A 57671-nucleotide genomic window follows, 5' to 3' on the forward strand; every position below is an offset into this window, starting at 1 on the left:
TTTTCAAATCTATCGATTCTATTACTCTTTATTCTTTTGCTTTAACATCTCTGTTAAAACGGCTGTCAATTCAATATGTCTAGGAACGTGTTCTTATCTTTTTTCAACCTCGCTAATCACTTTTCGTGTTTCTCGAAGCGGGTGCAAAAGTACAACTTCTTTTGTTTCTCGCAAGAAAAATTTAAAGTTTTTTTGAAGATGTAAATCTCCGTTTTCTTTATCTTCTCTCACCAGTCTTTCAAGGAACTTTGCATGTTTTGCGGGGTGCAAAAGTAATAAGTAAAATCAAATCTCACAAGCTTTTTTTGATTTATTTTTAGAAATGATTTCTAATCCTAAACCTCTTAATCACTTGCCAATCTTTTAATGAACTTATTCGCTGTTGCGGGTGCAAAAGTAGACCCTTTATACCGGTATTCAATACTTTTAATTGACTATTTTTTGATGCTTTCTTAACCTTGGGTTTAACTCGCTGGAAATACGCGTACTGAAGGAGAAAGTTTTTTCCTCTCCGCGGCCCTCTCCGAAGGAGAGGGAGACTTTGCGGACGTGGTTTGCGGGGTTTGTTGGTAAATAAAGTGTTTTTACTATGGATTCACCATGCGATAACTGAATTGCCAACCTTCCTTTTGTACTCATATAAAGCCTCAGCTTTGAGTATTTGTATTCAATAACCACTAATCTTTCTTTTTTAAGTTGTGTTTTTCAATTCTAACTTAAAACCACGTACCGCTAACCTTCTTTTGCTTGCGTTAGGGATAGTAGCGAAAAGCCCACAGTCTCGTCTTTTGGGACGAGACGAGGACTTGTAGCGGATAGCCCGACCCATTATAAAAAAAGAGGCTACTCCTTTATATATAGGTATACCCTCTTTTTTTATAATGGGGAACGCCCAAATGATATTTATGGTTTTGGTTGCTGTGCTTTAGCTTCCCAGAAATCATTCAGATTATCTATGTCTACTGGATGTGCCGGTGGTTGATTCTGCAATCTCCCAGATTCAAATGCTCTTGTGAGTATAGTTTCTATCAAAAAGTCTTCATTAGAAACGTAAGGAGCATATTCTGTTTTTAAATTAATATCAAACATGCTGGCTGCGGTGTTAGACCAAAAGGCTTTCCACCCGCTTTTCAGTGTTTTTACCAGGTCAAAGGTTGTTGTTCCAGTTTGGCGATGGATTAACTTTACTAATATCCGTCCTTGACTGCGAGACAGTTTTTTCAGCTTTGCCTCAAATTCATCATTAAGGTAACTTTCCACTATTTTGAAATACTTCTTTTTTTCTTTATTGGTAGAAAGCCTTTCCATTCCTTTATTCAAAAGCGTTAATCTTTCGGAAGCTAACTTAGCATAAGGATAGGTTCTATAGACTCTACTTTGCAAAATAAGAAATTGCTTCTTAGCATCAGGATCCAACTTTTCTTTTGAAACAATAATTTCTTCTAGTTGAATAGTGTCATTAAGCGCTTCGTCTGTATCCCTTAAAACATAACCCATTTTTGTAGTGTCTCTAGAAATCACTTGTCCATGAACCACTGCCGTTAAAAAAAGAAAGAAAATCGAAAATTTAATAAAATGCATAAAAAAAAATTTACCGTAAAATTATACATTATATACGCAAGTGTAATGCCAATTCTATAATTTAGCAAAAAATATATTTTATGAGCACTAAATCGATATTAAAAGAATCCTCTATTACATTTTTAGAGCAATATTTAAACAACGCATCCCCAACTGGCTTTGAAGCCGAAGGCCAGAAATTGTGGATGGAGTATTTAAAACCATATGTTGATACATTTATAACAGACACTTACGGAACAGCAGTAGGAATTATTAATCCAGATGCTCCTTATAAGGTAGTAATTGAAGGACATGCTGACGAAATTGCATGGTATGTAAACTACATTACTGATGAAGGAATGGTTTATGTAATTAGAAACGGTGGATCTGATCACCAAATTGCACCTTCTAAACGTGTAAATATTCACACAAAAAAAGGAATTGTAAAAGGAGTATTTGGCTGGCCAGCTATTCATACTCGTAATAGAGACAAAGAAGAAAATGCTAAAATAAGTAACATTTTCATTGACCTAGGTTGTGAGACTAAAGAAGAAGTTGAAAAACTAGGCGTTCATGTGGGTTGTGTAATCACTTACCCTGATGAATTTATGGTTTTGAATGAAAACAAATTTGTTTGTCGCGCCATAGACAACCGCATGGGTGGTTTTATGATTGCCGAAGTAGCGCGTTTATTGCATGAAAACAAAGTAAAATTACCTTTTGGATTGTACATCACCAATTCTGTTCAAGAAGAAGTGGGTCTTCGTGGTGCTGAAATGATTACTCAAACCATCAAACCAAACGTAGCTATTGTTACTGATGTATGTCACGATTCTACTACTCCTATGATTGACAAGAAAATTGAAGGAGATACTAAAATAGGAAAAGGGCCAGTGGTGACTTATGCACCTGCAGTTCAAAATAACCTGAGAGAACTAATTCTAAATACTGCCGAAGAAAAGAAAATTCCTTTCCAACGTTTAGCTTCTTCAAGAGTTACTGGAACAGACACAGATGCATTTGCGTACAGCAATGGTGGTGTGGCTTCAGCATTGATTTCGCTTCCTTTGCGTTATATGCATACGACTGTTGAAATGGTGCACCGTGATGACGTAGAAAATGTTATTAAACTAATTTACGAAACACTTTTAAAAATAGAGAACAACGAAACATTTTCTTATTTTAAATAATAGTTTCAGGAGCTAATCCCGCTATCCGCTGTATTCCCGATAAACAAAAACTACGGCTAAAAAAAGCCTTGTTTTTCTAAATCGGGAGATGCCGCTACTATCGGGGCTAAAATAAAAAAAGCCGTAATTCTACAATTGAATTACGGCTTTTTTATTAAATTTACTTACCAAAGAACCTATAAATGCAGTCAAAAGCTCAAAATATCGAAGAGTATTTAAACGAACTTCCCAAAGACCGAAAAACAGCAATGAATAACCTTCGAGAAACCATTCTTGCCAATATCCCTAAAGGCTTTAACGAGGAAATGAGTTATGGAATGATTGGTTACGTTCTACCACATTCAATTTATCCAAACGGCTATCATTGCAATACTAAACTTCCGCTACCTTTTATCAATATTGCTTCACAGAAAAACTTTATCGCTTTATATCATATGGGCATTTATGCTAGTCCTGATTTATTGAAATGGTTTACCGATGAATTCCCTAAACACAGCAATCAAAAGTTAGATATGGGAAAAAGTTGTATTCGATTCAAAAAAGCAGACCAAATTCCTTTTAATTTGATTGCTGATCTAGTTCAAAAAATGTCCGTTGAAGAATGGATCGCAATTTATGAATCACAGATCAAAAAATAAAAACAACCTTAAAATTTACAACTATGAAAATTATCAAAGGAATTCTCTTTACCATCTTAGGAATCATCGCTCTGGCTTTAATTATCGCATTATTTATGCCAAAAGAATATGCAGTTGAGCGAGAAGTGGTTATCAACCAACCAAAAGACACCGTTTTTAATTATGTAAAACACTTGAAAAATCAAGATAATTTCAGCGTCTGGTCAAAGACGGACCCAAACATGAAGAAAACTTTCACCGGAGTAGACGGCACTATCGGTGCGATTGCAGCCTGGGAAAGTGATAATGAAGAGGTAGGTGTTGGCGAACAAGAGATAAAAAATATCGTGGAAGGAAAACAAATTTATTTTGAATTACGTTTTAAAGTCCCATTTAAATCAACCGCTAAAGCCTACATGATTACAGAAGCAATTTCACCTAATGAAACTAAAATTAAATGGGGATTTAATGGCGTTATGGATTACCCCATGAATTTAATGTTGCCTATTATGCAAATGGAAAAGCTTATTGGTAATGACCTACAGACTGGACTTGATAATTTAAAAGTCATTTTAGAAAAATAAAAGTTAGCTATAATAAAAGAGAAAGCCGCATTTCCATACAGAATTGCGGCTTTCTCTTTTAATATGTTTATCTTACTATCTATTCTCTAAATAAGCCAAGACGTTTTGTTCAATTCTTTCATTGATATTTGAAATGTCAGCCTTAACGAATTTTTCACCAAGGATCTTTTCATATAATTCAATATATCTTTCAGAAACTGTTTCGATGTATTCATCAGACATATCAGGAATCTGTTGTCCTTCTAAACCTTGAAAACCATTTTGAATCAACCAACGGCGTACAAACTCTTTAGATAATTGTTTTTGCTCTTCTCCTTTGTCTTGTCTATCTTGATATCCTTCAGAGTAAAAATAACGAGAAGAATCTGGAGTGTGGATTTCGTCAATTAAAACAATTACACCTTCTTTAGTTTTTCCAAACTCATATTTGGTATCTACCAATATTAAACCGCGACTTGCAGCTATTTCAGTTCCTCTTTGAAATAAAGCTCTGGTGTATTTTTCTAAAACTAAATAATCTTCTTCTGTTACAATTCCTTTTGCTAAAATGTCCTCACGAGAAATATCTGCATCGTGTTCTCCGTTATCTGCTTTTGTTGTCGGCGTAATTATAGGAGTTGGAAATTTATCATTTTCTTTTAATCCTTCCGGCATTGGAACACCGCAAATTTCTCTTTTACCAAGAGCGTATTCACGAGCCGCATGACCAGATAGGTATCCACGAATTACCATTTCTACTTTAAAAGGCACACATAAATGACCTACAGCGACACTAGGATCCGGAGTTGCAATTAACCAATTCGGAACAATATCCTGCGTTAATTCCATGAACTTAGTAGCAATTTGATTCAGAATCTGACCTTTGTAAGGGATTCCTTTTGGCAAAACCACATCAAAAGCTGAAAGTCTGTCTGTCGCTACCATGACCAATAGATCGTCATTGATATTGTACACTTCCCTTACTTTACCTCGGTAAACCGATTTTTGATTTGGGAAGTTAAAATCCGTAGTTGTAATTGTATTACTCATTATGATTAGTGTTGCGTTGTTGTTTTGCAAAAATAGGTTGTTTCGCAGAGAAACACAAAATTGTTGAAACATTATTAAGGTAATAGAACGCACTATTTTTCAAGAAGCGTATCATTAAATAAATTCAATATTCTACTATACTCATCAACCCATGAATAAGTTTCTTTAAAGCCGTGAGCTTCAACTGGGAAAGAGGACAGACTCCAGTTTTTCTTTCCAAGCTCAATGAAACGTTGTGACAAACGAACAATATCTTTATACTCCACATTATCATCCACCATTCCGTGAAGCATTAATAAGTTTCCTTGAAGATTATCCGCGAAATAAATTGGAGAACTTTTTTTGTAAGCATCAGGATCAGTTTCCGGGAAATTCAAAATATTACCTGTATATCCATGATTGTAATGTGCCCAATCTGTAACTGAACGTAAAGCTGCACCCGATTTAAACTCGGTAGGCTCTGTTAACATTGCCATTAGCGTTATAAAACCGCCGTATGATCCACCGTACATACCTACTCTATTTGCATCAATGCCTAAATTTTGAACTAAATAATTTTTACCATCTATCTGATCTGATAAATCTTTCCCTCCCATAAATCGGTAAATTCCCGTCCTGAAATCTCGTCCATAACCATCACTGCCTCTGTAATCGATATCTAGAACGGTGTAACCCAAATCAGTCAATAAATTATGAAACATATATTCTCTATGGTAACTACTCCAGTAATTGTGGGCGTTTTGCAAATAACCCGCACCATGAACAAAGACAATGGCTGCTTTATTTGTTTTGGTTGCTTCAGGTTTGTATAGTCTTGCATTTACATTAGTCCCATCTTGTGATTTGAATGTGATTACTTCAGGAGTTCGCCAAGAATAAGATTCAAACTCTTTGGAGGTAGAATGCGTTATTCCGCTTAATGCTGTTTCTTTTTTATTGGCAGCTATATAAAATTCCCAAGGTTTATTTTTATATGAATAACGAACAAGCATTGTACTTTCATCAGGAGATAGACTTACTTCATGCGCTCCATCTTTAGTCAGAATGGGTTGTAGTTCACCGCCAGAAACTCCCAACTTATAAAACTCCCGATTTCCTGGATGTGTTGTATTTGTAGTTAAATAAAAAGATTTCTTATCCCTAGAAAGTGTTACTTCTCTTACTTCCCAATTTCCCTTTGTGAGTTGGATTTTCTTGTTTGACTTTAAGTTATAACTATACAAATGTGAATATCCTGATACTTCCGACTGGAAATAAATAGTTTCATTATCTCCCAAAAATTCTAAAGTTCCTGAACTATTAGCATATGGAGGAATACCAGGTCCACCAATCCAAGCTTCATCGTGCTGGTGCTCTAACTCCTTGAAAGTTCCTTTTTCTAAATTTAATTCAACGATCCATCGGTCTTTATTGTCCAGACTTCTAATCTCTGTAATGGCATGCACGCCATCTTCACTATAGGTAGGTTCTTGAACAAAAACCAACTTATCTTCCTTTTCTTTATTTTTTAAATTCTCATATTCGTTGTAGTAGGCAGGATTATCTTGAATATGACTTAAAGTAGAAAAATTGACAAAATAAACGGAATCTTTAGCCACCGAATAAATTCCGAATTTTGATTTATTTAAATTTGCTACCGATACTTTTCTCTTTGTATCTACGGATTGATTGTAACCGTCTTTTGTAATGAAATTTTCCATTATTTCGCTTTTACTCTCAGCAGCATCAACTAATCTAAAAGTGGCGTAATTCCCTTTTGGAGCCATCTTCAGACTTTCAAAAGAACTTTTTCCGTAATAATATGTTTTAGGGAAGTCTGATTTATTTTCATCAGCTTTTGCTTTATTCCATTTTTTCTTTGCTTCTTGATCACGAATAAATTGAAACAATTCTTTTTGCTGAGAATTTAAAAAACTGTCTTTCTCCTCTTCCTTTTCCTTTTCTTTTCCTTGTTTAAAATTCGTGAGTTGGACAAGTGTCCCTAGATTCGTATCTAATTTAAGGATGTTTTCATTTTGCACAAAAAACAACATTCCTACATCTGTTCCTAATTGTAGATTAGAAACTGGATTAGATTGTTGCAGTAGTTTTTTGTTCCTTTTATTTTGGATAGAATACGAATACAAAGCTCCTTTATCAATATAATATACGATATCTGCATTCGGTTTTCCTTTAAAATCTAATTTAGAGAACGAAGCTTCTGGCGCAGCAACTAAAAGAGGTTTTGTCATTCCTTTTTCCCAGAAATAAGTACTGGCTCCCAACTCATTATTGGGGTTCCATTCAAAATATACTTTTTTACTATCTAAAGACCATCTACCATAAAAAGGCTGCTCTCCAATGAAAGTGTCTCCTTTCATGATGTCTTCAAGCTGAAGAACTTGACTTTGGGACGTAAAGGAGAAAAATATAAATGCTACGATAAAAAGAGTTCTGATCATTTTTGTACGGTTTGTTTCACACAAAAATACACTTTGAATCGTATTTAAAAAAATATCGTGACTTTTAGAATACTTAAATACTTAAAATAGTATGCTTCAGTAGTTTTTCAGATAGATATGTAGCTACGCCATTGTCGTAATTAGTTGCTATTACTTCAAGGTGAGAAAGCTTGTTCTTTAAACTATCAGGAGCATTTCCCATTAGTAATCCTTTGGCTGTAGCATTTAACATATTTTCATCGTTGTATCCATCACCAAAGGAAATGGTCTGATGAAAACTTAGACTTTCTATTTCTAAAATCTTGGCAATAGCCACACTTTTATCGACCGTCTTGTCCATAAACTCCAAACAAAGCGGTAAACTAAATGCGTGACTAAAAACACCTGAATACTTTTCTACTATTTTATCTCTCAGCTCCATTAATCTAGAATGGCGCTCATGAGTAAAAAACATTTTTATGGCACTCAAGTCTTTTACGGTATCAAAATTTACAAGCTCAGGCAAATAATTCAATTCCGTCTGAAAACTGTTTAAAGCCTCATTATGTTTATTAGTCAACCAAACATCCTCCTTAAATACTACTGTGGTAAACTCTTCATCTATTCCCAGTGATAAAACTGATTTTATCGCCTCGCTACTAATATTATGAGAAAAAAGAAGTTCATTTTCTGGCGAGTGAATTCTAGCTCCATTTGATGTTACTAAATAGACCGGACATCCTAAGCCTTTAACAATAGGCATAGCATCGAGATGATGACGACCTGTAGCAACAATTAGCAGATAATTCTGCTTGTGCAACTCTTGAAAAACTGTTTTGGTATATTCTGATATTCGGTGTTCTTTGTTTAATAATGTTCCATCTAAATCAGTAATTACTACTTTTATTTTCTCTTCTAACATTTTAATTTTCATATTCATTTGTAATCTTTTCAAAAATATTGAATTTTAAATAGATTTCCAATAGCAAACCAATAGTTAACAAGTTCTTTACATTTAAAAACGCTGCTGTATTTATACCTTATACGAGGGTAACCAATTGTCTTTTACTTCACTTATTACCTACCATTTCTCACCACCTATCAAATCAAAATGATGTACAAATATTAATTGTTGCATTTTAAATACAACAATTAAACTTTTAGCCTACCTTTGTAAAAATATTAAATACAAAAATCATGAATACTGCACAAAAAGAATTAGTCAAAGCTACCGTTCCTGTCTTAAAATCCAGTGGTAACGCCTTGGTGACTTATTTTTATCAAAGAATGTTGACAAACAACCCTGAACTAAAAAACATTTTTAATATGGCTAACCAAGCCAATGGTAAACAACAAAATGCCTTAACTGGAGCTGTATTGGCTTACGCCGAAAATATTGACGACCCAACAGTTTTAATAAATGTTTTGAAATCCATAGGGAATAAACATGTTAGCTTACACATACTTCCTGAGCAATATGATATCGTGGGACATAATTTAATCGAATCTATCAAAGAAGTATTGGGCGACGCTGCAACTGTTGAGCTAGTGGAAGCATGGACCTGTGCATATACCGAACTAGCTCAAATAATGATTTCTATTGAAGCCGAAATGTATCAAAAAACAGCAGATCTTAAAGGCGGTTGGGTTGGCTGGAGAACGTTTGTAATCGATAAAATAGTAACCGAAAGTGATGAAATTAAATCTTTTTATCTAAAACCTAAAGATGGTAATGCTATTGCTACTTTTTTCCCAGGACAATACATTTCTGTTAAAACATTTATACCTGAATTAGGACATGAACAACCCAGACAATATAGCTTATCTAGCAGTTTTCATGAAGAGTATTACCGTATATCAGTAAAAAGTGAAAAAGGACGCACTACACCTGATGGCTTTGTTTCGAATGTACTACATACTAAAAAAATCGGAGAAACTATTGATGTTACCGCCCCTGCGGGAGTTTTCTACGCTGATCCCGAATCCGTAAATCCATTAGTATTAATTAGTGGAGGCGTTGGAGTAACTCCTTTAATGAGTATGGTTGAAGCCAATAGCCATTCACTTCAAAAAAACAAAACAATTTGGATCCATAGCTGTCGTAATGAAAATGTACACGCCTTTAAAGACGCAATCGAGGATTTGAATAGCAAGGAGAACTGGTTAACTTCATTCGTTTTTTATGAAACACTACCCGATTATGAAACTAATGCTATCGAAGGAAGAGCAGAACTGCATCAATACAAAGAAGAAATAATTATTAACGATGCAAAATATTATATTTGCGGACCTGAATTGTTTATCAAGAAACAATATCAATCTTTAATAGAACTTGGTGTTACAAAAGAGGCTATCTTTTATGAAGAGTTCGGACCTCAATTATTAGCTTTAAATTAAAAAAAAATTATGAAATTAAACCACTTTACCGATTTTAGTATGCGTGTTTTGATGTATTTAAATCAAAAAAAAGACAGCCCTCAAAGTTCTTTGGATGATTTAGCTAATGCTTTCAAGATCTCACGAAACCATCTCGTTAAAGTGGTTCAATTTTTAGCTACAAATCAATTGGTACTAACTAAAAGAGGGAAAAACGGTGGGATATCAATTTCCGAAAAAGCGAAACAAACTCCTTTGGGAGATTTAATCCATTTATTAGAACAAGATGACTCCCCTATTGTTAATTGTGATGCTAAACCCTGTGTTTTCAAATCCCATAATTGCAAATTAAAATCATTATTCAATAAAGCTTACCTGCTATTTATTGAGAGTTTAAACGAATCTAATCTGTCGGATCTTGAATTCAATGATTGGAATTCCATTTTTGAAAATAATACAAATGCGCAAAACAATTCTTAATAGCGTCATCGTAACTTGTTTTATCACATTCACACTGACATCAATTAATACAAATACCAAAAATAGTATTGATTTCATTTTACTATGGACTCAATCGTGGATAATAGCTGCTTCGATTTCCAGCATCTTCAACATCTATATTATTCCTTATTTATATAAGAAAAAAGTAAAGCGGGTTCTCAAAAATATTTTTTTGAAGGATCAAGCTCTTTAATTTGGCAAAAACAGCTGCTATTTATTTAAAAACAGATTGTCTGATTATCCTACCGAATAAACGATAACCAATTCCAGACCTAAGATAACTCAAACTATTGGCATCAAAACCAATCGTATACCTCTTGAAATTTTTAGGTGGATTTTCAGCGATCTTTAAAACTTCCTTAATAATTTGCGGTTTTAAGTCGGTATTTTTCTTGGTTTTATTTTCCAATATCAGACTTATTTTTTCCATTAAATTATTGTACGAAGGCAAAGACGATCTACACGATTTAACTACATTTTTTTGAAAATTAGAAGGTGTATTTCCAAATTGAACCGTAGAAACGCTGATATTAAAATCAATTAATTCGTAAGCCATGCATTCAGAAAAACTCTCAACGGCATGTTTCGTCGAATGGTAAAAGCTACCTAAGGGTAAGTTAACTAAACCCGCAATGGAGGTTATATTTATAAAATGTCCCTTCTGCTGCGCCCTAAATTCAGGAATAAATGCCCTGCATACTTTTACCACTCCAAGCCAGTTTACATCAACAATAGTATTGATTTCAGTATCCTCAGCTAATTCCACAAAACTCCGGTAGCCCACTCCGGCATTATTTATTACAACATCGACAGTTTTAAAATCTTCAATTATTTTTTTCTTAGCAAGGGCTATACTTTCGGTTGAAGTCACATCCAGCAAATAACAGCTGATGTTTTCTACTCCTTGCAGTTCTTTACCGTGATCTAGATGAATCATAGTAGCTATAACATTCCATCCATTTTCAGCAAAATGAAATGCAATTTCCTTCCCAATACCTCCGGAAGCTCCGGTTATAAGTACATTCTTCAACATTTATATTTTTATTCTATTATTATTATAATACAAACAAACTGCTACTTTTTGAACTTGTTTCAACGAAAAAATCAATATTCATTTAAAAAGTACGACCCCATATGGGGTCGTAAATAGTACTGATTTCACTACCTGTCAAAAATACAGTTTTTATTTTTAGTCTGGATTCTCGGTATATTTATAAGCATCTAATACTTTTTTCACTAATCGGTGTCTTACAATGTCTTTATCATCCAGATACACGATTCCAATTCCTTCAATATCCTTTAAAACCAACAATGCTTCTTTAAGACCTGAAATGGTTCTTCTTGGTAAATCAACTTGTCCTGGATCTCCAGTTACCATGAATTTCGCACTTTTTCCCATACGAGTTAAGAACATTTTCATTTGGGAATGTGTTGTATTTTGCGCCTCATCCAAAATTACAAAAGCATGATCCAAAGTTCGTCCCCGCATAAATGCAAGCGGAGCAATTTGTATAATCCCTTTTAGAATATAATCTTCTAGTTTCTCATTTGGTATCATATCGCGCAAAGCATCGTATAACGGCTGCATATAAGGATCCAGTTTTTCTTTCATGTCTCCAGGAAGAAACCCCAGATTTTCCCCTGCTTCTACTGCCGGTCGAGTAAGAATAATACGTTTTACCTGCTTTTCTTTCAATGCTTTTACTGCCATTGCCACCCCGGTATACGTTTTCCCTGTTCCTGCTGGACCTACGGCAAAAACCATATCATTTTTATTTATCGCATCAACTAGTAATTGTTGATTGGGTGTCATGGCTTTGATAATTTTACCACCAACACCGTGCACCAGAATTTTATCGTTTACTAATGTTCTTCGATCGTCCTCCCTCTCGCCTAAAATAACACGTTCAATAACATTATTATCAATGTTGTTGTATCTTGTAAAATGCAACATTAACCGTTGAAAACGTTTTTCGAACTCCTCTAATATTTCCTTTTCTCCAAATGCCTTTAAAGTAGTTCCTCGAGCAACAATTTTAAGCTTTGGGTAATATTTCTTAATTGTTTCAAGATGAGTGTCTTGAGCGCCCCAAAATTCTTTTGGAGCGATGTCTATGAGCTCGATTGTTTTTTCGTTCAAAAGTTGTAGTTTTAAATTAAATTAAATTGATTAATAAATCTAATCCGTTTTGGTTTTAAACCTCAGTATTATTTGTCTTATTATTTGGAATTTGTTTTTCGTTTTTTGCTTTTTTGAATTTACTATTATTAGATTTGCATTTCTCAAATTTAATGAAAATTAGTTTTAGAATCCACCAATATTTATAAAAAATATATGTCAATAATTACCCTTACTACCGATTACGGCTTGAAAGACCACTTTGTAGGTGCGTTGAAAGGGAAAATATTATCTGAGTATCCTGAAGCTTCCATTATCGACATTTCACACGACATTGACCCATTCAACACAGTTGAAGCAAGTTACATTATTAGTGCGGCCTATTCGAGCTTCCCTAAAGGTACCGTTCACTTGATAGGAGTGGATATGGAATTGAATAAAGAGAACCAACATATTGTAATGCAATGGAACGATTCTTATTTTATTGCTGCCGATAATGGTATTCTAAGTATGCTTTCGCAAAAAATTGTTCCACAAAAAATGGTTGCTATCAACATTCACGATCGACTGCCTAGTGAAGCGACCGGCATGGATGTTTTTGTTATGGTCGCCTGTCATATCGCCAAAGGAGGATTATTGAATGTTATTGGAAAAGAAATTAACAGCATCAAGCAAATAACAGAACAAAAAGCCGTTATCTCTGATGACAATAACATATTGAAAGGGCATGTTATCTATATAGATCATTTTGGCAATGTGGTGACCAATATTAGTAAAAGACAGTTTGTAGAAGTTGCCAAAGGCAGGCCTTACGAGATTGTAATGAAAACTAAAAACATAAAAACTATTTTGCCAAATTATTCCGCAATTGCCAGTTCTGATAAATATCCTATAAAGAATTATGAAGGGGAAAAATTGGCTATTTTTAATGAAGCTGGTTTTCTCGAAATTGCCATTTTTAGGAGTAACCCTTCCAAAGTAGGCTCAGCTAATAGCCTGTTAGGATTGAATTATCGAGATGTGGTTTCCATCCAATTTAAGAATTAGAAGAGTATCATAAATAGAAAAATCTAAAATCATCAATCGTTAAATATAAATCACATGTTTGTACGAATAGTAAAATTGAGTTTTCACGAAGAAAACATACCTGCATTTCTAGAAAATTTCGAATCCATTAAGGAACGTATCCGTAGTGCTCCTGGGAATCGTTTATTGGAGTTATATCAGGACAAAGACAACAAAAGTATCTTTTTCACGTATAGCTATTGGGACACCGAAGAAGACTTAGAAAATTACAGAAATTCTGAGTTTTTTAATGAAGTATGGAGTTTTACCAAAAAATTATTCAATGCTAAAGCTGAGGCTTGGAGTGTGGATAAATTAGCTTCTTTAGTTTAACGTTTTTGAGTCTCAATTTAGACCACTTTAAACCTTAAACTTTTTAAATAAAAAATTAATGAAAGCCATATTATTACGAGAAATCAAATCCTTTTTTGGTTCGCCCATCGGTTATTTAGTCATTGCGCTATTTCTAATTCTCAACGGATTATTTCTTTGGGTTTTCGAAGGAGACTACAACATTCTAAATACCGGATTTGCCGATATGACCCCGTTTTTTACTTTAGCACCCTGGATTTTGATTTTCTTGATTCCTGCGGTAACCATGCGCAGTTTTTCGGATGAGAAAAAGCAGGGAACACTTGAATTACTTTTAACAAAACCTTTGAGTCTGTGGCAAATCGTAAACGGAAAATTTCTTGGCGCAGTACTACTGATTGTAATGGCTATTATTCCAACATTTATTTATGTCGAAGTAATATCTAGTCTGGGTATGCCAGAAGGAAATCTTGATATGGGAAGTACCATTGGTTCTTATGTGGGACTGTTATTTCTGATCGGTGCCTATTCTTCCATTGGCGTTTTCACTTCTACCTTATCCGATAATCAAATCGTAGCTTTTATATTGTCCGTATTCGTATGTTTCTTTTTCTATTTTGGTTTCGAAGGCCTCGCATCATTAACACCTTCTTTTTCGACATTTATCTCCGCTTTTGGAATGCAAGACCACTTTAAAAGTATGAGCCGTGGCGTGATAGACACTAGAGACGTGCTCTATTTTGTGAGTGTAACCGTATTGTTTCTTTCGTTTACTGTTTATAAACTTAAATCTTTTAAATTGTAATGGTACCAATTAAAAAAAGCAACCTGAAATCGGTTTTGATTACAATCGCAGTATTACTGGTTATAAATGGTATTGGGAACCGGTTTTTTCATCGTTTTGATTTAACAAAGGATAAAAGATACACACTTTCTACCACTTCTTTGAATATAATCGAAGAAGTAAAAGAACCGTTGTACATCAAAATATACCTGCAAGGGGATTTGCCAGCTGAGTTCAAAAGACTGCAGCAAGAAACACAGCAGTTGTTAGAAGAATTTCAAGCGTATAACAAAAATATCGTATTTGAATTCATCAATCCATTGGAAAACGAAGATACCAGTATGGATAACATCAAAGAGTTGTATCGAAAAGGTTTAACTCCAGTAAATATAACAGTTGATGACAAAGGAAAACAATCTCAAGCGATGGTTTTTCCGTGGGCTATCGCAGTTTACCAAAACAAAGAAGTTAATATTCCATTGTTAAAAAATAGAATGGGCGCTTCAACCACCGAAATGGTCATTGGTTCGGTGCAACATCTTGAATACTCCATTTCGGATGCCTTACATAAAATCACAACTGCCAAGCAAAAAACGGTTGCCGTAATCAAAGGCAACGGGGAACTTCAGGATGTATTAATGGCTAAATTCTTGTTACAAATAAGAGAAAGTTATCACATAGGCCCTTTTACGTTAGATTCGGTTGCAAAAGATCCTACTGGCAATCTAAACGCCTTAGAAAAATACGATTTAGCTATTATCGCCAAACCTACCGAAATGTTCTCTGATGCCGAAAAACAGGTCTTAGACCAGTTCATCATTAACGGAGGAAAGACTCTTTGGTTAGTGGATCAAGTAAATGTGGAAATGGACAGCCTTTACAATGAATCTGGATCGACATTAGCTTTCCCAAGGGATTTGAATTTGAACGATATGTTCTTTAAATATGGTTTCCGTATTAACCCAGACATCGTCAAAGACGAGCAAGGAAGTCCAATAAAACTGGCGACTGGCGAACAAGGAAGTGCTACTCAGTATCAGGAATTCAACTGGAAGTTTGCTCCATTGGTTTATCCAGAAAGTACGCATCCTATCGTAAAAAATTTAGGGGGAATCAAATTTGATTTTGCGAATCCTATCGATACCTTGAAAAATGGAATTAAGAAAACCGTACTACTTCAGTCATCTCAATATTCTAAAAAAATAGGTGCTCCAGTAGAAGTGAATTTGGATATTGTTGCTGAAGAAACCAGTCCGAATCATTATATCAAAACCGGAAATATTCCGCTTGCTGTATTACTCGAAGGATCCTTTCATTCTATGTTTGAAAATAGGGTTTTACCTTTTGAACAAACTAAGTTTGAAGCTGTAGGAAAGAAGAATAAAATGATTGTGATTTCTGATGGAGATTTGATAAAAAACCAATTGGATAAAAACTATCAACCTGTAGAACTGGGTTATGATCAACGTTCTGGAAATTTGTACGACAACAAAGATTTCCTGCTGAATTGTGTCAATTACCTATTAGACGATACTGGACTTATTAACATTCGAAGCAAGGATTTAGATTTACCGTTATTAGATAAAGAAAAAGTTTTTGAGAACTATACAAAGACGCAAGTCATAACTATCGGGCTGCCACTCCTTATCTTAGTGTTATTTGGCGCTTTATTTACCTACCTTAGAAAAAGGAAATACGGTCAATAGATGTTAATAAAAAAGTTTCAATACTAGCATAGTTTACGATATATTTGTAAAATGTATTGTGTTTTAAAAATTAAATTAAAATAGATACCCAAAAAATAAAATTAAACAGATGAAATTTATAGTATCGAGTTCGTACTTATTAAAACAATTACAAGTTTTAGGTAATGTTATCAACAGTAGCAATACTTTGCCCATTTTGGACAACTTCCTATTTGAATTAGACAATAACGAATTAACGGTTTCGGCGAGTGATTTAGAGACTACTATGTCTGCTAACTTAGCTATTGATTCCACGAGTAAAGGAAGTGTTGCTGTACCAGCAAAATTACTATTGGAGATCCTTAAAACTTTTCCAGAACAACCTCTAACTTTTACTGTTGAAGAAAATAGCACGATAGAGATTAGTTCAAACTCTGGTAAATATGCGTTAGCGTATGCTCCAGGTGATGAATTTCCAAAATCTGTTAACCTAGAAGAGCCTTCTGTAACTTTAGTTCCTGCTGATGTATTGGCAACAGCTATTAGCAAAACAATCTTTGCTGCTGGAAATGATGATCTACGTCCAGTAATGTCTGGTGTATTTTTTCAGTTTTCGCCAGAAGGATTAACATTTGTGGCCACTGATGCACACAAATTAGTAAAATATGCACGTACAGATGTAAAAGCATCTCAAGTAGCTGATTTTATCATGCCAAAGAAACCTTTGACTATTCTAAAAAATATTCTTTCTACTTCAGATGCTGAAGTGAAAATTGAATACAATGATTCGAATGCTACTTTTTCTTTTGATAATTATATTTTAATGTGTCGTTTAATAGATGGAAAATATCCAAACTACGAAGCGGTTATCCCAAAAGAGAATCCAAATAAATTAATGATTGACCGTTCTCAATTTTTGAGCTCCGTACGTCGTGTTGCTATTTTCTCTAATAAAACAACACACCAAATTCGTTTGAAAATTGCAGGTGCTGAATTGAATGTTTCTGCAGAAGATATTGATTACTCTAACAAAGCAGAGGAAAGATTGACTTGTGATTATCAAGGAGACGATATGCAAATAGGATATAACTCCCGTTTTCTTACTGAAATGTTGACAAACCTGCAATCAGATATGATAATGCTTGAAATGTCATTACCTAACAGAGCTGGGATCCTTACTCCTGTTGACGGACTGGAAGAAGGTGAAACTGTAACAATGCTGGTAATGCCAGTAATGCTGAACAGTTAACAATAAATTGTGATTTTGTTGTATTAAATTTTTAAGATTCAAATATAATACCTATCATTGTGAAACGATTACGCTATTAACCAAACCATTTTTTATATTTAAAAAAACCGCTATTTCCTAACCAGGATATGCGGTTTTTTTTTGGGTCCTCCCCCCGGCCCCCTCCGAAGGAGGGGGAGACGAAATGGAATTTTTTGTGTTTTTTACTTTGTGTGTTTTACTTTGAGTGTTTTACTTTGTGTTTTTTACTTTGGGTTTTTTACTTCCTGAATTTTATTTCTAATTTCTATTTTCTTTTCTCTAACTTCTCTTCTCTATTTTATATACTCTTTCTTCTTCTATCAATACCAATGCTATTTATAAAGCAGCCCAATTGTCAGTTCGACCGGAGTCGAGAACCACTATTGCATCTCGACTCCGCTCGATGTGACAAAAATTAGTTATGACTATACTGTACTTGTGTTTGGTATTAAATCACTCCCATTTTCTTCATTAGAAAAGTAGCGCTTTTATTTTTACATATTCCGTCACGGAGTTTATAATCAAAATGCAAGTCGTCATTAACTATTTCGACTTCAAAGCATTTGTTGGTTAGAATATCCGGATATTCATTTGTAGTCAGGCAAACTTCGATATCATGTGTTGCAATCGCACCAATGGCTTTATGGGCAATTACTTTCTTAACGACTTCTATAGTTCCGTTTCTTTTATCATCAGAATTAGTTCCTCTCAGAATTTCATCCAATAATACAAAAGCAGCATTTCCTTCTAATTCATCCATAATCTGTTTTAAGCGCTTTATTTCGGCGAAAAAATAAGATTCACTGTCTGACAACGAATCTGACAAGCGCATCGAAACTAACACCGGCAAAGGGTGTACATTGGCTTCATTCGCACAAACCACCGATCCCATACCTGATAAAACCATGTTTATTCCCAAACTACGTAGAAACGTACTTTTTCCTGACATATTCGACCCTGTCAATATCATAAAAGATTGCGGATGAAAAGCTACCTCATTCCCTACTCTAGTTTTAGGATTCAATAAAGGATGACTCAAATCTGAGAAATTGATTTTAAATTCGGTATTTAACGTTGGATAAACAAAATCAGTGTTATTATAAGCAAAATTAGCCAAGCTATTCAACATTTCGAATTCACCAATAACGTCAAGCCAGTCTTCCATTGCCTCAGCATGCTCTTTTTTCCAGTTGAGTAATTTATTTAATACATGAAGATTAAAAAGGAAGGTACCATTGAACAAAGAAGCCGTCAATAGATTTCCAATCGTATCCATATTAGAAAACAACTCTGATAATTTTTGGAGGTGATGACTTGCGTTTTCTGCTTTAAATTTTAGTCTCTGTTGCAAATCCATCAACTTTTGAGAATGAAAGGATTCCTCTTCTATTTTTTTAAGCAATAAACCATATTGACTGATCACCTTATCGATATCTTCCGCATTGGCAATTTCGATTTGGATTCGTTTAAAAAAGGCACCCATAATTACCAAATTCAATATAAACACATAGGATAGATAGGATAGTAAAATTGCCTCATTAGTACTTATATACGAAACAAGAATGCCTAGAAATAGCAAAGGCGTAATATAAGAAAGCACGATTGCCCCTTTAGATACTGGTGCACTCTGAAATTTACTCCATTTCATTAATCCTTCATAACTCGCTTTTGAATCATTGCTTATTATGGCTAAAGCCAAGAAATTCTGACGCCAGTCTAACTTTTCGGAAAGCTCCTTGACAGCTGTCTGGTTTCTAATGATTTCTTCATTTGGGGATAATGTAAGTAGTTGATTGGCTAACTTCTTCTTTCCTATAAAAGTGGCCGTTCTATTTAAGTTTTGGAACAGGGAATGCTCACCAAAAACATCCAAATCATATGCATAGGGATGATGAAAATCATTAAACTCTTGTCCGTTTTCAAATGGAATGTTTTTTTTCGCCAAATAGGATATTTCATTTTCATTGATTCCCACCAGAGCCGAATTTATCTTTTTTTCGAAAAGCAACTTGGAATGAATTCGCATTAAGATGATAAAGGCAGCAAAAAAGAAAACAGCGGAAATTATAAAAATAACTTCGCTGTTTTGTATGTAATAATAAAGAGATCCTAAAAAAAGAACAACAGACGACAGTCTAAGTAAACTGATTTTATTGTATTTTTTATTGATTTTGCTTAATTCCTGCGAATAGCTTTTACTCTTAGTACTGTATGAATCCATATTTCGATTTAATTGAAATACAAATATAGGTGTACCGCAATAAATAAGCTATTAGAATAAGGAACAATATAACAACACTGTAAAGTTAATCTTCCATAGGAATTGCCAAAATGGGAACGTCAAAATTATTGGCAAATTTCTTAGTTAGGCTGGGATGGAATAGGCCTTCAAAAAACGTTCTTTTGTATGTCACCATCGTCAAAACATTAATTTCTTGGTATAAGATAAAATCTAAAATAGTTTCCTTTACTTCGTCGCTATCAATCACAAAAAATTCAATTGGCTCGTTCTCAAAATCCTCTTCCCAATTCTTAATTGTTGATCGATCAACATCCGATTTGCTAGTTTTTACATAAAGACATTTTACAACTGCATTAGCCATTTTTGCTAATTTTATAGTGTTTTTAAGCGCTTTTTTATCCTTAGCTCTAAATCGTGTTGTAAAACCTATGGTTTCTGTTTTTTTGAATTTAGCATCAATAGGAACACATAGCATCGGAACATCAATATCGGCCAAAACATTACCCGTATTCGTACCAGAAAAAAACTCTGACCATCCTGAAGCTCCTTCAGTACCCATAACCACATAATCTATTTTATCATCCTTGATTGATTTGTTGATATTATACAGCAAATTACCATCCATCAGGCGATGCGTCATTCTAATTTTATCCAGATTTCGCTCTTCTGCTATCGCACGAAGTTTCGGAATTTCTTCTTTAAACATTTCAAATTGTGACAATTCTACTGATTCATAGATAATCATATAATTTTCCGGAAAAAACTGATTGTCGAATACTGGCAACTCAAAGGCGTGCAATAAAACTAGTTCGCCTTGTACTATTTTCGCAAATTCTAAAGCATGTACAAATGCATTAGTAGCGGCTTCAGAAAAATCGGTTGGAAATAATATACGTTTCATACTATTATGTTTTTAAGTGGAAGAATATTCAAATTTACACCTAAAGTTACAATTATAATATGATAAATATCAGTCAGTTTGATTTATTTTAACAAATAAACTTCTGCATATTTAAGATTGTTATTTTTTGAAATTTTAAACATATTCAGCTAGGACCTTAGATAATTAGGAGCTATTTTTATACCTACATTATTACCTAGTAGCTACGCTTTTTCTTTAATCGATATGGATGGCTAAAATTGGGATGTGAAATTCTGGATGTGACTTTTTAGTATAGCTAGGTTGAAACAACCCTTTAAAGAAACCTCTTTTATAGATTAACATGGTCAACACATCCACGTTTTTATTGGTAATAAAATCTAAAACTGCTTCATTGATTTCATCACTTTCGACGACAACGAATTCAATAGGTTGTTTTTCAAACTCCACTTTCCATTCTGCAATAGTTTCTTTTGAAACATCAGAATCACTAGTTTTTACATAGAGGCACTTCACATTGGCATTTATAATCTTTGCCAAATTTAAAACTGCATTAATTGCTATCTTATCTTTAGCTCGATAACGGGTCGTAAATCCAATCGTTTTAATGGTTTTATGTTTGGCTTCTAAAGGTATGCATAAAACAGGAACCGCTATCCCAATAATGACATCTCCTGAATTAGAACCAACAAAAACGGCATCCCAATCTGTTACACCGGAGGTTCCCATAACAACGTAGTCAACTTTATCCGTATCAACAACCTTTTTAATATTATCTATTAAATCGCCTTCCATTAACCGATGCGACATCTTTATGTTATCCAAATTACAAGCTTCTGCAATAGCACGAAGTTTTGGAATTTCCTCTTTAAACATATCGAACTCCGTTAACTCAACTGTGTCGTAAACCATCTTAAAATTCTCTGGAAAAAATTGGTCATCAATCGGCAGCAGCGGGTAAGAATGCAATACAATAAGTTCTCCTTGTATTATTTTTGCAAATGCTAAGGCGTGAACGAAAGCATTGGTGGCCACTTTAGAAAAATCGGTTGGAAATAGAATACGTTTCATGTTTTATCAGTTTAAAGTAAATTGTAGCAACGAATACAATTCTAAAGTTACGAAATAAAATTCAGCCACCTACCGCAACAAGCTTAAATCAAGTCATTCAATTTTAATTTTTCCAAAAAAAAATTGCCACGAATGTCACAAATAGTCACGAATTTTAAAACTTAAAAAAGACTAATTCCACGAATTTTGTTCGGGCTGATAATTTATTCGTGCGAATTCGTTCAATTCACGGCTAAAAAAAAATTATTTTTAAAAAATCATATTCAATAAGTTTTTAAAAGCAAATGCCCTGCGCTTAACTTATAATAACAAAAAGGCGCTTCCTTAAATAAATAGATACTTACATAGATTTAGTACCTTTGTCGCTTAGACAATAAAAATATGTTATATAACGATTCGATCGTAGCCTTAGCGACACCTTCTGGAGCTGGAGCTATTGCAGTCATCCGAATTTCAGGCGCTGAAGCAATTACTATTGGTAATAGTGTTTTTAAATCCATTAAAAACAAAGATTTAACCAAGCAAAAAACACATACCCTGCATTTAGGGCATATTATCGACGACCAAAAAACGCTCGACGAAGTATTAGTGTCACTTTTTAAAGGACCCTACTCTTATACAGGCGAAAACACGATTGAAATATCCTGTCATGGTTCTACATATATTCAACAACAGATTATACAACTACTACTGCGTAAAGGCTGTCGCATGGCTGACCCGGGAGAATTCACACTACGTGCTTTCCTAAACGGAAAATTAGATTTATCGCAAGCCGAAGCCGTTGCTGATTTAATATCTTCTGATAATGAAGCATCACACCAAATCGCTATGCAGCAAATGCGTGGTGGTTTCTCTAATGAAATAGCTAAATTACGAGAAGAACTGTTAAATTTTGCTTCGCTCATCGAACTCGAACTCGACTTTGCCGAGGAAGATGTGGAATTTGCAGATCGTACCCAATTCCACGAATTACTGAACAGAATCGAATTTGTTCTAAAACGCCTTATCGATTCCTTTGCAGTGGGGAACGTCATCAAAAACGGAATTCCTGTTGCCATTGTGGGAGAGCCTAATGTAGGGAAATCGACATTGCTGAATGCTTTATTGAACGAAGAACGCGCCATTGTTTCGGAGATTGCCGGAACAACCCGTGACACTATTGAAGACGAACTAGTCATTGGCGGAATAGGATTTCGATTTATCGACACGGCAGGAATTCGCGAGACACAAGATGTTGTGGAAAGCATCGGAATACGCAAAACATTCGAAAAAATAGAACAGTCACAGGTGGTATTGTATCTGTTTGATAGTTTGAAGTTTAAAGTTCAAAGTTCTGAATATATCGTAGAAATCGAGAAAGTAAAGAATCAATTTCCGCTAAAACCATTAGTGGTGGTCATCAATAAAACCGAACTACTGTCGGATGCCGAAGTTGCCGAAATCAAAAATCAACTCCAGCCGTTGAACGTGATTCTCGAAATGATTTCTGCTAAACAAAACATCGGGGTTGATGAATTAAAAAACCAACTGCTGTCTTTTGTCAATACCGGAGCACTAAGAAATAACGAAACGATAGTTACGAATACCAGACATTATGACTCCCTGCTGAAAGCATTGGAGGAAATAACCAAAGTAAAATACGGACTAGAAACGAACCTACCTAGCGACTTAATGGCTATCGATATCAAGGAAGCCTTGTATCATTTTGGTACGATTACGGGTCAGGTAACGAATGATGAATTATTGGGGAATATATTTGCTAATTTTTGTATCGGTAAATAACAATAGTCTCGATTCAGTAGTCTTTAAACTTCATCAAAACTTCAAATAAAAAGAAAACAACCGCAATGTTTTGATCATCTAATTAGCTAACTGTAATTAAAACGAACATTGTTTTTTGGCACTAATTGAGCAAATAATTTAAATCTTAAATTATTTTTAACATAATTTTACTAGGCTATCTTTGGCAAAATTCTATTTTTGTAACTTAACTATAATAAAAAAAACATGAAAGAATTAGTAGCAAAGATTAACGCTGAGTTTGAAGCATTTACTGCAGAAACAGAATCTCTAATTGAAAAAGGGGTAAAAGCTGCTGGAGCAAGAGCACGTAAGTCAACTTTAGAAATGGAAAAAATGCTAAAAGAATTTAGAAAACTTTCTATCGAAGAGTCTAAAAAATAATTGCCTTTTACACAAAAGTCCTTAGTCAATCTAAGGACTTTTGTTTTTTAATTCAATTAAGTCGTATTCAAACGGAATTTACTTAGTGAACAGCTGTATAGTAATAGTCACAAGGCTGCCATTTCAGGCTATTCACTAAAAGTCCGCGGGAATCTCCCTTAAAACATAAACCCAAAACGAGCTTCCTACGGTCGCTGTTTTGGGTTTTGTTTTATACGGTGCTCCTTCCCTTGCGGGCTTTCCGCTGCTATCCTGGGCAGGACGTAAACCTTCGATACGATCTATTGCTCCCCATCAAGAAAATCGCTACTATCAAAATCATCTTCATCAAAGCTATCACTCTCAGTCGGCGGAACTGCTCCTTCTGGATTAAACAAACCCCATTCGTCCCAAATATGATTACTAATGTCAAAACCAGCTACCCAATCTAAAAACAACAACCGAAATTCATCAATTTCTTTTCTAATGAGTTTTACATATTCTAAATCTTTATAGCTCTCATGAAATCGTAAACTTCCCACTTGTACATATAAGTGCATCGCATGATCTCTAATAATTGCTGCGTTCTGCATCCGAATACTATATAAATCACCTCCTTCAGCTCCCGCAATTTTTGCCATAATAATCATAGCATCAGCTCGCATCAAGTCTTTTGTGCCTTGAATATAATCATCGTCTTCTGGTAAAGAGCCCATCAAGCTTTCTACTAATTGGTAAATTAATTCGGCTTTTTGATAGATTGCTAAGTTTTGAGTATTCTCTAATCGAGACATAGTTGGTTGGTTTTATAATTTAATTAAAATTTTAATTTACATTAGAGATCGAAAAATAATAAAATTTCTAACCATAACCACTCTAATTGAATCCATTTTAGAAGAGTGCAAGTATATTCTTTTACGGAGATTAAAAATACTATTTTTTTCGAAAAACACATAAAATAATTGAATCTAGTTCTAGATAAAAATTAACATTAAATTCCGTCCTAAGAACTAAAAAGTCTCTTTAAATATTTTAATTTAGCCTAAAATTTAAGAATACAAAACATAATTTCATGGACGATGAAACCTTTATCTTCTGCCTCGAAGGTGTTCCTGACGTAGATACCACTACAACTACTGAGGTGGTAAAAAACTTAGAAAAATTTGCCCTTGAGCATAATATTGCCAGTATTTACAAAACCTGCGATACCATTGAAGGATTAGAAGAAAGCTTAGGCGCTTTGCTATATGATGATCATAATTTTAAAGATTATGTCATCATTTATTTAGTAATGCCCGGACAAGAAAACAATATTTGCTTACATGATTACTATTATAGCTTAGAGGAAATCGCTGAGTTATTTGAAGGAAAATTAAGAGGGAAAATTGTTCACTTTTCGAATAAAAAAGTTTTAGATTTAACTACAGAGGAAGCGCAATACTTTTTAGATATCACTAATGCTCGTGCCATTTCAGGCTATGGAGAATCGTTGCATACCTTGAGTAGTATTCACTTAGACAAAGCTTTTTTTAGCTTATGTGAAGAACAAGATGACCTTGTTGAAATAGTTGAAGAATTACATCAAAAACACTATGCACTTTGTAAACTCCTCGATTTTAGAATGTATTACTAGAAAACAACATCAAAGTGCATTCACTTTTAACTTTCGATAAAAAAAGTTGACACGAATTTCACAAATTGACACAAATTTTAAAACTTAAAAAAGACTAATTCCACAATTTTTGGTCGCACTAAATGTTTATTATTATTTTAATAAATTAAAAATCAGTTGTTTATATAAAATTTACTAACTTTAGTAGATGAAAAAACATTTCAATATTATTATCGCAGGAGCTGGAGGTATTGCTGAGGCTGTTAGTTTAATTTTAGCCGAATGGAGTGACGTCACACCTACTCTTTATATTGGGGACAGAAGTTTTTTAAAAGCTAAAAAAGTAGCCAAATGGGTTGAGGAAGGCACTACAAAACCTTGTGTCGTTAAAGCGTTTGACCTTAGCGAAACGGGAATTACTGATGAAATGAAAGACATCTTTCAACAAGGAGACATCATTCTCGATTGCCTTCCAGGAAGTGTAGCTCCGAGAATAGCCCAATTTGCAAAAGACTTCAACCTTCACTACGCTAACCTTACTGAATATGTTGCCGAAACGGAAGAAATTATAGCTTTGTCTAAAAATACGGATACTGGTTTTCTATTGCAAACGGGCTTAGCCCCAGGTTATATTGATTTATTGGCCCATGAGTTATTTCAACAATTTCGAAATGACTACAAGGTAAACTCTGTTCACACGCTAGAATTTAAAGTTGGTGCCTTAACAAAACATGCCGTAGCGCCCCACTTTTACGGCTTTACTTGGAGTCCAGTAGGTGTCGCAACCGAATATCTAAAGGATACCATTGTTCTGAGAGATTATGTAAAAACCACGCTACCCTCCTTATCAGAAAGAGCTAACATAATTATTGACGGCATTACTTACGAAGAAGATCTCACCTCTGGAGGTGCCGCCGATCTACCCGATGCTTTGTCCGGAAAAGTGTGCCACCTCGATTATAAAACATTGCGTTATCCCGGTCATTACGCTTGGGTGGACAAACAAATTAAAAAAATAGGCAACACAGAAGCTGCAATTAAAACGCTTCAACAAAAAATGCAAGAGGTTATTCCGCATATTGAGGACGACCAAATTGTATTGTATGCTGCCATCGAAGGCAAAGATATTGAAGGAGTTTTACGCCGTCGCGAAATAGCCAAAACCATATTTCCACAAAAAATAGGGAATCATCAATTAAGAGCCATTCAAACAACTACCGCAGCACCTTTGGCGCAAGCGGCACAATTACTGCTCGAAGGTAAGTACAAAGGTGCTCTTCTACAAAGCCAAATTGACTCCGCAGCATTCCTTAATGGGAATTTTGTTTCTAGAGTATATGGAAAAATTTAATGCCTAATTAGTATGAAACAAACTTTGGTTTTCCATACAAACAAAATGCATTTTTTTGTAATATTACGCTCTATTAAAGCATAGCAAATATTCGCAAATAATGAGAACCTACTACATCAATAATGGGAAGGAAAATGGTGGTCCATTTACCCTGGACGAATTAAAAAACGAACACCTAAATAAAGCTACTTTAGTTTGGCACCAAGGAATGGATGAATGGAAACATGCCCATGAGATAGAAGAACTTAACTCTTTTTTTAAAGTAATTCCTCCACCTTTTAAACAAGTTATTGCTACTCCCGAAATAGAACAACAAAAAACTTCTGCAACCATTTTAGGATTAAAGAAAAGTCACTTTTTTTTAGCAATATCATTTTTAGCCATTTTCATAGCCGTATTTGTTCTCAATGTCATTCAAAATAATAAAAGAAGCGTATTAGACTTGAAAAACAAACAAACAGAATTTAGTAACGAAAAAATTACACTGGAACAGAACGAATTTAATGAGCAGCGCATTCAAGACGAAATTCGAAAAAGAATAGCATTAGAAAATAATAACCTGAGAAGAAGAGATTCAATTAACAGTCGTATTACTGAAATAAAGACCTTGCTTATTGACAATAAAAACCAATTAGAGAAGGCGAAAAGTGATTTAATTGATGCCGAAAAATTTAAATTCTTTCGATCTGAAAATGAAAAAATGGAAGAAATGAGTTTGTTGCAAAATGATCTTCAAAACCTAAAGACTCAAATAAACCAATTAGAAAATGAATCAGACAGATTGTATTTACAACTTGAGACGATTCATTAATAACCCTTTCCTTAAAACCGACACTTAAATAATACTCTTTTAAAAGTATACTGAACGGACTAAATTACAAAAATAGCGCAGATACAGCAGATTTAAGACGATACGGATTTTTTACATCCTAAAATATCAATCTGATGAAATCTGCTTTATCTGTGTGCCATTTCTTAATACTTGGTATAAAAAGATATTATAAAATCAATCACATTTTAACCATCCTGTAATACTCATTCTAGTATTTTGAGTCACTAAAACTTCATGAAGTAATTCATCGCTTTTAAAGAAAACTGTCTTTCCTTGTGTAGGCGCGATTTTCTGATTATTATTTTCTTGGTGAATTAGTAATTCTCCTCCATCAGCCGGTTGCCAATTGTCATTTAAATAACTAATCATCGAATACTTCCGACTAGGGTTATTATGAAATTGATCAAAATGCTCGAGGTAAAAATCCCCTTTTTCATACAAGGAATAATGGAATTCATAGCCCGTAATTCCAGTGTAACAACTCTCATTTAAGTAAGCAATAAAAGCTTCGATTTGTTCAAAAAAAGCATTTTCAAATTCGTTATTGTGTTTTTTATCCAACCAATAAATAGAATCGCTTCTCACGGCGTTATCATAAGTAATCACTTCTGAATTTCCTGTTCCTGCTACAATTAATAAATTTTGTTGGTTTAAGGCGAGTAAATTTTGCTTTAAGCTATTGGCCAAGTCGTTGCTTAAAAAATGTTCAGATATACCTACTTTATTCTCAATATAAGAGGTAATTAAAGCTTCAAAGCTATTTTCCATTGTAGTACATTGACCGAAAGTGATGCCAACGGAGCAAGGTAGCTTAAAAAGAAATAGCAATAGGTTTTTATAAACTAAACTTAATAATCTATACAATATACGTACACAAAAAAAAGGATTCAGAAGTGAATCTGAATCCTTTTTACAATTATATAACTACTATTTTCTAATTACAATTTACTGATATAACTGCCGTACATATCCTTAAACTGATAGCCATCCGTTATTCTGTCTTTGCTCAGTTTTTTATATTCTACCATCGCCCAAAGAATAAATTCTTTCATAAAAAATCGATCTTCTTTTTCTAATTGGGGTTGGTATTTCTTAACCAATATTTCCAGTGGGACTATTGATCCTAGAATTCTTTGATACTGCTCGTCTGTCGCGTCGTCCAATAGTTCAAAACCGCTTTCGGCAAAAAACCACTCGATTAAATCTGTATAGGCCGTTTTTTCATCTGGCTTCTCTAGTTTTTCAATTTTCGGAAAATAGCCTGGAAAAAAAGTATGAATCGCTGACGCAATCAGGTTTTGGGCTACATAAGCCGCTCCCTCCTGCTCTCCTTCATAAACCAGCTCTACCTTTCCGGTAATCGACGGAATAATTCCCATAAAGTCCGACAAACGCAAGGTCGTTTTATCAACTCCGGCTTTAAGCGCGCGACGTTCTGCCGTACTTAATAAGTTTTCATAAGCGGTTATACTCATACGGGCACTTACCCCACTTTTATTGTCAATGTATTCACTTTCTCTAGCTTCAAAACTGATTTGTTCTAGTAAATCTTTGGCCAAAGAAGGAACATGAACCATATCACTCTGAATCACATCTAGATTTGCTTCTTGCTCCGTAATAGTACGGGCAATTTGCACTGTTTCAGGATAGTGCGTCAATATTTGGGATCCAATTCTATCTTTTAACGGAGTCACAATATTCCCACGATTAGTATAATCTTCAGGGTTTGCAGTAAATACAAATTGCATATCGAGTGGCATTCTTAATTTGAATCCTCTAATTTGAATATCACCTTCCTGCAAAATATTAAACAATGCCACTTGAATTCTGGCTTGTAAATCTGGTAATTCATTAATTACAAAAATGCAACGGTTAGCACGCGGAATCATCCCAAAATGAATCACACGATCATCAGCATAAGACAGTTTTAAATTGGCTGCTTTTATAGGGTCAATATCACCTATTAAATCGGCAACGGTTACATCTGGCGTCGCTAATTTTTCAAAGAAGCGATCACTTCTATGCAGCCATGAAATAGCAGTTGCATCTCCGTTTATTGCAATTAAATCTTTGGCGTAGCGCGAAATCGGTTTCAAAGGATCATCATTAATCTCTGAACCGGTCACAAACGGAATATACTCATCCAATAATTCAACCATTTTTCTGGCTAAACGCGTTTTGGCTTGACCACGAAGTCCCAATAAATTGATGTTATGACGCGATAAAATAGCACGTTCCAACTCTGGAATCACCGTATTCTCAAAACCGTGAACACCATCAAACGTTGGTTTTCCTGATTTTATTTTCTCACGAAGATTAGTGCGCAATTCTTCTTTTATACTTTTACTTTGATATCCTGAAGCCTTTAATTCGCCTAATGTATTTATGTTTTCTATTTTCATTTTTTTTAATTTGTTTAACCGCAAACTGCGCTACGTTATACGCAAGTCTCGCTAGGTCTAATTTTGCATAATTTTATTTAAACCATTTAGAAATTAAGATTCATTCAGCTATTTCTTAATTTTCTAAATATCTTAATGGTTTCCTCTTTAAATTTTAACTGGATTACTGAACACTACTTTATTCTCTTCTTACGATTGGTCTCATAATCCTCAAAGATCATTTCGCCAAGTCCTTTTAGTCCAGTGTAAAAAGCTTTCCCTTGATTGGCTTCCGTAAATTTATTGACAAATTGCTGTAAATACGGATCATTTGCGATCATAAACGTTGTGATAGGAATGTGTAGTTTTCTAGCTTGTTGTGCCTGACTGTAGCATTTATCGACAATATATTCGTCCAGACCATTACTGTTCATGTAGTAACTACCATCTTTTTCGCGAACACAGCTCGGCTTACCGTCCGTGATCATAAAAATTTGTTTGTTGGTATTACGCTTTCTTCGCAGTAAATCCATTGCCAGCTGCAATCCCGCAACGGTATTAGTGTGAAAAGGGCCTACTTTCAAGTACGGCAAATCTTTGATTGCAATCGTCCAAGCATCATTTCCAAAAACCAAAATATCCAATGTGTCTTTTGGATAACGCGTTGTAATCAGCTCAGCCAGCGCCATAGCTACTTTTTTGGCAGGCGTGATTCGATCTTCTCCATACAAAATCATACTATGGCTAATGTCAATCATCAACACGGTACTCATCTGGGATTTGTATTGGGTATCTTCAACAACCAAATCATTTTCGGTCAGCATAAAGTCCTCCACTCCGTTATTGATTTGGGCGTTTCGCAAACTCTCGGTCAAAGAAATTCGTTCTAGGCCGTCGCCAAAATGAAACTCCCTAAATTCTCCCGTATGCTCATCCCCATTACCGGAATGTTTTGTTTTGTGATTTCCGTTTCCAGAGCGTTTTAAGTTTCCAAATATCTGGTCTAAAGCTTGCTGCCTGATCGCTCGTTCTGTCTTAGCCGTTATTCCAATACCCGAAGTTCCATCGTCCTTAAGTTCGTCTCTGATGTATCCTTTTTTCTTTAAATCTTCTATAAAATCGTCGATGGTATAGTGTTCATCTGTGAGTTTATATTCCTTGTCAAGTTCCCGCAGCCAGTCAATTGCTTCGTCAAAGTCTCCTGAAGTATGAGTGATTAATTCCTTGAAAATCCCAAAGAGTTTATCAAACGGAGACTGATTTGGCGCCTCATATTGCTTGAAGTAGAAACCTTTTTTATTATCATTTTTCATAGACTTTAAAATTACATTATTTTGAAACAGCGACTCCGCAAACGATTATTAATTTTTAGTTAAAAAAGAGTTTGTGGTTACATTCTATAAAAATTTTTATTGTCAAAAATTCACATAAATATTTCATGCGCCAGCCAAAATTCATAGAATTAGTATTTTATAAGTTTTAAAAATTCTTGGCAGTTCTTGGCAACTATATTTATTTTTTAAAGAAAAGTTCTACGATTCAGTTTGCGCTACAATAAAATAAGTTTAATTTTATCGTTTTAAAAAAATAAAATGGAACCACTAGAACATTGGGGAATCTTTCTATCCAATCAGGTCGATAAAAATGCCTTTATAGAAACTATACTTTCTGGAAATTCCAGCTCAGAACTAAGTAATTTCAATACTAAAGAAGGAATCCTATTTTCAGATATTGCCATAGACAACTATATCAAAAAAGAGTACCAATATGATACTGTTGAAACTTCGTTTGAAACCTCACGGAAATTAAGAACATTTTCATCTGGCGAACGAAAAAAAGTTTTTCTGAACTACTGCATCAACCAAGAACCTGATTTTATTATTGTAGATAACCCGCTAGACCATTTAGACCAAAGTTCGAGAAATGCAATCACTCTTACATTACAGCAATTAGCTCAAAAAACACAGTTAATTCTGCTTGTAAACCGTCAAAGTGATTTATTGCCTTTTCAAGTAAAAAAAGCACATATTAAGGACAATTCATTCGTACTAAACGAAATGAACGCAGCGCATAAAGAGCAAAATTTATTTAAAGCAAATAGCATTCCCGCTCCTATCGAGAACATCGTTTTCGAACAAGAGATTTTAATCGAAATGAAGAATCTTTGCGTAAGCTACCATGAAAAACCAATTTTAAATACTATTAATTGGACGATTAAAAAAGGAGATTTTTGGCACTTATTAGGCCCTAATGGTTCCGGAAAAAGCACCTTGCTCTCCTTAATAACTGGAGACAATACAAAAGGTTACGGACAGGATTTATATCTTTTTGGTGTAAAGAAGGGCAGCGGAGAAAATATCTGGGATATAAAAAAGAATATTGGCTACTTTTCGACTGCTATGACTGATTTATTTCAAAAAAATGACAGTCTCGAACAAATGATTTTATCTGGTTTTTTTGACTCCATTGGCTTGTACACCCAACCCTCAATTTTACAAAAAAATATAGTGTCTCAATGGCTAGAATTGATTCATTTAAGTCCACTTAAAAATAAACCTTTCAAAACACTTTCCATTGGACAACAAAGACTTGCCCTAATTGTGCGTGCCGTGCTAAAACATCCTCCATTATTAATTTTAGATGAAGCCGTAGAAGGCTTAGATGATGAAAATGTAGCTTTGGTGGCACAACTCATTACCCTTTTATCCAAAGAAACAAATATGGCAATTTTATACGTTTCGCATAGAATTGAGCCCAATATCATTCCAGAAACAATATACGAACTAACCCCAAACACAACAGGTTCAACAGGCAAAATTAGAACTTAAATGAAATATTTTTTTGTGGGCGTGACCACAAGGGTCGTGCTTTACGCTCTCAATCTCTTTGTTCTCGTTCTTAGAAACGAGAACAAAGAGGATTTCCGCTGCAATCACTCACGCAATTAAGTGCTAATAATAAAATTGAGACTGATTAGTAAAATTCTCCATCCACATAGAACCAACTCCCATCTTCTAATTTAAAAGTAGAATGTTCGTGATGAATTTGCGCCTGAAGTTCGCTGTCAAGGTAAAATGCTTTGAAGGTAACGGTATATGCAGTAGCCGCTACAACAGCTAATTTAATCCATTTATTGCTTTGAGACCATTCTAGAATGTCCTCTTTCTTATGTTGTTTTCTAGTAGAAAAGTGAGTGGTAGCAACTAAATAATCTGCTTTTTGGGTAGCAAATGCGGAATAGCGCGAGCGCATTAAAGCTTCTGCAGTAGGCGCCTTTTCGATTCCTTTAATGTAGGCTTCGCAACATTGACTAAACTCCTTTAGCGAACCGCAATAACATTTTAATGTTGTCATCTGTAAGTTATAGTTGCCCGTTTAGAGCAATTATCTTTTGCTGTAATTGATTTAATAACACTTGGTATTTACTGATTTCAATCAAATCCTCGTCCTCATCTGAAAAATCAAGAAAATCGTCCAGCTGCTCACTTACTTCCACTAATCTATTATTCGCTTCTTTTGCGTTTTTCGCAGCAATCAAATCAATTATTCCTTGAACATTTGCTTTTAATTCGATGAATTTTTCGTTTTCCATTATTTCTTTAATTATATTATATCGTATCTGAATTTTTAGCGTCGTGGAATTTTTTCGTAATTTGTTTTAATTTTTCCTTGCGAAGAATTTCTGCGTTTTTAACCCTATCCTGCGCTTTATGCAACTTATCGTTGTGTTTTTTGATATTCTTTTCGTTATTTCTACTCATAATAATTTGTTTTTCAATCCGTTTCTATACTACCAGTTCTTAACGAACAAGGTCTATAATGAATCACTAAAAAAAATAACAGGGGTATTTATCTTAAATGGAAGATTCTTGTACTACAGAATTCTTCGGCAAAGTTCGGCATTTTAATTGAAACTGATAGTACGCTCAAGTAACTAAACATAATCTTTATACCAATGGTTTGATCAAAAAACAAAACTTGACTCCTGATTAATAGACATCAAGCAATTGAAAGTTAATAATTTAATAACATTAGTTATTGGTTTATAAAAAGTAAAAGAGATATTTTAGTTACTAATTTTGTTTGTTTAATATTTAAAACGATATCCAAACACGAAAATCACTCATTATAATAGTATAATTAAGTATCTATAAATTTACGGTTTTCAGTAATTTCTTATATATTTATAAAATCTTTGTAATTTAAATTGTAAAATATTAAAAGTTCCCAAAATCTATCAAATAGCATAAATGAAATCTGAAAATAATAGATTAAAATTTTACAGTTTATTTTTAACAAAGCCCAGAGCAACAGGCTTCTTTACGTTCCTGTTATTGAGTATTATTGTTGGTTTTATTGGCTTTCAGCAATTTAAAATAGTTAAAGACGATGAACATCGTGCAATGAGGAGTAAGCTTCAAGTTATTAATCAAAACATTGAACAGTCACTTAAAAACTCTTACACCTCCACACTAACACTAGCCCTTACCATAAATGATCAGGGAGTTCCTGAAAATTTTGACAGTATTGGAAAGAAATTAGTAGCTTCAAATCAAACCATCTCTGCAGTACAATTAGTACCTAATGGAGTAATTCGATTTACCTATCCCGCAAAAGGCAACGAAGCCGCAATGGGTTTAAACATTTTAAAGTCAGCATATCTTAGAGAAGAAGCGTTAAAATCAATTCAAAGTCAGAAAATGTACTTTGCTGGACCCATTAATCTAAAGCAAGGTGGCGTTGGAATTGTCGGGCGTCTTCCTGTATTCCAAAACGATAAATTTTGGGGTTTTTCAGCAGTTATCATTAAATTAGAAGACTTATTAAAGTCTTCGGGGGCATATAACATAGACCGTTCTAAATATTACTTTCAGTTTTCAAAGGTAGATCCTACTACTCAAAAAGAGGTCTTTTACCTACCCAAAGAGAACGAATTTTCAAAAAACTATAGCGTATCAATTGGTATTCCTGACGGTGATTGGGAAATACATCTTACCGCTAAACATCAAAACTATTTATATAGCCAAATTGTAGTACCGGCTATTTTCGGCTTGCTTTTAGCAGCTTTATTTGCCTTTCTAGTAACCATGATGCTAAAAAAACCGGCAGAATTACAACTTTTAGTCGAAAAACAGGCAGCAAACCTTATTAAAAGCGAAATAAAATTCAAATCTATCTTTGACCAAGCTGCTGTGGGCATCGTATATGTGGATTCTCTTAGCGGTTATTTTCTCGAAATCAATGAACAATATTCTAAATTACTAGGATATTCAGCTCAAGAATTACAGAAAAAAACTTTTCAATCTGTAACGTATCCTGACGACTTAAACGAAGACTTGTCTAATTTAGAAAAACTGAAGCAAGGAACGATCAGAGAGTATGCAATGGAAAAACGATATATAACCAAATCCGGAAAGATTATTTGGACTAATATTACCGTTTCTCCACTTTGGAATATCGATGAAAAACCATCCAAACACATTGCAATTGTTGAAGATATTTCATTAAAAAAAGAAGCAGAACAGTTAATTAAAAAAACTGAAAATCATTTTAAAAGTCTGTTTGAAGACTCCCCCTTACCGTTAAGGGAAGAAGATTTCTCTAAGGTAAAATCTTATCTTAAAGAACTTAATTTAATGAACCTGAAAAAGGAGACTGTAGAACATTACCTCCTTAGTAATCCAAAAGAAACCAATAAACTACACTCCTTAATCAAACTAGTAAATGTAAATAAAGCTTGTCTAAAATTATATAAAGTAAACTCGAAAGAAGAATTACTAAAGGTCAAATCTGAATTGTTCAATCGTAGCTCTTATGAAGGTTTCACAAAACAACTTATCGCCATCACTCAAAACCATGAAAAAGTGGTTTTAGATACAATTATCAAAAATTCAAAAGAAGAATTACGCTTCATTAATTTAAGATGGAATGTAATAAGAGGATATGAAACATCATTAGACCGAATTATTGTTTCTAATGAAGATATAACAGAACGAAAAACGGCGGAGAAAATCATTATTGATTCACAAACAAGAACGGAGTCTCTAATCAATACGATTGATGGAATTGTCTGGGAATGCGATATTGAAAACTTTTCTTTTTCTTTTATCAGTAAAAAAGTAGAAAACATACTGGGCTATACAGATGAAGAATGGTTAGCAAGTCCTACCTTTTGGGCTGACCATATTTATCACGAGGATCAGGAATCAGTAATCAATTATTGCGTTTTAAAAACGAGCCAGAATTTAAACCATGATTTTGAGTATCGAATGATTGCCAAAAACGGTTCAGTTATTTGGCTGAGGGACATCGTGACTATCGTTTTTAAAAATGACAAGCCCTCCGGTTTGCGCGGAATTATGATTGATATTACCAAAAATAAAGAAGCCGAAAAAGATTTGAAAAATTCTTTTAACCTCGTCACAGAACAAAATAAAAGGTTATTGAATTTCTCTTATATCGTATCTCATAATTTAAGATCGCATACCAGCAATATTTCATCAATTATGTCCTTAATTGAAACTTCTGAATCTGAAGAAGAAAAAAACGAAATGTTACTATTGTTAAAATCGGTATCTAATTCTTTAAACGAAACGATGTTGCATCTTAATGAGGTTATAAACATTAGAAATAACATCGGCTTAGTATCGGAGTCTTTAAACTTAAAAAACTATTTAGAGGCAACACAAAATGTTCTTTCTGAACAAATAATTGCCAAACAAGTAACAATTATGACAAACGTTCCAAGCGATGTAATGGTGAATTACAACCCCGCTTATTTAGAGAGTATATTACATAACATAATATCTAACTCCATTCGCTATAGTCATCCAGATAGAGAACCTCTTATTGGTATTAAATGGTTAATTGAAGACGAAATGAACGTGCTCCAAATTTCGGACAACGGAATTGGAATTGACCTTGTGAAAAATGCCGACAAAATTTTTGGGATGTATAAAACATTCAGTAATAACCCAGAGTCAAAAGGAATTGGATTATTTATTACAAAAAACCAAATCGATGCCATGAACGGGAATATTACAGTAGAAAGTAAACTAAACATTGGTACCATATTTAAAATCTACATCCGATGACAAAAAAGAAAATATGGGTGATTGACGATGATGCCATTTACCAAATTATCGTCACTAAAATTATTCAAAAAACAAATTTATTCTCAGTTACTTCTTCTTTTTATGACGGTAAGGATGGAATAGAAGCTTTGATTCATGCAATAGAAAACAAGGAGCCACTTCCAGACATCATCTTATTAGATATCAATATGCCGGTTATGGACGGATGGGAATTTATGGAAGAAATGGAAAAACTAAAACCTTTAATAAATCAACACATCGCTGTATATATTTCCAGTTCATCTATTGCCATTGAAGACAAAAACAAATCAAAAACCTATGCTTCAATTTTAGGCTATTTATCTAAACCTATTACTAAGAACGATATCGAATTGATTGCTTCTAATGATTAAAAGGCCATATAACAATTAAGTTCTAGCATTAATTAGACAAACTCTCTCTTAATTTCCTCTAGAGTTTTAGTAGTGAATATCAATTCGTCTATAATTTCTTTACGCAAAACATCTAAGTCATCATATTCATAATACTTAGCCCAAGACGTTAAATTAAGTAGATTTCTAATTTGCTTGATTTTCTTAGTCGTCTCAAAACTTGTGCGAAGTATTGCTTTTCCATCATATTCCGGATTATTTTTATGCTGGTAATTAACAGTATTCTTGCCATAATTCATTTCTAAATAATACAATTCCTCAACTGCATTATCAGGATAAAATTGAGGCCAAGGCGCAAAACCTAATTTGGTTTTTGAGTCAGACTCAGGTTCCATAGATTCCAATCGCCATTTACTGTTGGCTAATCTTCCCCAATGGTTTGACAACCGATACATCCCTAATTTAGTATAATAATAACTACTCCCCGACTTACTTGCATATTGCACCGTTAGTGCTTTAAGGCTGCTTAATGGTAGCTCTTGAAAAACACAAAAAGTGTTCTTGAAAGATTTGGGACTGGGGCGAAATATTTTTTGCATTGCACAAAGGTAATCAGAAAGTCTAAAATGCGATAGTGGGAACTAAATATTTGCTTAACTTTGCAAATTAGAATTTTATAAATTAAATTGATTATGACGAAGTCTTCACAAGAAAAAATGTTACAAAAAGGGGTTTATACCGGGATAATGGAAAAAGATGAAAACAACAATTTCTTTTGTGGTGAATATCTTTTAGATTATAAAATGGCTATTTCTAACCATACTCTAGGCGATTATATTACAATTAAGTCGATTATTGAAAACCCTAGTGATATCAGCCACAATAAGTACCCTAAGAAGTCTAAAAACTTTGATAAAGCAAACAATAAACCGCAACAATAACATTTATTTGTGTCTCTTTAATTGAGAAATAAGAACTGTTAAGTGCTCTTTTTTTGGAATATTTTTTAGTCTCAAACTAAAAATTAAAAAAAAAGTGTACTTTTGCAAAAAATTTGTCGGTTCTGAAACCAAATTATATTGATTTTATACTAAAAGACAAGTAGTTACCATATTTATGAAAAAAATAGTTGAATACCGCAAACTGCTAAATGTAGAAAAAACTGCAGAGCTAAAAGAGTTAAAAACAATCTACCGTAATTCTATGAAGGAATGTCATCCTGATAAATTTCAAGGTGATGAGGCAGGATTAAAAGCAGCAGAAGAAAAAAGTAAACAAGTAATTGAGGCTTACCACTTCCTAGTAAGTATCAATCCTGAAACTACAAAGCTGAACTTACCTGAATATACTGAAACAATTACAACCGCAACAATTACAGATTATAAATTTGTTGAAGGTAGATTGATTATCAATTTTTCAAACGGTAGTGTTTATGAGTACATTAGTGTACCTAAAGCAACTTACGTGAAAATGGTAAATGCATCTTCTCCAGGAAGATTTGCAAAAAGACATATTCTTACTTCTTTTACTTGGAGAAAAACGTTGAACCAAGACTAGACTTATTCTATAATAGAAATACTAAAGCACCCTTAACGGGTGCTTTTTTTATGCATTGTTATTTTTTCCCTTAGAACTTATTGAGTCTAAAAATAAAAACATATCATATAATGTAGTATAATTCACTTGTTTTTAGTACTTTCCACATCCCTAAATCAATAAATACTATTATACAAATGACTAATTACTACGACCGGTACAAATTACAGCACAAAAAGGCTGAAGAAACCCTAGCTATTTTAAAAACAACAAAAGCGAAAATTGAATTTAAACTGGAAACTGATTCTATTAGCGCTGTCTTGCACAAAGAACTAAGAACGGTAAATCTGGAAATCAAGATTACTTTAAATGAATTAGAACAAGCTGAGTATGATATTCAACAATGTGAATCACAACTTAAGTTAACCTAAAAAACACCTTTATTATCGACCTGGAAAGCAAAAAATGTCGCTCTTTTTTAAATTAAGACATGATTTTTCATTGCGTCAGTTGTTTTACAGCAAACCCAGTTTACCTATATTAAGGGACTCAATACTATTTTAACATATTGATAAACTAATGATTACCGACTAAGTCAGAATCGCATTCGCCTATGCATATACTAACAATATGATTCGGTGAAACAATGTACTAGTTTCGTCTTCTCCTATAAGTACAGCCCTTTTATTAGATAATTTAACTACTATTCGCCGTATTTCATCATTTTGAATACTAAAAAAATAACAAAAATTTAGGTTATAAAATTAATTATACTTTAATAAATTTAAATACTTTTGCACACTTAACTTAATTAACTAATTAATAATGAAAAAAATAATTTTATTACTTTCTGTTGCTGTTGTTTTATTTTCTTGCAACAAAGTTGGAAAAGATGAATTCCTTATCACTGGTACTGCAACTGGTATTGAAAATGGTAAAACTATAATCTTAGAAACTCAAGATCCTACCACTGGTGCTATTACAGCTTTAGATACTGTAAAAGTAGAAAACGGTAAATTCGAAATTAAAGGAAAAGTTACTGAACCTTCTTTTCATACTATTCAGTTAGAATCAGTAGCTGGAAAAGAACCGTATACAAAAATTCCTTTTATTTTAGAAAATGGAGAAATCACTATCGCTATCGATAAAGACAGTATTCAAAAATCTAAAGTTTCAGGTACTTACAGTAATGATGAGTATGTTAAATTCAATGAGGAAATTAAAGTAGTTCAAAAGAAACTAATGGATTTCCAAACTCAAAACATGCAAGCAATGAATACAGCGCAACAAGCAAAAGATACAGCTGTAATCAATAAATTGATGAAGGGTTACACAGAAATTCAAGCAGAAGTTGGCGCTGCCACCAAAACAAAATATACAACATACGCTGAATCACATCCTAAATCATATATCAGCGTTTTAATTGTACAAGGAATGGTTAACGATCCTAGTGCTGATATTAAAAAAACAGAAACGATTTTTAATAGCTTAGAAGAGCCTTTAAAAAAGACTAAAGCAGGTATCGCTGTAAAAGCTAAACTTACTGAAGTTAATTCTCCTGCTGTTGGTGCTACTGCTGCTCCAATGGGAGACGCTAAATGAACTTCTAATTTTTCTGCTCCAAACCCTGAAGGGAAAGTCATTTCTCTAAAAGAAAGTTTAGGAAAAGTTACAATTGTAGATTTCTGGGCATCATGGTGTGGTCCATGTCGACAAGAAAATCCAAATGTGGTTGCGATCTATAAAGAGTTACACTCAAAAGGTCTTAATATCATAGGTGTTTCGTTAGACAAAGATGCAGCTAAATGGAAAGAAGCTATCGCAAAAGATAAGTTAAGCTGGAATCAGGTTTCTAATTTAAAATTTTGGGATGAACCAATTGCAGCTCAATATGGAGTTGAAGCAATTCCTGCAACTTTTATCCTTGATGCTTCCGGTAAGATTGTAGCAAGAGATTTAAGAGGCGCTGAACTTAGAGCAAAAATCCTTGAACTTTTAGCTAAATAATCGATTTTCAAGTACAAAATAAAAAAATCTCCCTAGTGGAGATTTTTTTATTTTATTCAATACCAATGTGTTAAAAATAATCTTGAAATTAAGTGCAAATTTTGTTTGTAGAAACGAAAAGTGTTCCTATATTTGCCACCGCTAACAACAACAAGTGTTGTTATCAAAGGCCTCGGGGAGATACTCAAGCGGCCAACGAGGGCAGACTGTAAATCTGCTGACTACGTCTTCGTAGGTTCGAATCCTACTCTCCCCACTAAAAGGGATTAAGATAGAAAAATGAAAGCTTTTCAATCTTTTCAAAAGTCCTCAAAAACAGTGTTAAGCCTGCAAATCGAACGATTTGCAGGCTTTTTTCATTTTCTGCACTTTGTCAAAATTTATAATAACGCTCAAAGTTTCTATGGCAGAATCGTGGCACATTTGTATTTTTTAAAATGTGCCACAGAATACCATTTAAACCCATATAAATACAGGGGTTAACGTGCTTAACAACTTGATTTTTTGAAGTTATAATTCTACATTTATTAACCTTAAAAGTTGAATTATGTTAGAAAGCAGTTTTGGGCTGGTTTTCTTTTTGAAAATCCCCCGCAATGAAAGTAAAATTAGAGTCGTTTACCTTAGAATTACCGTTGATGGAATACCTAAAGAAACATCTACAAAACGTAAGTGGGATAGCTCACGTTGGGATCAAAAACTAGAAAGAGCAATCGGTTCCAAGGAAGATGCAAAATCTATTAACTTTTTCTTGGATTCTCTTATTCTTAAAATCAATCAATATAAGACTGAGAATATGTATAACGGCAAACTTATAACTGCTCAGAAAGTTATGGATTACATTTTGGGAAAAAATGCTGCAAGAGCGAAAGTTGTTGAAGAATTCCAAAAACATAACGATGAAATGACGGCTCTACTAGGTAAAGGATATGCAAAAGGAACTCTTGATCGTTTCACTATCACTATTAATCATTTAAGAACTTTTATACGACTTAAATTTAATGCAGAAGATCTTGAATTTTCTGATTTGAATCTCGCATTTATAAAAGACTTTGAATTTTACTTACGGTCTGTCCGCAATTGCAGTAATAATACAACCCTTAAATATATCGCTAACTTTAAAAAGATAGTTATACGTGCGATTGACAATGAAGTCATCTTAAAAGATCCATTTAAGAACTTTAAAGGTAAAAAATCAAAAATTATAAAAAAACCCCTTTCTACTCAGGAATTATATGAGTTAGAACGGCATTATTTCAGCACTGAGCGACTTAATGTGGTGAGAGACGTGTTCGTCTTTCAATGCTACACAGGCTTAGCTTATATTGATGTATATCAATTAAAAAAGACTGATATTAAAGTGGGTATAGACAAACAAGCATGGATCATGTCTGAAAGACAAAAAACAGGCTCTTCAACTAATGTCCCTCTCCTACCTCAAGCGCTTAAAATAATCGAAAAATATAAGGAACATCCTCTTTGTTTGCAACGTGGCACTGTTTTGCCTGTTGCTTCAAATCAAAAAATGAACGAATACCTAAAGGAGATTGCGTTACTTTGTGCTTTTCCGTTTACTCTCAATACTCATATGGCTCGCAGGACCTTTGGAAGCACCGTTACCTTACAAAATAACGTCCCAATCAATGTTGTGAAGGAAATGCTTGGACACTCCTCTGTTAAGCAAACAGAAGCGTATGCGATTACGGAACAAGTTACAGTTGGACGGGAAATGGCATTACTTAATAAGCGGATAAATAAAACTGACCATGTAATGTGTGAGTCAGATCTAGCCATCCTCACCAGATTAGAGAAGGAAATAAAAAAGATCAAGCAAAAATATAACCTATCTTGAAATCGCACCAAATACTGTATATTAACTAGTACTTAACTTATAGACTACTAGTACACATTGATTCAAAACAAAAAAAGGTTGCTTCCATCATGGAGCAACCTTTTTACCTTTCAAATAGACTTCACTTCTAACACCGGGATGGTAGGAAGGAAAATATTCGATGTATCCTAAATTCTGTAATTCTTTGAAATATTTATGATAAGTCGGTATTGTATTAATATGAGAAAGTGCCATGATTTTGCTTCGACTCACTTTAATATTTTGCATTTGTCCTTGCTTATAGCCTAAACTAATTATAGCAAGTAATAGAGCCAAATGCCAAACGTTTAGTCTAGGATCTTCCATATAAATTAGCAAAGAATTCATCAAATGACCCTCGCTACGTTTATTTGCATTTTTCATCTATGAAAAGTTTTAGAAGATCAGCCTTATTATAGTAGTATGAGCCGACTATTTTCTTAAATCGTACCTTTTCGGTTACTCGTAGGTTTTGAACAGATCCTGGGGACATATTCATTAATTTTCTCACTTGCCTACTTTTGATCCATTCTTGCTCCGTTACGTCGCTATGACCTTCTTTCGTCTGTGTTATTAAGTTCTCAATATTACCCAATAATTCCAAACCAAACTGTCTTAAATCCTCTTTTGTTACTACATCATTCATAATCTCCATTTATTAAAAATTTAAACAATAAATACTCTTATTTTTTAATCTCGAATAGCTACTTACTATGCTCATTATTTTATTCAGATAGAAAACTATTCAACTCTCTTTTTATGTGAAACACAACCCACTAAACTGCCCAATTTCAATTCTTTTTATCTAAAGTATACACATAAATAAAATCGCCTATTTAACTGATCATCAATGGTATTATTTGTCCTTAGATGGCGGTTTAAATAAAAATTGTAACATGATTAAATTCTTTCTATAAAAATGATATATTCTGAGGAAGCGATTTATACTTCAATTATTTTACAACCATTCAGATCCTCAAAGCACATTTATACTTTCGCTATGCTACAGAATAAAAGAGTTTTAAGGATACTCAATAAAAGAATCTTGAAAATTAAAGCCACTAGCTACGTATAATTTTCAAGACCCTTTTCCATGGCTTATTTAACCATATTATTACTCCAAACTATAAGCCGATTAAAACCATCAAACATTATTTCTAGTGTTTACCTTCTTCTTTACAATCACACATAATACGCTTTACAACCTTGCTTCCATCCTATCTATATTCAAAAGCCAGTATGCTAATTGTCCCAATTCAAGAGCAAAGGTATACTAGTGTTTTTAACGCAAAAAAAAGGTCAAGCCCTGCGGGTTTATCAAAAAATCTCCACCCATTCGGGTAGTATTTATTTGATAAAACCTTGTTTTTGCTAAACACTAACCTTTTATGCTCTCGAAACGAAACATAGCATACTCCGACTCTTTAGACGAATAAAAAAAATGTCAACAATGAAATGTAGTACTATTTATATTGGATTTAGAGTGAAACAAAACAGCTCCTCCTCTCATTACCGAATAAATTAATTTAAAAAAAAATAACCCTAAAAACGGAAAATCATGAACATCATCGGAAGATTAACAAAGGATTCGGAAGTACACAGAACCGCGCAAGACAAGCAAGTAGTGAATTTTTCTGTAGCCATCAATGATAGCTACAAAAATAAACAAGGCGAACGTGTAGAGCAAACAAGCTATTTTGATTGCTCCTACTGGATAAGTCCAAATGTTGCAAAAATACTCACCAAAGGCGCTTTAGTTGAGCTTACAGGTAGAGTAAGTGCAAGAGCCTGGACAGCTAGTAGCGGAGAATTAAAATCAAGTTTGACTTTTCATACTTCGACTATAAAATTGCACGGAGGCAGTAAGAAAATTGAATTTACACAAGGGTTTACAAAGCAGGATAATACAAAGATCATCACACCAGAACCTGCTGAGGATTTACCCTTTTAACTCTAAACATATAATAATTTTTTCAACTTTTAAAATTTTAATATCATGGCACACAATTTAAATTTCAACGAAAGAACGGGACGTTATTCATTTTTTAGCGTACAACAAAAAGCTTGGCACGGTTTAGGTCAAATAGTATCAGACTATCCGACAAGTGCAGAAGCTATTAACCACGCAGGACTTGACTATGAAGTTATAAAAAGTCCTCTTTATTCCAAGGTATCAAACATAATTGATCCTACTGACAGTTTAGCAATTAGAGACAATGAACTAAAAGTGCCTAATTATTTTGCTACTACCCGTACCGATAACAATACTGTTTTGGGTGTAGTCGGTAAAGAGTATCATATTGTCCAAAATCGTGAAGCATTTGGTTTCTTTGATGCTATTGTAGGTGGTACAGATGGAATTATGTACGAGACTGCAGGCGCTTTAGGAAATGGAGAACGCATTTTTATTACAGCAAAATTACCTAACTATATTCGTGTTGGTACTGGTGATGATGTTACAGAAAAATATATTTTCCTCACTACTTCACACGATGGTAGCGGAAGTATTACGGCAGCTTTTACACCTGTTAGAATTGTATGCCAAAATACACTAAACGCTTCACTTCGAAATATGAGCAACGTGGTACGCATCCGCCATACTTCGGGAGCAAAACAACGTTTGGAGAATGCGCATAAAGTAATGGGATTAGCAAACGAATTTAGTAATCAACTAGAGGGAATTTTTAATGAATGGTCAAAAGTAAGAGTAAACGACAACGAGGTTAAAAAATTGATACAATTAGCACTATGTCCAAACAAGGAAACCTTACAGCATATTAAAAACGGAAATGAGGACGAAATATCAACCGTTTTTAAAAATACGGTTGAGGATGCCTTTGCCTATGCTATGACGAGCGACTCACAACAAATGGAAACGACAAAAGGCACTTTGTTTGGATCTTATAACGCAGTTACAGGCTACTACCAAAATGTACGTAGCTATAAGAACAATGAAGCAAAATTACAATCTATTATTTTGGGAGGTACTGCACAATCAAAATCGCAAAAGGCTTTTGAAATCTGTACCTTATTTCAAAAAAATGGTACTGACGTTTTCAACTTCAATTAAAAAGGCTTTAAAATTAAAGGCGACTACTCACAAAAGTAGTCGCCTATTTTAACAATTTCTATTATTTTTCAGAATAAAGTTTTTTTCTAAATCTTAAAGATTTTAGGGCACAACCTATTCCGGTTGCATTACTTCAAAGTCTGGATGCAAAAAGACACTCCCTTCCAATGGTCGGGAAAGTCTTTTTGCGGGAAATGATACAACCATTTTGGTAAAACAACAATCGCACAGATTCTCATTGCTCTTTATATTTTACCAAAAAGCTCGTGATTATTGGTTAGGATAGTCAGTATCCTATTTTTTTTTACTGGACTTCTTTTCTTTCCACATAAGTGACAAAAGAAAAGAAGCAAAAGAATGCCACTTTATTATTTTGGATTTTGATCGTGTTTAAATGGAACTTCTTTTTGAATTAGCACTTTGTTATCTTTCTGTTGTTTTGAATAACTCCATAATAAAAGTAGTCCAAAAATAATCAGAATATAAGCAATCCATTTTCCTGTACGTTCCAAAAATGAAATAAAGACTGATTTTTCATAACTTGAAAAACTTTCCGCTCCCAAAGGACTTCTTCTGTAAAATTTTCTTCTGTTTATCCAATAACGAATACCAAAACCACTTAGCAAAGCTAAACCACTTAAAACCATTGTTGGATTCATAATTTGATTTTTTTAAATTTTAAATTTTAAATTTAGTAAAAACTACCTCATCAGTACGGAACTTACTATTTATAAATCAGTAAGTTGCGTACTTATTTATAAACAGTTAAAAAAACACTGTAATATACCCAACAAAAATAGGCTATATCACAAGTCGTGAAACAGCCTATTTTCCCATTATTATATTTTGAATACTATGAGAGAATTATCCTCAAATACCTCCTTTATAAAGAACCAATTTTAATTATGAAACTTCCTATCTTTTATCAGTATTGCTTTGAGTAAATCTGAATTTTTAAGTTTTATCAACTGATGTCTCGCTCCATTTTTCTCATAAATTTCTATCAGGAGTACTTTGTCATCGGCAATAGTAAATTGATCCAATAAAAATATATTTCGCTCTACCGTTTTACCTTTAATTTCGTCCAATGGTTTGTAAATTCTTAGTGGATTAAACGTCATTTCTTGTATAACCGTACGTTTGGCTAGCTTTTTATCAACTACTTTGAAAGTAACAAAATCGACATGGAAAGAGACATAACTACAATTAGTAACTTGAGTATGGAAATAGAACTTGCCATCATCTACATAGATTCCTTTTAACATGAACTCGACACCATAACTTCTAGCACCCTTATTCTTTATTAAACGTTTGTCTTTTTTGTATATCGTTCCCATTAAATCGTCTACCAGTGAAGGTGAATTTTTTCCGAGTTCCTCAAATAGGACATCATTTGAATTCTCTCTATTTATCCCTTTCTGCATTTCCAAAAGATTATAATTCATATCCACAGGACTAGAATTGTAGAGGACATTGAAATTATAAAAATGCCCGTCTTCGGTAATTACGGAAAAGTTTGTTTCCTCATCGAAATTACGGACTGAAGCTTTTACTCTTAATACATTTTCTGCATCTTCTGCTTTGCTTGCAATCAAATAGTCACTTCCTAAATCTACGTATCGTATTGCAGAAGGAAAGAGTAGATGCGACGTTTTACTATAAGTTACCTCTATCGGGTACGGATCTATTTTTTCTAAGTACAATTTTTGGGCATTAGTAACAGTCACTTGCCCTTCAGATTCCATACTGTATCCTAAAAATAAGACCAGTACTATTACCATACTTTTTTTTATAGTTTTCATATTTAAATTTTTTATTAAAGTGAATAATTATTTTTTTGACACTAGAAACACTTGAAGGCCTGCCTTCAAAGTGACTTTTGGAGTTTTCATTTTTTTTGAAAAATAACCTGAAATGCCCTGCACAAGGCCACGGCTCAAATCGCCAGCTATCTGCTGTCCTGGGGAACTTGAAAGCATAATACTGCTTCCTGAAGTTTGTCCCATATTGGCAGCCATTTCTTTCACAGCGCTCATTTCGGGAGAATAGGGTACAAATAATCCTTGTTGTCCATCTAATCCATAGATAGTAAGATCAACAGGGAGGATAGTACCATCCAACTCAATAGAAGTAATTTTCATTTGCAGCCTTCCTTGATTAAATTTTGAATTTGCCGTCAACACCGTTCCTTGCGGAATAATATGATTTTGCATTTTGGCAGGCTCTAATAAACGCAAACGAACACTACTTTCCACTGATACTAACTGTGTGGTATGGATAACTGCTCGAATACTATTTTTGAGCTGTGTCTCCTTTTCGATTTTCCCTGCAGTGTAAAATCCTCGATTACGACTTTCGCTCCAATTGGCTATAAAAGTACTGTCAGGAAGATCTCTATTTAATGACGAAACAGCATTTTTTCGAGCAGGAATAAATGAAATAAAAGATTCTTTTTCGGTTGAAGCAGTAGAAAAAGCCATTGTTTTTTCATTTAATTGTTCCGTTGAAGTCTTATTGACTGGCAAATATTTAGCCGCCATTTGATATGACTTCTCCATTAACTCCAATTGATTGTCAACAATATTGGTAGGTGTTTCTTCCTTTCTTGCTAACTCTTTTTTTACCTCATCTAATTGTTTGCGTAATTCCTGCGTTTCAGATTTATCATTATTGTAAAAACTGCCCAATGTATTTTGTGCATTGCGATAACTATTCAGCGAAGTATTAGTATTGGTTTCTTTTTCTGTTTCAGGAACATCTTGCAATGATTCTTCTGTACTCCCCTCATTCCAGTAATCAGAAAGAGAGGTTAGCGCATTTTGTTTTTCTCGATTTTTTTGTTCCACTATTTCCTGTTCATAGGCTTTTTGTTTATCATTCTGTAAACCGATAGTAGAAGCCTGAGGAACGGAATCATTGAGACCTACATCTTCTGTCTTTCTTATGTTTTCCGATGGTTTGAATAGTAGATACATACAACCAAGAAATACTATACCCATCAACGCAAACAGGATTGGCTTTTTAAATTTTTCTACATTATTATCTGAAGATTCTCGCGCTATATCTGTACTTTTATCTAAGCTACCATCCGTAACCAAGACCGTATTTTTTTTGTTTTCACTTTCTTTCATGTTTTCTGTTTTTTATAATTAACAACAAGGAATCCCTTAGCGATGCTGTGGATTCGTTCTTTTTGAGAAGAGCGTTTTCAATACGCTCCTCATCCAGCTTACTGCTGTGTTTTCCGGTTTCAAACCAAACGCTAAGTATAACAACTACAGTAAGAATCAAATAACTGATAAAAGAATACAGAATGTACTTGTACTGTTTTTGAAGAGGAAGTGCTCTCCAGCGTACATCAATCTTTATTAACCATAAGTCAATATTTGTTCGAAGATTTTCCATCTTGGTTTATTTTAACGTTCAATAATTTCTAGATCATTATTCTGCAGTACAGTAAACTTTTCTATATTGAAGCCTTGCGGATTATTATCCGAACGAACGGAATTCACAAGGTAACAGGAGGTAACTAAATTGCGTTTGGTTACATTACTAGAGCGAATGATGTACTGCTTGGCATAAGTTTTTACAGCATAAGGATAGGTTTCAAAGTTGCATATCACACTATCTACTTCAAGGCGTTGTTGCACATTACCTGAAATAATCCGATTGTAATACCCCTTTTCAGCTAAGTCTTTGTAATAATCAAAAGCGCTTTTGTCTGCTAGATTAAATGCTCTTTTCATATTATTTTCTATAGCACTCTTGTCTGGTGCCAGTGTAAAGAAAAGCTCATGAAAGCGACGTATGTGTTCCCGAGCTTCTACAGGACGATTGATTGAAGCGTCTTGCGCCAGCGCTAGCATTAATGATTTACCATTATCCAACACATAAACCTTTTGACGCTGCAATTCTGCAAACCGATACGATTCCCAAATTGCATATCCTGCTACTCCAACACAGAGTACTGCAAATACTATGGCATACAGTCTGATTTGTTTAAAGCTATTTTCGATATTTCTTAATATTTTAAATTCCATTTTACTTTAATTTTAAATTGTTACTTCATTAATCTCCCCCCAATATTTCCAGTAACTGCTCCCGTGCCAGCTCCTACAATATTTCCAGTTTTAGCGCTAGTTTGATTTATATTACGAACAAAGTTTCCTGCTCCGCCAGCCTGAATAATCCACCCAGTCACCGTAGGAATTGTAAAATATCCAATGATGCCAATAATCATAAAGATGATGTACACTGTACTGGATGAATCTGGAATAAAATTAGGATCGGATAAACTGTCAATATCCTTTTGCAGTATTAACGATTGGATCTTGGACAACATCGAGCTGAAAAGGTCAGAAACGGGCAACCAGAGATACACACTAATGTATCGGGTAAACCACTGTGTTAAGGTGGACTGAAACCCATCCCAAACCGAAATAGCAAAAGCTATGGGGCCTAAAATTGATAGCACAATCAAGAAGAAAGTTCGTATCGTGTCAATGACCAGTGCAGCAGCTTGAAAAAGCACTTCTAAAAATTCTCGAAAACTATCGCGAATCATTTTCTTGATACTATACATTTCTCTTTCAATATACATACCCGATATGGTTGCTAAATCGGAAGGCGTCCATCCTAATTCATCCAATTTCTTATCAAATTCATCATCCGATGCCAAATAAGCTGTCTCTGGATTTCGAAGCATAGCCTCTCTCTCCAATAGGTCTTTTTGCTGTTGTAAGGCATTCAGGTCTAAAACCTGGTTTTCTAAAATGCTATGTGTTCCTTGTACAATTGGACTAAGTACCCCATTGAGCGTTCCTAAAACAATAGTTGGAAAGAACATGATGCAGAGTCCTAAAGCAAAAGGTCTAAGTAGCGGAAATACATCTATAGGTTCTGCACTACTTAGTGCCTGCCACACTTTTAATGCTACATAAAACAAAGCTCCCAATCCAGCTAAACCTTTAGCTACTGCGGCCATATCAGCTGATAGTGGTAGCATCTCGTCATAGAGCGATCGTAGTACTTGGTGTAGATTACTAAATTCCATGATTACCAATATTTTTGGTTAGCAGTTCCATAAAGCTCCAATACCCTTTTACTACTGTTTGCTTTCTTAGCTCGCAGATAACTAACCGAAATATTTTTATTCGTGAAATAGCGAACCAAATTGTGGTACTCTTTTACTTTTAGATAAACACGATCAATAATATCCATTCGCTCCTTATCCGTAAGCGACAAGCTGGAAGTGCTTACAATTTGCTTTAACTCTTTCAGAAGTTCAGTACTTTCATTTAACAATATGGAATACCCATTAGCAATAGCCGTTAATTCTTGTTCATTAAAATTAGGATCGTTCAACATTTTCCCAAAATTACTTACATACATCTCAGAGACATCACCAACAAGTAATACGGTCTGCTGTACTTTTCGAGCATCCTTTACTAGGTTATTTACAGCCTTTAGCTTGTCATAATATTCTTTTCCTTGATTATATACTTTTTGGACTTCTTTAAAGTTGTTAATCATGTTAGTCGCTGTGGTTGAAGTTTGTATAATCTGTCTCGCTGAATTGACTATTCCTTGAGCCAAATTGGTTGGATCTGTTACCACCCACTGTGCTTTAGCAGTCGGCATGACAGCAAATAAAATTACCATGCACACCATAATTTTTAAATTTTTCATTTTTATTCGTTTTTAAATTTTTACTATTTGTTTTCTTTTTCTCTTTTCTCAAGAGCTAACCTTTTAATGGCCTGTTCTACATTTCCATCCAGTTCTCCCGCAAGACGCATCACTTCTAACTTTTCAGTTTCTTCTGTGGTATAGGCTAAATATTCTTCAAGACTCACTTCTGTAGCATATACTGCTGAATGCGTACCTCCTAGTCCAATCCAAACTTCTTTGTATAACCTATTGGGATCATTGTTCATATTAATCGAAAGTACCTGTGCTTTTTCCTTTTCAGTAAGACCAAGCATGGCTTGGATATCATCAAATTTGTTCATGTACTTTCGTTGGTCAAGGAGTATTTTACAATCCGAATTATTGATAATACTTTCTTTCACAATTGGAGATTGGATTATGTCATCTACTTCTTGGGTAACAACAATCGCTTCTCCAAAAAACTTCCGTACCGTTTTAAAAAGGTATTTGATGTATTCTGCCATTCCCTCTTTTGCAATAGCTTTCCAAGCTTCTTCAATCAGAATGAGCTTCCTAACTCCTTTTAAACGTCGCATTTTATTGATAAAAACCTCCATAATGATGATCGTCACAATGGGAAAAAGGATTTTATGATCCTTGATTGCATCAATTTCGAAAACAATAAATCGCTTACTAAGTAAGTCAAGTTGCTTCTCTGAGTTTAGCAGGTAATCATATTCTCCACCCTTGTAGTATGGTTCTAATACATTGAGAAAGTTGTCAATATCAAAGTCTTTTTCCCGTACCTTTTTATCTTCCAATACCTTTCTATAACCTCCTTGTACAAATTCATAAAATCCATTGAAGGAAGGAAATTCATCTTTCTGCTTAATCCTTTCAATATAACCGCTCACGGCATTTGAAAGTGCTACTTCTTCGGACCGTGTTGGTGGTTCATCATCCCTTTTCCATAAGGTTAACATCAAAGTTTTGACACTTTCTCTTTTCTCAATATCGAATACGCCATCATCGGTGTAAAAGGGATTAAAGGCAATCGGATTATCTTCGGTATAGGTAAAATAAACACCATCTTCTCCTTTAGTTTTTCCTTTGATGAGTTCACACAAACCTTGATAGGAATTACCCGTGTCTACCAATAAAACATGTGCACCTTGCTCGTAATATTGCCTGACCATGTGATTGGTGAAAAATGACTTTCCAGAGCCTGAAGGCCCCAAAATAAACTTATTCCTATTCGTGATAATACCCTTTTTCATTGGCAAATCAGAAATATCCAAATGGATGGGTTTTCCTGTAAGTCGGTCAGCCATTTTAATTCCGAAAGGAGAAGGTGAACTTTTATAGTTGGTTTCCTCCGTAAAAAAGCAGAGCGCAGGTTCTATGAAAGTATAAAAACTTTCTTCACTCGGGAAATCTCCTGCATTGCCTGGCATTCCTGCCCAATAAAGCGTCGCAACATCGGTAGTGTTGTGCCTTGGTTTGCATTCCATCAACGCCAAAGCGCTACCTGTATCGTTTTTTAACTGTTTTAGTTCAACTGGATTGTCTGACCACGCCATCACATTGAAATGCGCTCGAATCGAAGCATGTCCGAAAGAATGTGCTTCGTTCAAATAGCGTTCGATCCATTCTTTATTGATTTGATTGGCTCTGCTATACCTTGCCAAGGAATGCATGTTTCGTGCTGACTTCTCAAACTTCCGAAGGTTGTCCTCACTGTTATCCAAAAAAAGATACTGGTTGTAGATGTGATTGCAACTTAACAGTAATCCAACTGGCGCAGCAAAAGACAACAAACAATCACTTCTATCGGTGGACAGCTTTTCGTAACGGGTTTCTGCGGATACGGAACTAGGCAAATCATCGGTATCGGACAACGTATGCAGACAAAGTCTTTTGTTTCCAATACGAACTTCTTCCCCACCCAAAGCAATATCCTGCATTGGTGTTCCCTCCTCTCTTGAAAGGCTTAGGTATTGTTCCAATAATCCTTGTTTATTAGTTGTTCCGATGATGTCTTCCTCACTCAATCGTTCCAATTTTATAAAACCCGAATCATTGACAATACGTTCAAATTGCGCCACCGATTCCATAAAACGATGGATGGTTTCTTTATCTCTTATTTCTTTTGGAATAAGTACCCCTTTGCAAAGCGAAGAGAAATTACTCTGCATTCGCATGCGCTCTTTGGACGTTTTTGTTAGAAACAGGTAGCAATAATGATTGAGAAACGGACGCTCATTAAAATGTTGTTGGTAGGATTTCGCCAAAAAACTCAAATCTTCTTTTGCAATTTCAGGAGCATAATTTTCTTTGATGTACCAATCCTGTTTGTGTACCACCGTGTAATCGGGCAAGGTCTTTATAGCCTTATGCCAAGCGGAATGAATGGCTTCATATTCCGCAGAAGCTACAGTGAAAAGTTCTGGAAGCTGTACTCGAAAACAAGCTGTGATATCAGCATCCTTTGAGATAATGCAATTATGTTCTACTGCCAACAACGGAAACTTAGATTCCAATGTCGTTGCTTTTGATTTATTTCTCATAGCTGGTACAATTTGGAGTTGAACTTGAAATAACGATGCACTGGCTTACGACAGATAATATATCGTGGATGTCTTTTATTGGCTCCTACTTTCATCAAACCATGTTCACCATACTTTTTGTTTAGTGAAAAAGTTTGCCACACTAACAGCGATCCCCCACCAATTCCTATAAACAAACACAGATAAGAATTGACTCCTGTCATATACAAGATCATTACCAGGATAAGCATCCCTAGCAGTCCACCTGCGAATAAGAACAGATACTGTGCTTTCAGTCCTTTAAACTCTACCGTTCTTCCTATTCCCTTATTTATATTGTAAGTATTCATAAGGAAATAATTATAGGAAGAAGGAACGTAAAACAGTAGCCGCTACAATCAAAAAGATGCAAGCTCCAAACCAGCTCGCCGCTGTCTTACTAGTATCAGGATCACCGCTACTAAACTTGTTGTACACCTTTACCCCGCCAATGAGCCCCACTACTGCTCCAATAGCGTAAATGAGTTTTGTAGCAGGATCAAAATAAGAGGTTACCATTTGAGTCGCTTCCGTGATTCCTGCAGTACCATTTCCTTGTGCAAATACACCAAAAGCTGACAGCATTATAACTGCTATCAACACTACTTTTTTTCTGTGTTTTTCCATGATTTAAATAGATTTTTTTATCTTTTACCCTTGCACTTTGCAGGATTTATGGACAAATATCTTATGGGATAGATAATATTATTTTAAATAGGAAGTCATTGGAGTTTCTTGGCATTGCTTGACTAATCCGAGTAAATAACTTAATATTTTCAAAATCTACTTAATTTACTCACAAAACAATGGATACTTTTGAGGATAGTAGGGATATGCATTCCTAGATTTTCTTGACATAAATTAAAGCACTTCATCAATAGTTGAAGCACTGAAGAGGAATTACCAAATGAGTAAAAAAATATATCCATCTAGGGAAAAATCCAGAAGCAGTTACTACGGAGTTTTCCAAAAGTTTCAGATACGCGAATCATTAAATTTTGTGAGCTATATCTAACATTTGTTGACGAAAGTAGGATTTTAACTCTCCTTGATTGTTCTGACCCTATATAGGAAGTTAATTAGCTTAAATAAATATTTAAAAGAAACTAATCTAATTCAATTGGAAAATCAATGGGGTCAACTATCACAGCAGCAAACGACCTAATTAGACGGATTTAGCTATTACATATCTTACGGAAAGCACTTTGAATTTTCAATGTAATAAATATTATTTTACAGGAGTTTTGATTGGTTATGCATTTAAAAACCAAGCAAAATCTGAAATTCTATCTCAAAGGAAAAGGAAGCAAATTAGTTTAGAAGAAATACGCTAAAATATAATTTATATAACGTTGAAGCTTAGTAGCCAAAAACTAAATAAAGATGTATTAGGTAATTCGAATAATTTAACAACTCATTTTGAAAAAATTGATTAATTAAAAGGAGATAAACTGAAGCACCTATCTCATATTAATAAATATGAAGAAGTTACTATGTTAAAAGCATTTAACTTAAATCTTTAAATAATGCAAAGAACAGTTTAAGAAGTTAAAAATTTGTACCTTTAAAATATTGGTTTAAGAAAAAAACTATCTGTTAGTAGTACAGCGATTTAAATATATTAGACTTAAATTAACGATTTACTTTAGCTGCACGTTAATTTTACGTGTAGTAAACAAGTATGATTATGAATCATAAAAAAAATGAAAATGAAAACTAAAAAAGAACTAGAACAAAGCATCATAAAGATTACTACCACGATTCAACAAGAATATCCTGAACTGTCAAAGTTTATAATTGAAATGCCCGACAACAATTCGGAGAGTGAGGAAGTAACTATCAAAAGCCTTGAAGAATATAATAATTCTTTAGAAGATATTTTGCGTAAATATGCTAAAACGCATGATGAAACTGATTCTAAAGAAGTTCCTAAAACACCTGAGTATGCAGACTTACATATCTATCCGCCATCTGAAGATATTTATCAACAATTGAAGGAAGAAAAGGATTTGAATCCAGAAGATATTTCCAAAAAGAAAGCACCAAATGAAAAGGAAGGTACTTGGAACGAAAAGGACTTTAAAGATGTGAAAACGGGTGCTGATTTAGATGTTCCAGGTTCAGAGCTAGACGACCAACAAGAAAATGTGGGAAGCGAAGACGAAGAAAACAATTATTACAGTTTGGGCGGAGACAACCACAACGATTTAGACGAAGACAAAGGATAGTATATAAACTAAAATAATACAATTATGAAAATTCAGATAAACACCGACAAAACAATCTCTGGTTCCGAAAATCAAGAAGACTATTTTACTTCCTTGATCACCGAAAAGCTAAACCGATTTCAATCGCATATTAGCCGTATAGAAGTACATTTATCAGACGAAAACGAAAAAAAAGAAGGACACGATGATATACAATGTATACTAGAAGCAAGAATAGAAGGCAGAGATCCAATAGCGGTTACCTGTGAGGCCGATACTGTCAAAAATGCTGTTTCAGGTGCCATAGATAAAGTGAAAATATCGTTAGAGACCATTCTTGGACGAATGAAAAATCGTGAAAGATAAAATTTAAAGGCATGAAAAATAGAAATGTTACTTTACCATTAATTAAAAACATTATCATAGAACTTGCCAAAATAAATGAAATAATTCAGCCCGGTGAACCTCTCTCTTTGTTCCATCAGCTCCCATACATTTGTATCGAAAATATAGATTTATTGAAAGAAGAGCTTGATGGAAGAGCCAATATTAAAATAGAAAAACAACTTTGATGCAAAAAATACAACTGTAGAAGACTCAATACAACAGCACAAATTTTTAGTTTTAATTAATATTGCAGATCCCTTCACTATAATTTTATGAAAAATTAAGGATCGAACCAAAGTTTAAAAAACTAACTTGCAAATTGTAAAGTCTTCGATCAGATAAGATAAAAATTTGCGCTTTGATTCTAACTATATAAAACAAAGAGCGAAAAATTATGCTATTCATTAAACAGAATAGTCTAACAGCTAGTTTAAACTAGTTTCTCAGCTTGAAACGTTAAAAAAAATTGGACGCGCTCCCACAACAAATAGCTCCCTAATAATTTCACTATATGAAAGATAATCCTTTGACGATGGAAATGCTGTTAGAGCAACTAGCTGGACTGAATATTATCCAAATCGCAGCAATTCCACTGATTTTGCTTGTTGCTTTAGAATGGATTCTTACAATTGTTCAAAAAAAAGAATACTACAATAGCTTAGACACTGTATCGGCCACATTTATAGGGCTTGTAAATATTGGTATCTCAGCATTTTTAAAAATTGGGATTTTCGGAATTATATTATTTTTCTATAATCTCGTTCCGTGGAGTATTCCAACTGTATGGTGGGCCTATATACTTTGCATTCTTACATTAGATTTTTCTAGATACTGGTCCCATAGATTAACAC

59 protein-coding genes, 1 tRNA gene and 1 pseudogene (1 of these 61 running past the window's edge) are annotated in these 57671 nt (G+C 34.1%); 32 read left to right on the top strand and 29 right to left on the bottom strand.

Features of this window, described 5'->3' with window-relative positions:
• Positions 1 to 903: 903 nt before the first annotated feature.
• The gene (locus BLV35_RS17710) at positions 904 to 1581 is read right to left on the bottom strand and encodes a DUF4294 domain-containing protein (protein ID WP_091093381.1); all 678 of its coding nucleotides are present in this window, start codon (positions 1579 to 1581) and stop codon (positions 904 to 906) included.
• 80 nt (positions 1582 to 1661) lie between these two features.
• Here BLV35_RS17710 and BLV35_RS17715 point away from each other — a divergent pair, with 80 nt between their 5' ends.
• From BLV35_RS17715 to BLV35_RS17725, 3 genes are all read left to right on the top strand, one after another.
• On the top strand, positions 1662 to 2750 hold the full coding sequence (locus BLV35_RS17715) for a M42 family metallopeptidase (protein ID WP_074724695.1): 1089 nt from the start codon (positions 1662 to 1664) through the stop codon (positions 2748 to 2750).
• 182 nt (positions 2751 to 2932) lie between these two features.
• The gene (locus tag BLV35_RS17720; RefSeq protein WP_091093383.1) at positions 2933 to 3388 is read left to right on the top strand and encodes a DUF1801 domain-containing protein; all 456 of its coding nucleotides are present in this window, start codon (positions 2933 to 2935) and stop codon (positions 3386 to 3388) included.
• 23 nt (positions 3389 to 3411) lie between these two features.
• Positions 3412 to 3951, top strand: a complete 540-nt coding sequence (locus tag BLV35_RS17725; RefSeq protein ID WP_091093386.1) for an SRPBCC family protein — start codon at positions 3412 to 3414, stop codon at positions 3949 to 3951.
• Between the two features lie 75 nt (positions 3952 to 4026).
• On the opposite strand, the gene BLV35_RS17730 is transcribed toward BLV35_RS17725, so the two are convergent.
• From BLV35_RS17730 to BLV35_RS17740, 3 genes are all read right to left on the bottom strand, one after another.
• A complete protein-coding gene (locus BLV35_RS17730) occupies positions 4027 to 4980 on the bottom strand; it encodes a phosphoribosylaminoimidazolesuccinocarboxamide synthase (RefSeq protein WP_091093388.1) in 954 nt (317 codons plus the stop codon).
• Between the two features lie 92 nt (positions 4981 to 5072).
• Positions 5073 to 7421: a S9 family peptidase gene (locus BLV35_RS17735; protein ID WP_091093390.1), complete on the bottom strand. Its 2349-nt coding sequence runs from the start codon at positions 7419 to 7421 to the stop codon at positions 5073 to 5075.
• 73 nt (positions 7422 to 7494) lie between these two features.
• The gene (locus BLV35_RS17740; protein ID WP_317040188.1) at positions 7495 to 8355 is read right to left on the bottom strand and encodes a Cof-type HAD-IIB family hydrolase; all 861 of its coding nucleotides are present in this window, start codon (positions 8353 to 8355) and stop codon (positions 7495 to 7497) included.
• 242 nt (positions 8356 to 8597) lie between these two features.
• On the opposite strand from BLV35_RS17740, the gene hmpA reads away from it, so the two are divergent.
• Genes hmpA through BLV35_RS19770 form a run of 3 tightly spaced genes read left to right on the top strand, consistent with a single transcriptional unit; the run spans position 8598 to position 10470 of the window.
• A complete protein-coding gene (hmpA, locus tag BLV35_RS17745) occupies positions 8598 to 9797 on the top strand; it encodes an NO-inducible flavohemoprotein (RefSeq protein ID WP_091093392.1) in 1200 nt (399 codons plus the stop codon).
• Positions 9798 to 9806: 9 nt separating this feature from the next.
• On the top strand, positions 9807 to 10256 hold the full coding sequence (locus BLV35_RS17750; RefSeq protein WP_091093395.1) for an RrF2 family transcriptional regulator: 450 nt from the start codon (positions 9807 to 9809) through the stop codon (positions 10254 to 10256).
• Positions 10237 to 10470, top strand: a complete 234-nt coding sequence (locus tag BLV35_RS19770) for a DUF2798 domain-containing protein (RefSeq protein WP_176980656.1) — start codon at positions 10237 to 10239, stop codon at positions 10468 to 10470. The genes BLV35_RS17750 and BLV35_RS19770 overlap by 20 nt, the downstream gene beginning before the upstream one ends.
• Before the next feature lie 21 nt (positions 10471 to 10491).
• Here BLV35_RS19770 and BLV35_RS17760 read toward each other — a convergent pair whose 3' ends face one another.
• The gene (locus BLV35_RS17760) at positions 10492 to 11310 is read right to left on the bottom strand and encodes an SDR family NAD(P)-dependent oxidoreductase (RefSeq protein ID WP_245712102.1); all 819 of its coding nucleotides are present in this window, start codon (positions 11308 to 11310) and stop codon (positions 10492 to 10494) included.
• Between the two features lie 156 nt (positions 11311 to 11466).
• Positions 11467 to 12417: a PhoH family protein gene (locus BLV35_RS17765; protein WP_091093400.1), complete on the bottom strand. Its 951-nt coding sequence runs from the start codon at positions 12415 to 12417 to the stop codon at positions 11467 to 11469.
• A 195-nt stretch (positions 12418 to 12612) separates the two neighbouring features.
• Between BLV35_RS17765 and BLV35_RS17770 the strand changes: the two genes are divergently transcribed.
• From BLV35_RS17770 to dnaN, 5 genes are all read left to right on the top strand, one after another.
• Positions 12613 to 13443, top strand: a complete 831-nt coding sequence (locus BLV35_RS17770; protein ID WP_091093403.1) for an SAM hydrolase/SAM-dependent halogenase family protein — start codon at positions 12613 to 12615, stop codon at positions 13441 to 13443.
• A 54-nt stretch (positions 13444 to 13497) separates the two neighbouring features.
• Positions 13498 to 13794, top strand: coding sequence for a putative quinol monooxygenase (locus BLV35_RS17775; RefSeq protein ID WP_091093405.1), 297 nt, complete (start codon positions 13498 to 13500; stop codon positions 13792 to 13794).
• Positions 13795 to 13852: 58 nt separating this feature from the next.
• Positions 13853 to 14578: a gliding motility-associated ABC transporter permease subunit GldF gene (gene gldF, locus BLV35_RS17780; RefSeq protein WP_091093408.1), complete on the top strand. Its 726-nt coding sequence runs from the start codon at positions 13853 to 13855 to the stop codon at positions 14576 to 14578.
• Positions 14578 to 16263 (top strand): gliding motility-associated ABC transporter substrate-binding protein GldG, encoded by a 1686-nt coding sequence (gldG, locus tag BLV35_RS17785; protein WP_091093410.1) that lies wholly within the window; start codon positions 14578 to 14580, stop codon positions 16261 to 16263. The genes gldF and gldG overlap by 1 nt, the downstream gene beginning before the upstream one ends.
• Before the next feature lie 109 nt (positions 16264 to 16372).
• Positions 16373 to 17491, top strand: a complete 1119-nt coding sequence (dnaN, locus tag BLV35_RS17790; RefSeq protein ID WP_091093412.1) for a DNA polymerase III subunit beta — start codon at positions 16373 to 16375, stop codon at positions 17489 to 17491.
• A 469-nt stretch (positions 17492 to 17960) separates the two neighbouring features.
• Here dnaN and BLV35_RS17795 read toward each other — a convergent pair whose 3' ends face one another.
• From BLV35_RS17795 to BLV35_RS17805, 3 genes are all read right to left on the bottom strand, one after another.
• Positions 17961 to 19733 (bottom strand): MutS-related protein, encoded by a 1773-nt coding sequence (locus BLV35_RS17795; RefSeq protein ID WP_091093414.1) that lies wholly within the window; start codon positions 19731 to 19733, stop codon positions 17961 to 17963.
• Positions 19734 to 19818: 85 nt separating this feature from the next.
• On the bottom strand, positions 19819 to 20655 hold the full coding sequence (locus tag BLV35_RS17800) for a universal stress protein (protein ID WP_091093417.1): 837 nt from the start codon (positions 20653 to 20655) through the stop codon (positions 19819 to 19821).
• 216 nt (positions 20656 to 20871) lie between these two features.
• Positions 20872 to 21705 (bottom strand): universal stress protein, encoded by an 834-nt coding sequence (locus BLV35_RS17805; protein ID WP_091093419.1) that lies wholly within the window; start codon positions 21703 to 21705, stop codon positions 20872 to 20874.
• 381 nt (positions 21706 to 22086) lie between these two features.
• On the opposite strand from BLV35_RS17805, the gene mnmE reads away from it, so the two are divergent.
• Positions 22087 to 23487, top strand: coding sequence for a tRNA uridine-5-carboxymethylaminomethyl(34) synthesis GTPase MnmE (gene mnmE / locus BLV35_RS17810; protein WP_091093421.1), 1401 nt, complete (start codon positions 22087 to 22089; stop codon positions 23485 to 23487).
• Positions 23488 to 23712: 225 nt separating this feature from the next.
• On the top strand, positions 23713 to 23889 hold the full coding sequence (locus tag BLV35_RS17815) for a histone H1 (RefSeq protein ID WP_074723847.1): 177 nt from the start codon (positions 23713 to 23715) through the stop codon (positions 23887 to 23889).
• 281 nt (positions 23890 to 24170) lie between these two features.
• Here BLV35_RS17815 and BLV35_RS17820 read toward each other — a convergent pair whose 3' ends face one another.
• Positions 24171 to 24662: a hypothetical protein gene (locus BLV35_RS17820; RefSeq protein ID WP_091093424.1), complete on the bottom strand. Its 492-nt coding sequence runs from the start codon at positions 24660 to 24662 to the stop codon at positions 24171 to 24173.
• Between the two features lie 278 nt (positions 24663 to 24940).
• Here BLV35_RS17820 and BLV35_RS17825 point away from each other — a divergent pair, with 278 nt between their 5' ends.
• The 3 genes from BLV35_RS17825 to BLV35_RS17835 all read left to right on the top strand — a co-directional run bounded on the left by BLV35_RS17825 (position 24941) and on the right by BLV35_RS17835 (position 27642).
• Positions 24941 to 25501, top strand: coding sequence for a DUF6642 family protein (locus BLV35_RS17825; RefSeq protein WP_091093427.1), 561 nt, complete (start codon positions 24941 to 24943; stop codon positions 25499 to 25501).
• Positions 25502 to 25688: 187 nt separating this feature from the next.
• The gene (locus tag BLV35_RS17830) at positions 25689 to 26831 is read left to right on the top strand and encodes a saccharopine dehydrogenase family protein (protein ID WP_091093430.1); all 1143 of its coding nucleotides are present in this window, start codon (positions 25689 to 25691) and stop codon (positions 26829 to 26831) included.
• Positions 26832 to 26931: 100 nt separating this feature from the next.
• Positions 26932 to 27642: a DUF4339 domain-containing protein gene (locus tag BLV35_RS17835; RefSeq protein ID WP_091093432.1), complete on the top strand. Its 711-nt coding sequence runs from the start codon at positions 26932 to 26934 to the stop codon at positions 27640 to 27642.
• A 195-nt stretch (positions 27643 to 27837) separates the two neighbouring features.
• Here the strand turns inward: BLV35_RS17835 and BLV35_RS17840 are convergent, their stop codons facing one another.
• The 3 genes from BLV35_RS17840 to BLV35_RS17850 form a co-directional block, all read right to left on the bottom strand.
• Positions 27838 to 28431: a 2OG-Fe(II) oxygenase gene (locus BLV35_RS17840; protein WP_091093435.1), complete on the bottom strand. Its 594-nt coding sequence runs from the start codon at positions 28429 to 28431 to the stop codon at positions 27838 to 27840.
• Positions 28432 to 28601: 170 nt separating this feature from the next.
• On the bottom strand, positions 28602 to 30065 hold the full coding sequence (locus BLV35_RS17845; protein WP_091093438.1) for an AAA family ATPase: 1464 nt from the start codon (positions 30063 to 30065) through the stop codon (positions 28602 to 28604).
• A 173-nt stretch (positions 30066 to 30238) separates the two neighbouring features.
• On the bottom strand, positions 30239 to 31357 hold the full coding sequence (locus BLV35_RS17850; RefSeq protein WP_091093442.1) for a vWA domain-containing protein: 1119 nt from the start codon (positions 31355 to 31357) through the stop codon (positions 30239 to 30241).
• 279 nt (positions 31358 to 31636) lie between these two features.
• On the opposite strand from BLV35_RS17850, the gene BLV35_RS17855 reads away from it, so the two are divergent.
• Complete coding sequence (locus BLV35_RS17855) at positions 31637 to 32872, top strand: ATP-binding cassette domain-containing protein (RefSeq protein WP_091093444.1); 1236 nt, start codon at positions 31637 to 31639, stop codon at positions 32870 to 32872.
• Between the two features lie 145 nt (positions 32873 to 33017).
• On the opposite strand, the gene BLV35_RS17860 is transcribed toward BLV35_RS17855, so the two are convergent.
• The 3 genes from BLV35_RS17860 to BLV35_RS19345 are packed head-to-tail and all read right to left on the bottom strand — an operon-like array spanning position 33018 to position 33805.
• Complete coding sequence (locus tag BLV35_RS17860) at positions 33018 to 33398, bottom strand: YchJ family protein (protein WP_091093446.1); 381 nt, start codon at positions 33396 to 33398, stop codon at positions 33018 to 33020.
• A gap of 7 nt (positions 33399 to 33405) precedes the next feature.
• Positions 33406 to 33636, bottom strand: coding sequence for a hypothetical protein (locus BLV35_RS17865; RefSeq protein ID WP_091093448.1), 231 nt, complete (start codon positions 33634 to 33636; stop codon positions 33406 to 33408).
• Positions 33637 to 33652: 16 nt separating this feature from the next.
• A complete protein-coding gene (locus tag BLV35_RS19345) occupies positions 33653 to 33805 on the bottom strand; it encodes a hypothetical protein (RefSeq protein ID WP_091093450.1) in 153 nt (50 codons plus the stop codon).
• A gap of 489 nt (positions 33806 to 34294) precedes the next feature.
• Between BLV35_RS19345 and BLV35_RS17875 the strand changes: the two genes are divergently transcribed.
• Both BLV35_RS17875 and BLV35_RS17880 read left to right on the top strand, forming a co-directional pair.
• The gene (locus BLV35_RS17875; protein WP_091093452.1) at positions 34295 to 37138 is read left to right on the top strand and encodes a PAS domain S-box protein; all 2844 of its coding nucleotides are present in this window, start codon (positions 34295 to 34297) and stop codon (positions 37136 to 37138) included.
• On the top strand, positions 37135 to 37530 hold the full coding sequence (locus tag BLV35_RS17880) for a response regulator (RefSeq protein ID WP_091093455.1): 396 nt from the start codon (positions 37135 to 37137) through the stop codon (positions 37528 to 37530). Before BLV35_RS17875 ends, BLV35_RS17880 begins: the two co-directional genes overlap by 4 nt.
• Before the next feature lie 32 nt (positions 37531 to 37562).
• On the opposite strand, the gene BLV35_RS17885 is transcribed toward BLV35_RS17880, so the two are convergent.
• Positions 37563 to 38108: a hypothetical protein gene (locus BLV35_RS17885; protein ID WP_091093458.1), complete on the bottom strand. Its 546-nt coding sequence runs from the start codon at positions 38106 to 38108 to the stop codon at positions 37563 to 37565.
• Between the two features lie 93 nt (positions 38109 to 38201).
• Here BLV35_RS17885 and BLV35_RS17890 point away from each other — a divergent pair, with 93 nt between their 5' ends.
• The 7 genes and pseudogenes from BLV35_RS17890 to BLV35_RS17920 all read left to right on the top strand — a co-directional run bounded on the left by BLV35_RS17890 (position 38202) and on the right by BLV35_RS17920 (position 42904).
• On the top strand, positions 38202 to 38450 hold the full coding sequence (locus BLV35_RS17890; RefSeq protein WP_091093461.1) for a hypothetical protein: 249 nt from the start codon (positions 38202 to 38204) through the stop codon (positions 38448 to 38450).
• A 175-nt stretch (positions 38451 to 38625) separates the two neighbouring features.
• Positions 38626 to 39066 (top strand): KTSC domain-containing protein, encoded by a 441-nt coding sequence (locus BLV35_RS17895; RefSeq protein WP_091093463.1) that lies wholly within the window; start codon positions 38626 to 38628, stop codon positions 39064 to 39066.
• Between the two features lie 176 nt (positions 39067 to 39242).
• A complete protein-coding gene (locus BLV35_RS17900; protein WP_091093465.1) occupies positions 39243 to 39476 on the top strand; it encodes a hypothetical protein in 234 nt (77 codons plus the stop codon).
• A 394-nt stretch (positions 39477 to 39870) separates the two neighbouring features.
• Positions 39871 to 40647 (top strand): DUF4369 domain-containing protein, encoded by a 777-nt coding sequence (locus BLV35_RS17905; protein WP_091093468.1) that lies wholly within the window; start codon positions 39871 to 39873, stop codon positions 40645 to 40647.
• A gap of 18 nt (positions 40648 to 40665) precedes the next feature.
• Positions 40666 to 41052, top strand: a pseudogene (locus BLV35_RS17910) (TlpA family protein disulfide reductase); the annotation flags it as partial.
• A 174-nt stretch (positions 41053 to 41226) separates the two neighbouring features.
• Positions 41227 to 41308, top strand: a tRNA-Tyr gene (locus BLV35_RS17915).
• A gap of 291 nt (positions 41309 to 41599) precedes the next feature.
• Positions 41600 to 42904 carry a site-specific integrase gene (locus BLV35_RS17920; RefSeq protein ID WP_091093474.1) on the top strand — a complete coding sequence of 435 codons (1305 nt, stop codon included), beginning with the start codon at positions 41600 to 41602 and terminating at the stop codon, positions 42902 to 42904.
• Positions 42905 to 42991: 87 nt separating this feature from the next.
• Here the strand turns inward: BLV35_RS17920 and BLV35_RS17925 are convergent, their stop codons facing one another.
• Positions 42992 to 43306, bottom strand: a complete 315-nt coding sequence (locus BLV35_RS17925) for a hypothetical protein (RefSeq protein WP_245712103.1) — start codon at positions 43304 to 43306, stop codon at positions 42992 to 42994.
• Positions 43290 to 43568 (bottom strand): DNA-binding protein, encoded by a 279-nt coding sequence (locus BLV35_RS17930; RefSeq protein WP_091093613.1) that lies wholly within the window; start codon positions 43566 to 43568, stop codon positions 43290 to 43292. The genes BLV35_RS17925 and BLV35_RS17930 overlap by 17 nt, the downstream gene beginning before the upstream one ends.
• Before the next feature lie 912 nt (positions 43569 to 44480).
• Here BLV35_RS17930 and BLV35_RS17935 point away from each other — a divergent pair.
• Positions 44481 to 44873 (top strand): single-stranded DNA-binding protein, encoded by a 393-nt coding sequence (locus tag BLV35_RS17935; RefSeq protein WP_091093477.1) that lies wholly within the window; start codon positions 44481 to 44483, stop codon positions 44871 to 44873.
• A 45-nt stretch (positions 44874 to 44918) separates the two neighbouring features.
• Positions 44919 to 45992, top strand: coding sequence for a DUF932 domain-containing protein (locus BLV35_RS17940; protein WP_091093479.1), 1074 nt, complete (start codon positions 44919 to 44921; stop codon positions 45990 to 45992).
• 368 nt (positions 45993 to 46360) lie between these two features.
• Here BLV35_RS17940 and BLV35_RS17945 read toward each other — a convergent pair whose 3' ends face one another.
• The 10 genes from BLV35_RS17945 to BLV35_RS17990 all read right to left on the bottom strand — a co-directional run bounded on the left by BLV35_RS17945 (position 46361) and on the right by BLV35_RS17990 (position 54853).
• A complete protein-coding gene (locus tag BLV35_RS17945; protein ID WP_091093481.1) occupies positions 46361 to 46651 on the bottom strand; it encodes a molybdenum ABC transporter permease in 291 nt (96 codons plus the stop codon).
• Between the two features lie 240 nt (positions 46652 to 46891).
• The gene (traN, locus tag BLV35_RS17950) at positions 46892 to 47794 is read right to left on the bottom strand and encodes a conjugative transposon protein TraN (protein ID WP_091093484.1); all 903 of its coding nucleotides are present in this window, start codon (positions 47792 to 47794) and stop codon (positions 46892 to 46894) included.
• A gap of 27 nt (positions 47795 to 47821) precedes the next feature.
• A complete protein-coding gene (gene traM, locus BLV35_RS17955) occupies positions 47822 to 49123 on the bottom strand; it encodes a conjugative transposon protein TraM (RefSeq protein ID WP_091093486.1) in 1302 nt (433 codons plus the stop codon).
• Entirely contained in the window at positions 49110 to 49397 is a 288-nt protein-coding gene (locus BLV35_RS17960; protein WP_026977695.1) for a hypothetical protein, read from the bottom strand. The genes traM and BLV35_RS17960 overlap by 14 nt, the downstream gene beginning before the upstream one ends.
• Before the next feature lie 11 nt (positions 49398 to 49408).
• Positions 49409 to 50032 (bottom strand): conjugative transposon protein TraK, encoded by a 624-nt coding sequence (gene traK / locus BLV35_RS17965; protein ID WP_091093489.1) that lies wholly within the window; start codon positions 50030 to 50032, stop codon positions 49409 to 49411.
• Between the two features lie 20 nt (positions 50033 to 50052).
• Positions 50053 to 51045 carry a conjugative transposon protein TraJ gene (gene traJ, locus BLV35_RS17970; protein ID WP_091093491.1) on the bottom strand — a complete coding sequence of 331 codons (993 nt, stop codon included), beginning with the start codon at positions 51043 to 51045 and terminating at the stop codon, positions 50053 to 50055.
• Between the two features lie 2 nt (positions 51046 to 51047).
• Positions 51048 to 51680, bottom strand: a complete 633-nt coding sequence (locus BLV35_RS17975; RefSeq protein WP_091093493.1) for a DUF4141 domain-containing protein — start codon at positions 51678 to 51680, stop codon at positions 51048 to 51050.
• A 23-nt stretch (positions 51681 to 51703) separates the two neighbouring features.
• Positions 51704 to 54208: a TraG family conjugative transposon ATPase gene (locus BLV35_RS17980; RefSeq protein WP_091093496.1), complete on the bottom strand. Its 2505-nt coding sequence runs from the start codon at positions 54206 to 54208 to the stop codon at positions 51704 to 51706.
• On the bottom strand, positions 54205 to 54537 hold the full coding sequence (locus tag BLV35_RS17985) for a DUF4133 domain-containing protein (RefSeq protein WP_026977700.1): 333 nt from the start codon (positions 54535 to 54537) through the stop codon (positions 54205 to 54207). The genes BLV35_RS17980 and BLV35_RS17985 overlap by 4 nt, the downstream gene beginning before the upstream one ends.
• A 10-nt stretch (positions 54538 to 54547) precedes the next feature.
• Positions 54548 to 54853, bottom strand: a complete 306-nt coding sequence (locus tag BLV35_RS17990; RefSeq protein ID WP_026977701.1) for a DUF4134 domain-containing protein — start codon at positions 54851 to 54853, stop codon at positions 54548 to 54550.
• Between the two features lie 1082 nt (positions 54854 to 55935).
• Here BLV35_RS17990 and BLV35_RS19410 point away from each other — a divergent pair.
• From BLV35_RS19410 to BLV35_RS18010, 4 genes are all read left to right on the top strand, one after another.
• Positions 55936 to 56454 (top strand): hypothetical protein, encoded by a 519-nt coding sequence (locus BLV35_RS19410; protein ID WP_217643732.1) that lies wholly within the window; start codon positions 55936 to 55938, stop codon positions 56452 to 56454.
• Positions 56455 to 56478: 24 nt separating this feature from the next.
• The gene (locus BLV35_RS18000) at positions 56479 to 56799 is read left to right on the top strand and encodes an HPF/RaiA family ribosome-associated protein (RefSeq protein ID WP_074723813.1); all 321 of its coding nucleotides are present in this window, start codon (positions 56479 to 56481) and stop codon (positions 56797 to 56799) included.
• Between the two features lie 11 nt (positions 56800 to 56810).
• Positions 56811 to 57005, top strand: coding sequence for a hypothetical protein (locus tag BLV35_RS18005; RefSeq protein ID WP_074723812.1), 195 nt, complete (start codon positions 56811 to 56813; stop codon positions 57003 to 57005).
• 326 nt (positions 57006 to 57331) lie between these two features.
• Positions 57332 to 57671, top strand: partial view of a sterol desaturase family protein gene (locus BLV35_RS18010; RefSeq protein ID WP_091093499.1) — the beginning only. It continues 656 nt past the right edge of the window; the window shows 340 of its 996 coding nt (coding positions 1-340); it begins with the start codon at positions 57332 to 57334; the stop codon falls past the right edge of the window.

The organism is Flavobacterium gillisiae (genome assembly GCF_900107635.1).
Lineage (GTDB): Bacteria > Bacteroidota > Bacteroidia > Flavobacteriales > Flavobacteriaceae > Flavobacterium > Flavobacterium gillisiae.

Coding starts and splice junctions, on each gene's coding strand:
- BLV35_RS17710 (WP_091093381.1), bottom strand. CDS start 1,581: ATGCATTTTATTAAATTTTCGATTTTCTTTCTTTTTTTAACGGCAGTG.
- BLV35_RS17715 (WP_074724695.1), top strand. CDS start 1,662: ATGAGCACTAAATCGATATTAAAAGAATCCTCTATTACATTTTTAGAG.
- BLV35_RS17720 (WP_091093383.1), top strand. CDS start 2,933: ATGCAGTCAAAAGCTCAAAATATCGAAGAGTATTTAAACGAACTTCCC.
- BLV35_RS17725 (WP_091093386.1), top strand. CDS start 3,412: ATGAAAATTATCAAAGGAATTCTCTTTACCATCTTAGGAATCATCGCT.
- BLV35_RS17730 (WP_091093388.1), bottom strand. CDS start 4,980: ATGAGTAATACAATTACAACTACGGATTTTAACTTCCCAAATCAAAAA.
- BLV35_RS17735 (WP_091093390.1), bottom strand. CDS start 7,421: ATGATCAGAACTCTTTTTATCGTAGCATTTATATTTTTCTCCTTTACG.
- hmpA (WP_091093392.1), top strand. CDS start 8,598: ATGAATACTGCACAAAAAGAATTAGTCAAAGCTACCGTTCCTGTCTTA.
- BLV35_RS17750 (WP_091093395.1), top strand. CDS start 9,807: ATGAAATTAAACCACTTTACCGATTTTAGTATGCGTGTTTTGATGTAT.
- BLV35_RS19770 (WP_176980656.1), top strand. CDS start 10,237: ATGCGCAAAACAATTCTTAATAGCGTCATCGTAACTTGTTTTATCACA.
- BLV35_RS17760 (WP_245712102.1), bottom strand. CDS start 11,310: ATGTTGAAGAATGTACTTATAACCGGAGCTTCCGGAGGTATTGGGAAG.
- BLV35_RS17770 (WP_091093403.1), top strand. CDS start 12,613: ATGTCAATAATTACCCTTACTACCGATTACGGCTTGAAAGACCACTTT.
- BLV35_RS17775 (WP_091093405.1), top strand. CDS start 13,498: ATGTTTGTACGAATAGTAAAATTGAGTTTTCACGAAGAAAACATACCT.
- gldF (WP_091093408.1), top strand. CDS start 13,853: ATGAAAGCCATATTATTACGAGAAATCAAATCCTTTTTTGGTTCGCCC.
- gldG (WP_091093410.1), top strand. CDS start 14,578: ATGGTACCAATTAAAAAAAGCAACCTGAAATCGGTTTTGATTACAATC.
- dnaN (WP_091093412.1), top strand. CDS start 16,373: ATGAAATTTATAGTATCGAGTTCGTACTTATTAAAACAATTACAAGTT.
- BLV35_RS17795 (WP_091093414.1), bottom strand. CDS start 19,733: ATGGATTCATACAGTACTAAGAGTAAAAGCTATTCGCAGGAATTAAGC.
- BLV35_RS17800 (WP_091093417.1), bottom strand. CDS start 20,655: ATGAAACGTATATTATTTCCAACCGATTTTTCTGAAGCCGCTACTAAT.
- BLV35_RS17805 (WP_091093419.1), bottom strand. CDS start 21,705: ATGAAACGTATTCTATTTCCAACCGATTTTTCTAAAGTGGCCACCAAT.
- mnmE (WP_091093421.1), top strand. CDS start 22,087: ATGTTATATAACGATTCGATCGTAGCCTTAGCGACACCTTCTGGAGCT.
- BLV35_RS17815 (WP_074723847.1), top strand. CDS start 23,713: ATGAAAGAATTAGTAGCAAAGATTAACGCTGAGTTTGAAGCATTTACT.
- BLV35_RS17820 (WP_091093424.1), bottom strand. CDS start 24,662: ATGTCTCGATTAGAGAATACTCAAAACTTAGCAATCTATCAAAAAGCC.
- BLV35_RS17825 (WP_091093427.1), top strand. CDS start 24,941: ATGGACGATGAAACCTTTATCTTCTGCCTCGAAGGTGTTCCTGACGTA.
- BLV35_RS17830 (WP_091093430.1), top strand. CDS start 25,689: ATGAAAAAACATTTCAATATTATTATCGCAGGAGCTGGAGGTATTGCT.
- BLV35_RS17835 (WP_091093432.1), top strand. CDS start 26,932: ATGAGAACCTACTACATCAATAATGGGAAGGAAAATGGTGGTCCATTT.
- BLV35_RS17840 (WP_091093435.1), bottom strand. CDS start 28,431: ATGGAAAATAGCTTTGAAGCTTTAATTACCTCTTATATTGAGAATAAA.
- BLV35_RS17845 (WP_091093438.1), bottom strand. CDS start 30,065: ATGAAAATAGAAAACATAAATACATTAGGCGAATTAAAGGCTTCAGGA.
- BLV35_RS17850 (WP_091093442.1), bottom strand. CDS start 31,357: ATGAAAAATGATAATAAAAAAGGTTTCTACTTCAAGCAATATGAGGCG.
- BLV35_RS17855 (WP_091093444.1), top strand. CDS start 31,637: ATGGAACCACTAGAACATTGGGGAATCTTTCTATCCAATCAGGTCGAT.
- BLV35_RS17860 (WP_091093446.1), bottom strand. CDS start 33,398: ATGACAACATTAAAATGTTATTGCGGTTCGCTAAAGGAGTTTAGTCAA.
- BLV35_RS17865 (WP_091093448.1), bottom strand. CDS start 33,636: ATGGAAAACGAAAAATTCATCGAATTAAAAGCAAATGTTCAAGGAATA.
- BLV35_RS19345 (WP_091093450.1), bottom strand. CDS start 33,805: ATGAGTAGAAATAACGAAAAGAATATCAAAAAACACAACGATAAGTTG.
- BLV35_RS17875 (WP_091093452.1), top strand. CDS start 34,295: ATGAAATCTGAAAATAATAGATTAAAATTTTACAGTTTATTTTTAACA.
- BLV35_RS17880 (WP_091093455.1), top strand. CDS start 37,135: ATGACAAAAAAGAAAATATGGGTGATTGACGATGATGCCATTTACCAA.
- BLV35_RS17885 (WP_091093458.1), bottom strand. CDS start 38,108: ATGCAAAAAATATTTCGCCCCAGTCCCAAATCTTTCAAGAACACTTTT.
- BLV35_RS17890 (WP_091093461.1), top strand. CDS start 38,202: ATGACGAAGTCTTCACAAGAAAAAATGTTACAAAAAGGGGTTTATACC.
- BLV35_RS17895 (WP_091093463.1), top strand. CDS start 38,626: ATGAAAAAAATAGTTGAATACCGCAAACTGCTAAATGTAGAAAAAACT.
- BLV35_RS17900 (WP_091093465.1), top strand. CDS start 39,243: ATGACTAATTACTACGACCGGTACAAATTACAGCACAAAAAGGCTGAA.
- BLV35_RS17905 (WP_091093468.1), top strand. CDS start 39,871: ATGAAAAAAATAATTTTATTACTTTCTGTTGCTGTTGTTTTATTTTCT.
- BLV35_RS17920 (WP_091093474.1), top strand. CDS start 41,600: ATGTTAGAAAGCAGTTTTGGGCTGGTTTTCTTTTTGAAAATCCCCCGC.
- BLV35_RS17925 (WP_245712103.1), bottom strand. CDS start 43,306: ATGAAAAATGCAAATAAACGTAGCGAGGGTCATTTGATGAATTCTTTG.
- BLV35_RS17930 (WP_091093613.1), bottom strand. CDS start 43,568: ATGAATGATGTAGTAACAAAAGAGGATTTAAGACAGTTTGGTTTGGAA.
- BLV35_RS17935 (WP_091093477.1), top strand. CDS start 44,481: ATGAACATCATCGGAAGATTAACAAAGGATTCGGAAGTACACAGAACC.
- BLV35_RS17940 (WP_091093479.1), top strand. CDS start 44,919: ATGGCACACAATTTAAATTTCAACGAAAGAACGGGACGTTATTCATTT.
- BLV35_RS17945 (WP_091093481.1), bottom strand. CDS start 46,651: ATGAATCCAACAATGGTTTTAAGTGGTTTAGCTTTGCTAAGTGGTTTT.
- traN (WP_091093484.1), bottom strand. CDS start 47,794: ATGAAAACTATAAAAAAAAGTATGGTAATAGTACTGGTCTTATTTTTA.
- traM (WP_091093486.1), bottom strand. CDS start 49,123: ATGAAAGAAAGTGAAAACAAAAAAAATACGGTCTTGGTTACGGATGGT.
- BLV35_RS17960 (WP_026977695.1), bottom strand. CDS start 49,397: ATGGAAAATCTTCGAACAAATATTGACTTATGGTTAATAAAGATTGAT.
- traK (WP_091093489.1), bottom strand. CDS start 50,032: ATGGAATTTAAAATATTAAGAAATATCGAAAATAGCTTTAAACAAATC.
- traJ (WP_091093491.1), bottom strand. CDS start 51,045: ATGGAATTTAGTAATCTACACCAAGTACTACGATCGCTCTATGACGAG.
- BLV35_RS17975 (WP_091093493.1), bottom strand. CDS start 51,680: ATGAAAAATTTAAAAATTATGGTGTGCATGGTAATTTTATTTGCTGTC.
- BLV35_RS17980 (WP_091093496.1), bottom strand. CDS start 54,208: ATGAGAAATAAATCAAAAGCAACGACATTGGAATCTAAGTTTCCGTTG.
- BLV35_RS17985 (WP_026977700.1), bottom strand. CDS start 54,537: ATGAATACTTACAATATAAATAAGGGAATAGGAAGAACGGTAGAGTTT.
- BLV35_RS17990 (WP_026977701.1), bottom strand. CDS start 54,853: ATGGAAAAACACAGAAAAAAAGTAGTGTTGATAGCAGTTATAATGCTG.
- BLV35_RS19410 (WP_217643732.1), top strand. CDS start 55,936: ATGAAAACTAAAAAAGAACTAGAACAAAGCATCATAAAGATTACTACC.
- BLV35_RS18000 (WP_074723813.1), top strand. CDS start 56,479: ATGAAAATTCAGATAAACACCGACAAAACAATCTCTGGTTCCGAAAAT.
- BLV35_RS18005 (WP_074723812.1), top strand. CDS start 56,811: ATGAAAAATAGAAATGTTACTTTACCATTAATTAAAAACATTATCATA.